Below are 46,730 nucleotides of genomic sequence, written 5' to 3' on the forward strand. Positions count from 1 at the left end.
GTTTTATTGTATAAAAAATACATAATATAAATTTTACATTAATTGGTTTATAAAAACATTTCATATTTACTACATTTGCTTCTTTTTACTATTTAATTAGATATAATATTTGTATCAAATTTATCAAATGTTTCGGAATTTACTTTTTCTCCATCTATCGTCATATTTATTTTCTGTTTCGGATTTGCTGTTACCACCCAAGCATTCGGTAAATAACGATCTTCATGTGATAATGTAGAAGGTGAATTTATAACCTTTCCTCCTAAATATAGCGTAGCAGAAGAACCTCCATCCATAGCCATTGCATTTACTGCTCCTTTTTCATATAGAATATCTTGACACTCTTTTAACGTAGCCCCTATACTATGCGTCTGTCTACCGTCAATGACTAGAAACATAATTGTACCATCTTCTTTTTGGGCCATAATACTTCGCGGAGCAGAACCCCAACCACCGTCTCCTTCTGTAATCATTTTTTCTCCATTTACAATTAACTGTGGCATAAATCCTGCTGCTGAAACGATTTGTTTATCCAGAAGTTGTTGGGTAGAATAATTTCCTGTTATCATTTGCCCAAACTTTGTTAAACCCGTAATAATTGTAGGGGTATTTCTATCCATATTCGTATCAATAGCTTTCCCATTTTCTATTACTATGCCAGTAGCAACATTTCCTCCACCCCTTCCTGTTTCATCAGCAAATCCACTTGCATTCACAGCAACAAGTGCATGATTACGTTTTGCCATTACACTAATTTTTTCTCCCCTGTTAGCACCCTGTGTTCCTTGATGGCTAACAAGTTTAATATTGAAAGGATTACTAATAGTGACTAACTTTCCTTCGAATAGAAAGCGACTATCTTTATTACTTTTAATTGTTTCTACATTAATTTCTAATGGCTGACTTTTTAATTCTTCTAATCTTTTTCCTACTATTTTTTTATAAATATGCTCATCACTGTTTGACCATTTCGGATGATTAATTCTATCTTGCAGTTTATCTAGTTCCTTTTGGGATAGGAATGTATATTTCGCATATTGTGGATGCTGAGAAGTTAGTATACTCCCAGCGATTGTTATACGAAGCTCTCGGCCATAGCTAGTACTAAATAATATTCCTATGCCAATAATCATTAAAATAGAAAATAGAAGCAAGATTCTTTTGAAGATTTTCCTTAGATGTTTCATAGTTTTATCCTCCAGCATTTATTACATTCAATAAATCCATTAAAATATTATTTATCTACAGACAAAAGCGTTTGATTTTCTCATTACTAAATTTCCCACTATATTTTAGTAATCAAGGCAAAATACTTATTCCACATTTATTTTTTTCAGTGTTTATTTACAAATTTAATAACGTTTTTGCAACCATGAAATAAATTACTAATCCTGTTCCGTCAACAAATGTTGTAATAAATGGACCTGAAACAACTGCAGGATCCAGTTTTAATTTTCTTAGAATTAAAGGTAAAACAGCTGCAACAAGAGAGGCCCAAATAACAATAAATAATAAAGTGATTGCTACAACTTGTGCAACTTCTGTTCCAACACCTAACATATAAGCACGAGTGAGTCCAGCTACCGCAAGTGCAAGTCCAAGAAGCATACCAATTGCAAGTTCCTTTTTCATTACACGGAAAATGTCTTTAAATTTCATCTCTCCAATACCAATTGCACGAGTAATTGTTGCTACAACCTGTGTTCCTGTATTCCCTCCAGTACCTACTAATAATGGAACAAAGAAAGCAAGGGCAACTACAGTTTCAATTTCGTTCTCAAAATACTTTAATACTGTACCTGTATATGCCTCAGCAACAAAAAGAAGTAATAACCATGGTAGACGTTTTAAGAAAATGCTCCAAATGCTAGCTTCAAAGTAAGATTGATTTAATGGTTCACTTCCGCCTAACTTTTGAATATCTTCTGTAGCTTCTGCTTCCATAACATTCATTACGTCATCAAATGTTATAATACCAATCATTTTATTATTTGCTGTTATGACAGGTATTGCTGCTAAATTATAATTCAGTAGCTTTTTTACAACTTCTTGCTGATCAATTTCAGCATGTACTGAAATTACCTCTTGAATCATGATAGTAGATAATATCTCTTCATCTGGTGCTAGTAATAACTCATGTATGGAAACGATTCCCTTAAGATAACCGTGATTATCAAGAACATAACTATAAGATATTGATTCTACATTTTTAGAATTTTCCCTAATGTACTTTAATGTCATTTTTACTGACCAATTTCCTCTAACTGCAACAAAATCACTTGTTACAAGACTTCCCGCCGTTTCAGGTTTGAAAGTCATCAATTTTTTCACGTTATGTTTTGTAATTTTATCTAGATACGCCATTAATTTAGCCTGTTTTTCCGGATGAACCGCTAGAAGTAAATCTACTAATTCATCAATCGGTTGTAAATTTAGCAACTTTTTGGCTTTATTTTCAGATAAGTGAATTAAGATATTATATTTTTCTTCTGCACTCATATATTGAAGAATTTTAGAGCTTTTTAATACAGGTATTGTATTTAGTAATATGACTTGATCTTCAATTGAAAACCGTTTTACTTCTTGCGCAACATCATACGAAGGAAGACGTAAAGCCTTCTCTGCATCTAAATTTTTTGGGGTTACAAGTAATTCATTTAATAATTTCTTCATGTTAACTCCTCCTCATATTGCTAAGGGAGACTCTAGAGTTTCATGAGTGGTTTTGTTTTATTTTATCTGTCTTAGATTTTTTATTAGAGCAATAATAGTTACATTGCAATCAATTCATTAGTTAGAATTACCTCCTTTTTGAATATAGACAAGATAAAAATAAATAAAATTAAACAGAAAAACCTTTACTCAAAAAGGAGTAAAGGTTTTTTCACAATACAAATAAATGATTATTAAGACCGCCCTGCCAAAATCACAGAGGTGCCTTTCTATCAAATCGTATACCACTCCCTCGTTGAGTTTTAGCACTGTATAGCATAGGTTTTTATAACCAGCTACATTAAGAAGGGCCTTAATCCGACCGTTCCTGTTGACCCATTGGCGTCTCTCGACATTTTTGGGCAGCAGCGTTTCTCTATACAGGAGCCTCACCTAACAAAGATTATTGAATTACTTCAAAATTTAAACCAGAATTTAATATTTGTCAACTCACTTTCAATTCCATTCTTAAAAAAATCTTCTTTTATGATTAAAATCTGCTTTACTGTTTATCAAATTTATATGGTTAAACTACTTAATCAAACTATACGCTACAAGTCTAAAATATGTACTTATACGGAATGATTACATACATTTTCTCACAACATTTTTCAAAGAATCATAACGCTATAAAACATATAATTTTAGCAATGCGGTTACTTGACAAGAAAAAAATATATATTTATGCTTGCTACAAGAAACAAATACATAAAATTTATATTGCTGAACCTGTTAGGTGAGGCTCCTATACAAACACAGGCTATTGCCCAAAAATGTCGAAAGACGCCAATGGGTAGAACAGGAATTGTCGGGTTAAGGCTCTTCTTAAGATAGCTAAGTAATGAATTTTCATTACTTTACGTTGTATAGTGCCAAAGCTCTACTAGGGGGAAAAGCCTTATTTAGTCATGCCATTTTAAATCCCCCTAGTTACATACTAGGGGGATTTTTGCGTAAGAAAATAGGGTGTAAGCAATAAAATCTGCCTAAACAAAATCCTATTTAGTAAGTGACGGGAACAAGATTTTATTCATTAGCAAATGTAATATTATGTTTTGTTTTAAATTAGGAGGATATTAAAATGAAAAAAATATTAAAACTCGATTATCTATTGCTCCTCCCTCTATTCATAACATGTACTTTAGGTATTATCATGATGTATAGTGCGAGTTCCATTGTAGCTCTTCAGCATTACGGTTATAAAAGTAGACACTTTGTTGATTCTCAATTAACAAAGCTACTTTTAGGAACAATAGGGTTAGTAGTTTGTGCTATACTCCCATATGAAATATGGAAAAAACGAATAGTCTCAATCTTTATTATGGTTGGGGGGATTTTTTTATTAATTATGGTTTTATGGAAAGGAAAAGTGGTAAATAATGCTCAATCATGGATCTTTGGAATACAGCCAGCTGAATTTCTTAAATTAGGAACAATACTCGTAACAGCCCGTTTTTTTGCATTACGACAAAAACAAGCTAATAATAGCTGGATTAGTAGCGGAAAACTTTTATTTTTTTTAGCTACAATTTTTTTTCTTATCTTTAAACAACCAAATTTAGGATCAGCACTTTTAATATTAGGCATAGGTTTTAGCATATTTTTTTGCTCAGGAATAAATATAAATCTACTAATCAAAAGAACTGCCATCGGTTCTATTTTGTGGTTCCCTATTCTATATTTTTTAATTCAATATAGTTTGTCAGAAGTTCAAAAGACACGTATTACTACGATTTTCAATCCCTTTGTTGATGCACAAGGAAATGGATACCAGCTTGCAAATTCTTTTATTGCCATTGGCTCTGGAGGAATCACTGGTCGTGGATTTGGAAATAGCATACAAAAAACAGGTTATCTTCCGGAACCACATACTGATTTTATAATGGCAATAGTTTCTGAAGAACTAGGATTTATTGGTGTATTTATTCTATTGGCTGGAGTTTTGACTATAGTACTTCGCTCTTTAAAAATTGCACAGTTATGTGTAGATCCATTTGGCAGTTTTATAGCAATTGGTATAGGGTGTATGATTGGTATGCAATCCATTGTAAATTTAGGTGGTATTACAGGACTATTTCCTCTTACGGGTACTCCATTTCCATTTATAAGTTTTGGTGGAAGTTCTTTAATGGTTAATTTAATAGCAATAGGAATATTACTTAACATTTCAATTTTCAATAAAATAAGATTCCCCCCTAGAAATATTTAACTTATAAAGTAAGCAAACAGTTTTAAGTTTATCTTCCCTTTTTATTTAGCTAGGAGTTTTAAAGCATGTAAAGGCATATGACGTTATAGTTCTTTAGCAAATCAAATTAGCATTTTAGTTATCCCATTAAAGGGCGCTTTTATATTTAAAGTTTCTTAACTTTTCATATAGAAACAACCGATTCCTGTATGTTAAGAATATTGGTTTTGTTCATTTCATTACTCATTACTATTTAGAACTTTGTAAATTTCTCTTCAAATATTAAAATCATTTATTAGTTATTACTTATACACAATTTTAAAATAAGAATAAACAGTTAATACATAATACCCAAAATAAATTATGCAATATAAACCACTACCCATTAAAATAGGAATCATGATAGTATCTATAGGCATACTTGTTAGTATTGGGACAGCAAATAAGCTATGAGAAAGTCCGATTATTACAGGTAAAATAAAACTAAATCGAACTTGTTTTGAAATTGACTTTCTTACCTCTTTTTTCGTAACCCCGATTTTACGAAGAGTCTTATAATATCTGTGATTTGCATATGCTTCAGATAATTGTTTATAGTAGATAATCGAGCCTGTTTCCAGGACAAATACAGCCCCTAAAAAGATACCAACAAATAACGTAAGTCCATTCATATCCATAACATCTACATATGCTTTGTAAAAAGAGCCAATTTTCAAATCATTATCTTTAGATGATATTTTTAATAATTCTTCAGTCAGTTTCTCACTATCCTTTTGCTGTGTTACATCAATATTTCTTACAACATAAGGCTGATGAGTTTGTTTAATCGTTTCATAGAGTTGATCAGGTACAATGACAACCAAATCCCCTAAATTTGTTAGTTTACGAATTTTGACGTCCTGAATGACAGATATTTTCGGCTCAACTTTAAGGGGAAATTGTAGTCTATTTCCTTTTTCAAAATTCTTATCCTCATGTAGATTATATATAAATACTTCCCCCGGATTTAAGTCGACTTTCTTCACTCCCATATGTTTAGCATTTTTATTCAACATAGATTGGGACATAAGCTGAAAATCATATGGTATGTTAAAAGGGGGATTGGGTAGATTTGTATTTGCTTTTTCCTCAAAAGGGCCTCCCTTAATCGTTACCATTTCAACTTCAAAGTCACGGATAATTGAATTTTTTTTCTTGTTCTCTTCGAAAACAGTCTGTATGTGCTTTTCAATCGCATCCTCTTGTTTTTTATATGAAAAACTGTACGGTGCCTCGCTTTTTGCTACCAAATTCCCACCGAAATACCCTGATACAACAGTACTAATTGCTGTTAAAGCTACAGCAATTAATAGAGCAATGATCGCAAGTAACTTCGCGTTTCCTTTTACCCGATATAACAACTGTGAAATATTTAGTATGTTCATACCATTATAAAGTTTGTTTTTTTTACTTCTCATTTTCTTTAATACAATTACTGTGTAAGAAGAGAATAGAAAGTACGTTCCAAGAACAATTGCAATCAAAATAATAATCGGGATGTACATAGGTTCCGGATTCCCAGGAGTCCTTACAAGTTTTACAACCTCATTGAAAAAAGTTGCTAACAAATAACCTATTCCAAGTAAAATAATACTTATGTACGCCAACATTTTAGACCCTTTAGGCATGCTTTCTCCTTTATGATCGGCTTGGAACATCTCAATTAAAGAAAATTGATAAATTACACGAGAACTTTTCCATGCAGTATATAATAAAATAGCCAAAAAGAGCACGGACGTATCTATTAGCGCTTTTATAGAAAACTCAAAATATATAGCTACATTCAATTTCATCAAATTTGTTAGCAGTTCTAAAGCTAATTTAGAACCTAAACTCCCCATTAGTACTCCAATTATTAAAGCTATGCCCCCCATTATAATGGTTTCCAAAAATAGCATAGTACTAATCTGTTTTTTAGTTATACCTAATAAAGAGTACAATCCTATCTCTTTTTTACGCTTCCTCATAAAAAAATTAGTAGAGTAAATAATAAATATTGCTATAAAAAGGATGAGAATTACTTTGGATGATTGAAGAACACCATTAACCACCACATTATTAATCATTACTTTTTTTATTTGAGCACTATAGCGAAGTGAGGCAAAAATAAAATAGATAACCATACTCATAGTTAGGGAAACAAAATAGAGTATGTATTCCTTAAAATTACGCCGTATATTACGTTGAACGATATCAAATAAAGTCATTTTTTGACCTCCATAAATATTTGTGTCAGTGGGGAATAGACCACTTTGTTAGTTTCACAGTTTAACTTAAAGTGCCTATTGCATTTTTACAATTATGTGTGAAAAATCCATTAAAATATATAATAAATATTGTCACGAGAATAATAAGTATCATACTTCATGCTTAAAATAGAGTTCCAGTTTCCTTAGAAACTTCCGCTGTGTGTTCTAAAATCACTACTAGTTAAGGCCCTCCATTGCAACTCCCGAAATTGCGGACATTACATCAACTATTTCTTGGAAGAACTGTTTACGTGTTAATTTTCCACGCTGTAATTCTTTATATAACTCACCATCTTTTATAAAAATAACTCGTTTACAATAACTTGCCGCAAGCGCGTCATGCGTTACCATTAAAATTGTTGAATTATCATGTTCGTTTAATGACTTCATACTTTCTAATAGATCTTTTGCTGACTTAGAATCAAGCGCCCCTGTTGGCTCGTCTCCAAAAATCATACTTGGATTTGTAACTATTGCACGAGATGCTGCACAGCGTTGTTTCTGTCCCCCAGATACTTGATATGGGAATTGATTTAAAATATGATCAATTCCAAACTTCTTCGTAATCTCCAAAACGCATCGATCAATTTCTCTCGCTTCCACTTTTGATAGCGCAAGTGGAAGAGCGATATTTTCTCTCACCGTTAACGTATCTAATAAATTATAATCTTGGAAAATAAAACCTAAATGATTACGACGGAATAACGCCAGCTTTTCATCATTCATCTTTACAATATCTTTTCCATCGATTAAAATCTCACCGCTCGTCGCATTATCAATTGTAGAAATAACATTTAATAGCGTAGTCTTGCCAGAACCAGACGGTCCCATAATGCCAACAAACTCCCCTTCTTTCACTTGTAAGTTAATACCTCTTAATGCTTCAAATTTATTTCCACCTGTGTCATATACTTTTTTAATATTTTTTGCTTCTAACACTATTTTCATCTCTATATCACTCTTTTCTTCTAAAATCTATAGCACGTTAATTTTCTTTAATTCCGTTAACCCATACAAGAAAATTAGTTTGATGGGCACATCATAAAAATCCTTATTTGCAAAAAGAGGGAATACTAACGACCTAATTCACTCTTTTTTATTAACACCTTACAATTAAACTATTATTTTTTGTATAATTAGTTAATTTTATTTGGAATTATAAATAAATTAGATTTCAACATATAAACAACTTCTTTTTAAAATCATCGTATTATTTAAAGCCCCTTGCGCATACTGTACACAAAACAAAAAGCTTCACTTTTTATTTCTATAACTCCTCATTGACCTAACATATATAGGATAGAAGAAATAAATTAAATAAAAAGTGGGGTAAAAATTAAATATTTATTAAAAATTTAAATTCTCTTCTTTTGGCAATCTAACTTCAAGTATTGTTTTGGTTGAAGGGCGGTCATTAACGTCTCCATTTTTAAAATAATTAGGATTTGGATTTTTTTAATAAATACGTGGATTCAACATGATACGAGAGATATAGTGGGCCTCTTTATCTTGGGTATATTGAAGGTCTTTTAAATGAAAACAATCTAAATCTCGGATACATAAATCATTCACGGTCACAGTTGGGGCACACACAGCGCCGTAAGTACGATCATGTTGTTTCCCCGGATAAACTGATGAAAATATATCTCGAAGTTGAAATGCAATTGAATCCAGAATAGGAATACGCTGGAAAACAGAAATGTACGGAGAAGAAATCGGCATAAAAGCGGTCAATTTTTTGCTTGGTACTTACTGGTTCGTTGTACAAAATCAACACCTCTAGCGAGATCAAGTAAGGTATTTGGAGATAAAAAACTTTGAATCTCTTAAGCAAATAGTTGTAATTCATTAGATACAGAAATAGACGTACAAAAACGCCATTCTTTTCGTATATTTTTACAAAAAGAATGGCGCCTTTTCTATATATAGACACAGATTTATATTAGCTTTATAGTAATGTGAAGATACCTCTATAAAATATTTTTAGCTACCAGTTTAATATGTTCAGGAGCTACAATTTCTTGAATTGACTCCTTTAAATCCTCAATCACCATTTCTTCTACGTGTTCCAAAGGAACTTCAAATAGCACACATTCTAAATTATTAATATTAACTAACGAATAATTTTCATTTTTTTTAATAACTAAGTACTGATGTTCCTTTGTCAGTAATAAAGAACCTAGTTGGATTCCTAACATACGCTTGTCTTCGAATTTCATAGCATAATACCTCTTTATATAATTTATTGAAAAAACCCATAGATCGTTTAAATACAAAATTAATATAACGATTTCACCAATGAAATAAGCTAATAAATAACTTAATTCGATTAAAATATTACTCATGCACGCCAAGATTCTACCTCTTTTTGGCATATCCTCTCCTTTATAATCGACTTGAAACATCTCAATTACAGAAAATTGATAAATTATGCAAGAGTTTTTCCATGCAGTATATCTATAACACACTAATTTCATTTAATATTCCACATATGCATAAATGGAATTAGAAATTTTCAGCTTGCTGGGAACTTCATGACAGTATTTCATAAAAGGATCAATACTCATAAGAACATTTACTCTTTTATGATAACATCTTACTACCAAATTAAACCTGTCACTATTCTTACTCATACCGTAGACAATCAATTGGATCCAATTTAGCTGCTTTATTAGCCGGAAGTATACCAGAGACAATACCGATTACTATAGATATTCCAACAGATAGTAGACCGAGATCTAGGGATATAATGAATGGCCATCCACCTACGAATGCAGCTATCCAAGCAAAGAACATACCTAATCCAAAACCAATTGCCCCGCCCAATGCCGTTAAAATACAGGATTCGATGAGAAATTGCATTAATATTTTTCTTCGTGTTGCGCCAAGTGCTTTTCGAACACCTATTTCACGTGTACGCTCTGTAACGGATACAAGCATGATATTCATTACACCAATACCACCTACAATTAAAGAGATTCCAGCAACACCAGTGAATACCATTTCCATCGTATTGAATGATTCTTCTACGACCGAATCATTTTGTTTCTCATCTGCTACTGTAAATAGATGCTCAAATTCTAGTGGTTTCAATCCATTTAATACAGATACAGCTTGTTTCCCTACAGTTTCTCGCTCACTAGAAGAAGATAACTTTATTGTCACTGCATCATATTCCTCATCCCCTGCAATCAATGGTGCATTGTCAATCGATGTATATCCTGCATGCAAATTTGATTGCCATATATTATCATATTTATACACCCCCGCAATCTTATATGGTTTTCCCTTTATATCTATATACAAATCATCATTCCAAGTATCAAACAGTTTTGTAAATAAAGCTTCACTAAGAATTACAACAGGGATTGGTTTTTCCAGTTCAGTCTCCGTTAACTCACGCCCATGTACCATTTTTAGTTTTTGATCCTGCATAAAATTACCTGTTCCCACATATAAATTAAGAGGAGCTTCTTTTGATTTCACATAGGCTTTTACGTCCATATTCATATGTGGATACACGTCCTTTACACCTGGTACTCCTTGTAATTGCTTTACCATATCCGGTGTGATTTTCGCTTTATCTAGTGGAAAATCCGGATTGATATACTCTATATAGATTTCATCCATATGGCGGCTCTCTTCAATCTCTTTTTGTATCTTTGCAGTATTTCCATCACCCATTGCGAGAATCGTAATAATCGCACTGATTCCAATAATAATTCCTAGCATCGTTAAAATGGATCGCATTTTATGTGCAAAGATAGAAGATATGGCCATACGTATATTTTCGTTTATATTCAAATTTATTCTCTCCAGTCCTGAACAATGTTTCCGTCACGAATGATAATTCGACGTGCTGCCGCTTCCCCGATTTCACGATCGTGGGTAATTATAATAATAGTTGAGCCTTGTTTGTTTAATTCGTAAAATAGATTTACAATTTGTTCACTTGTTTTCGTATCTAGTGCACCTGTTGGCTCATCGGCCAAAATAAATTTCGGATTATTTACAATTGCGCGTGCGACTGCAACACGTTGTTTTTGACCACCTGATAATTCATTTGGAAGATGGGTAGCACGATCAGCTAAACCAACTTTTGTTAAAGCTGCTAATGAACGCTCACGTCTTTCTTTTTTATCGATTCCTGCATAAATAAGTGGTAATTCAACGTTTTGTAACGCTGTAAGTCGTGGCAGTAACATGAAGTTTTGAAATACGAATCCAATCTCTTTATTACGAACATGAGCAAGTTCGGTTTCAGACATGATTGAAATATTTTGTCCAGCTAATTCATATGAACCCGTCGTGGGCTTATCTAAGCAACCGATAATATTCATTAATGTTGATTTACCAGAACCAGAAGGCCCCATGATAGAAGTGAAATCTCCATGATTTATTGTTACATCAATTCCGTGCAATATTTGAATGGACTCTTCACCATTTTGAAAAGATTTTGTAATGCCTTGTAAATTAATCATTGCGTGGCAACCTCCATACCATCTTTTAGGTTTACAGTAGGTTTAGAGATAATTTTTTCTCCTTTTTTCACTCCTGAAACTTTTGCTTCATTACCTGTTTCAAATTCAATCGTAACAACTTGTTCTTTTGCTTTTCCGTCTTTTACAACAAAGACAACATTTTTGTCACCTTTTTTTAAGATGCTGGTCTTTGGAACGATTGTCCCCGTTGCTTCGCTTAATTTAGTTTTTACATATACGTGGAAACCATTTTGTAAGCCTTCACTATTGTCTAAGGTAATGATAAATGGATAATTAGAAACTGTTTTGTTTTCATCCATACTTTTTAATGGTGTAGAAACAATTTCTGTTACCTTTCCTGTCCATGTCTTACCCGCTACAGTTTTTGATGAAACTGTTATTTCTTGTCCAAATTTTATATTAGCAAGTTCAAATTCAGACATTTGACCTTTCACTTTAAATGGACCAGCCTGACGAAGTGTAATACCGCTCATACCTGTTTTTTCATCAGCTTTTCTGACAATATCATCAATTACACCATCAGCAGGGCTTGTTACAGAAAGTGCGTTTAACTTCTCTCTCGCTACTTTAATCATTTCATCCGCTTTTTCTACTTCAAACTTTTTCATTTCAATTTGTGATTCTAATTGTTGCACTTCAATTTCTGCAGCTTTTACTGCTTCCCCAGAAAGACCAACACTTTTCTCCTTTTTTACTTTTTGTTTCGATACATCAATTTGTTTTTGAAGTAATGTTACTTCTTTTTGTGCAATTTTTTTTTGTATTTCAGCTTCCGTTACGCCTTGTTTTGTGATAGGGTCATTATATTTAAAAAGGAGCTGTCCCTTTTTTACTTCCTCTCCTTTTTGGACTACTAAATCATACGTTCCTTTTGTCGGATCGAATGAAATGGTTTCAATGCCATTTGGGATAACTTCCCCACTTAAGTTTTGCTGATTCTCTATATGCTTTTCTATCACTTCAGATAATTTATAGTTCATAACTGGTTCAGAATTCCCAGCAAACGTCATATACCCCCCAACTCCTATACCAATTGTTAACACACCAACGATGATTACTTTATTTACTTTTTTCATATTACCCTCACTTTTTCCTATGTTTTATTTTTGGAAACCATTATTTCTTTTTGTGTAATTAGTTAATCTTTTTCAGGAATGATATATAAATTAGATTTCAAAATTTAAACATCACCTTTTTAAAATCATTGTGTTATAAAAAGCTCAACGCATACGGTGCGCAATATAAAAAGCCCACTTTTTATTTCTAACTCCTCCTTGACCTAACCTATGTATAGGATAGAAGAAATTAATTAAATAAAAAGTGGGATATAAATTAAATATTTATTAAATTTTTAAATGCTCTTCTTTTGGTAATCTCACTTCAAATATTGTTCTAATTTCATTACTTTGTACTGAAATGTTTCCATTATGCTGTTCAACAATATTTTTTGCAATAAATAATCCAAGACCTGTACTGTTTTTCTGCACTGTTCTCGCTTTATCACCCGTATAAAACATATCGAAAAGATAGGGTAATTCTTCTTCAGGGATGCTATCTCCATAATTAACAATCTGTACCACAACATCTCCATCTTCAATATATCCATTCATATCAACAAATTTCCCTTTATTTCCGTATCGAACCGCATTTGTTACAAGATTTTCAAATACTCGAGCTAATAAATTCCCGTCACCATTGATATATAAATGAGACTCAACATGTAATCTAGCTTCTAATCGATTCTTTTCTAATAATGGGTATAATTCCTCACCTAGCTGTATAAGTAATTTACTTATATTAATAGATTTTTCATCTAATTGTTGCACACCATAATTCATTCGTGTAATTTCAAACAATTCTTCAATTAAACTTTCAAGTCGTTGTGATTTTGCAAATGCAATTGTAGAATAATATTTGATCTGTTCCTTTGTTAAGTTCTCCTCTTTGAGAATTAAATCTAAATAACCAAGCACAGATGTTAATGGTGTCCTTAAATCATGAGCTAAGTTAACAACAAGCTGATCTTTACTACTTTCAGCAAAATCACCTCTTTCAACTGCCTCTTTTAATTTTTTACTCGCGATATTAATTTCACGTGCAATATCGCTAAATTCATCATTTGATGAGATATTGACTGTATTTGTAAAATCTCCGTTTGCAAGATGATGAATACCATTAGAAATCTCATCAAAATACTTTAAGTATGGTTTTGTTAAAAAGAAGAAAAGTAAAATAGATAATAAAATAAAGGAAATTAAAAATAAAAATAATGTTTTATCTCCAAATGCCCTTCCTGTTTCCCTAAATTGATCTAAAGGATTTTCATGAAGTACCATTGTTTTAAAATAAAATAATCCTTTATACATAATATATGTGACAACAGCTGCTAGTACCGTACTTAGCGCAAACAATGCAATCATTTTAAATCGAAAACTTTTCATGATTTTAACCATTGAAAGTATAACCTACTCCCCAAATCGTTTTTATTAATTTGTAATTTCTGTTATCCTCCCCAATTTTTTTTCGTAAAGTACGAATATGCACTGTAACTGTACTATAACTATCATCATAATAATTATTTGTCCATACTTGCTGAAATATATTTTCAAGACTATATACTTTATTCGGATGACTCGCTAATAAATATAAGATATCAAACTCTTTCGGGGTTAATTCAATTCGCTCCCCGTATACATGTACCGTTCGTTTCTCAAAATCAATAACAACGCCGCCTACCTCTAAAACGGATCTATTCTCCTCTTCTACTTTCGGTTGATTTAACGTTAGAAATCGGCGAAGTTGAGCATTCACACGTGCGACTAATTCGATTGGTGTAAAAGGCTTCGTCATATAATCATCTGCACCTAGTACAAGGCCTGTCACTTTATCAAAATCAGATGTTTTCGCGCTTAAAAAAATGATTGGCATATAATGTTTGGTGCGGATTTTCCGCGTTACCTCATAACCATCCATTTTTGGCATCATGATATCTAACACAACTAAATCGATTTGCTGTGATTGAATAACCTGAATTACCTCTTCTCCATCAGTTGCTTTCACAACCTGGTATCCTTCTTTTTTTAAATGTATTTCAATTAATTCAGCAATCTCCAAGTCATCATCAGCTATTAAAATTGTAATGGGCTTCATTTTATTCTCCCTCTTCTTTTACTTACATATATTTCACTTTAAAACTTGATTAATCTATTTTATACCATCTTTAAAAATACTATTATGTATTTCGTTCTTTTAGAGGATAGTTTAAATTCCTATTATTCCCTATAGCGAAAAATTCTTTTAGTATTTTTTGAATGGTTATACAATTTTACATTTCTACATACAAATCTTATCATTTTTAGGATAGAAGTGAAAAATGTCCCTATAAAAAATATTTTTAAATACCTTACTAACTTTAATTTAATATTTTTCTTCCATTAAAGATGTAGAAGCATTATAAATAGAACGTATCCCATATAGCCAAGTTTGGGCAAAAATATCTTTGAATAGATAACAAGCAAAAGCAGTCGGTGTTCCATATAATATCTAATTTTCTTTTAACGATACCTCTAAAGTATCTTTATCATTCTATAGTTTCTTCTATAATTCCCAGGTCATCTTAATTTTATCTTTTATAAATACATGCTTTTTCTACCTCTGGAAAATATTCTGTCAATTTGTCTTTCTCTTGTACCATTTTTTGTTTCTGAGTAAAATCTTTGTCATAATCAATATTTATCCACTCATTATCAAACCAAGTGTATGCCCCTAAATTTTAAATTCATCTGACATTTTTTCGGTATACTCTTTTATTAACAATATAGTTTTCTTTTTTGGGGTTTCTGAATTAACTTCTATTTTTTCGCTAAACGTATAAGAAATCGTACAATTATTATCATTATCCACTAATCTCCAATTCCCATTTAATTATTTATTGCTACATCCAATTAGAAATAAATAATTAAATGGGAAAATGAGCGTTTTAATTTTTTTATCCTACATTTACCTTTCATCATCATTTTTTATTTAATGTTTAGTTAAGTATGAATCCCTCTCTAACATAAATGTGTTATATAAATAACTGCACATATATAGGATAGAGAAAATTAATTAAATAAAAAGTAGGGTGATTATAAAATTTCCATTAAATTTTATAACTCTTTTATTTTCGCAATCTTCTTTCAAATATTGTTGTTAATTCATAACTTTTAGAAGAATGTTTCCGCTTATTTTCTTCAAAAATACTCTTAGCAAGATTTCATTCATATTATCTTCTTTATTATGTAAAATAAAGGAAGAAATGAGGCGTAACAAAAATATTAATGCCTAAATGATGATTTGAAATGTATAGTACGAACCTTCATAAGTTGGTATAAGTAAATTTATTACTTTTTTAGAGACATACCTTTCCCTACTTTTGCTCCTTTAAAATACAAATCCATGCTATATTTTAAATTAATTCAAATTTGAAAGTTCACCGGATTGGAACATTCAATTGAATCCAACTATGATAAAATAAATAATGTAAGCGGTCAACCTTTCAGTGAATGCGTAACGGATTGTGTTTCAATTTAGTGTTTGATCTTCATTACCCACAAAAAAGCCACTAAAGTAAGGGGCTTTTTTGTTTTGAAGTTAATAATTTAAAAACTATAGAGTTACAATAAATTGAAATTGAACTAATTTAAATGATTATTTACTCCTTATTCTCTTTTAGTGCTTCTTTCTAATATCTTAACGTTTTTAATTAATATAGAGTTTGACCTGTTTGTAATCTTTTATGCTTTTTGTATATGAAGGAGGAGAATAAAAAATGAATGTTATGTTAGAAGTAAATAATTTAAATAAATGTTATGAAAATTTCTCGTTAAAAGATGCTACTTTTAGAATTAATAACGACTGTATAACAGGATTTATCGGTACCAATGGTTCTGGGAAAACCACTACAATTAAAGCAATCCTTGGTCTAATTTTAAAAGATTCTGGAAAAATTATTTTTTTAGGAAACGATATGGATAAGCATGAAAGAAAGTCCAAAAACAAAATTGGTATTGTGCTAGATGAGGGATATTTTTATGATGAATTAACATTGAAAGAAATGAAAAATATCATTGCTCCTTCCTATACTGATTGGGATGAACCCGTTTTTCAAGATTACATTAAACAGTTTAATTTAAATCTAAAACAGAAAATTTCTACCTTATCCAAAGGGATGCGAATGAAATTTGCAGTTGCTTTGGCTCTATCCCACCACGCAGATCTATTACTAATGGATGAACCAACAAGTGGCTTGGATCCATTAGTACGAAGTGAATTAATGGATATTCTCCTTAATTTTATGAAAGAACCGGGGAAAAGCGTATTTTTTTCCACTCATATTATCTCTGATCTAGATAAAATTGCTGATATGATTATTTTGATTGATGACGGAAAAATTTTAGTTAATGATGAAAAAGATATGTTAATAGACTCACATGCATTGGTAAAGGGCAGTAATTGCTTCATTAATGAGCAAACAAAAACCCTTTTTTTAAATTTGCATCAAACTCACTACGGATTTGAAGGAATTACTAATAAAAAAGATGACGTACGTCGACTCATGCCTGATGTATTAATAGAAAGACCAACTATTGAGGATATTATGCTTTCATATATTGGGGGGAATAGCTATGCTAATTAACTTAGTAATGAAAGACTTTATGTTAGTCAAAAAATATTTTGTAATTTTACTCGTTTTTGCTGCTATTGCTCCTATATATCTTTCTACACAATTGCAATTAAATGATGGCGGCCTTGTTAACTTTCTTTTAACAGTGATTTTGATGGAATATATTCTGTTCGGAACAGTATCCAAATTTGAGGATCAGTACAAGGGAGCTGCTTTACTTTGTGCAACTCCATATACACGAAGCGCATTTGTAAAAGCGAAGTATCTTTTTCTTTTTGTAATTTTTATTTGTGCATCCATTATTCGTGTAATTATATCAGTAATCGCACCATCAGGTATAGAAAACCTAAGCGCTAGTGCTCTTGGAATAACGTTTCTAACTCTAAGTATTTTATTCGGGATACTCCTTCCTTTTCAATTTAAATTTGGTTATGACAAAACAAAAATCATATCACTTTTAACTGCCTTTTTAATACCTTTTGTTGCTCCTACTCTTATACGGGGTCTACAATTAAGTCAAATCGATTTTAAAATCATCTTTCCATTCTCACCAACTGTCCTAACATGGATGCCTTGTTTTATCTCAATTGTTATTGGTCTTATATCAATGCTAATATCTCTGAAAATATATGCAAAGAAAGATTTATAATTTAAAATTCCTCCGTGATGAACTTATTTTGTACCCTAAAAACCTTTTATATCGAAGTAAGCAAAATTTGAAAGTTATTAGTTATCTTAAGATCTCATTTTATTCATAATTCAGTTGAAAAAGATATGTTACGGAATGATTCTATGATATATTGTCTTATTCTCCTTTTTCGAGGTGATGGGCAAAAAACATTCTATTTTTTATTACACCCAAAAGAAAGAATCGCTGCCATGTCCTATTTATTGAATAAATATATTAAAGTTTTTAAAATCTGGTCAAAATTTGAAAGTTCACTAGATTGGAACATTTATTTGAATGCAAATATGATAAAATAGTAAATGTACTGTTAATCTTTCAGCGAATGTATAATGGCTTTTGTTACGATTTAATGTATAGTTGTAAAATAAAAAACCACTACTTAAAGTAGTGGTTTTTTATTTTGTTGTTAAAACTTTGTAAACGTCAATAATCTTCATAAAGGAGCGGTACCATATTGCTATCAAGCTAAGGTTATGAAGTATTCTCTAGACGAAAATATATATAGCTACAATTAATTTGAACAAATTAGCTCGTTTAGGGAATTGATTTTTTTAAAATCAGAAAAAGTTCATTCCTCAATTATTTGGGCTTATAGTATAAAATACAATCCTGTTAGGGATCGGCTATCATTCTTTTTCTTCCTTTTGTAAATTGCACCAGAATCCTTGTTTCCACGAATTTTATGCGAACTGTATCATTATATATGTTAATAAACCCAGCATAAATAGAATGGTAATAAATTTGATAGCAACCACTTTTAAAGTTAATTCACCACTTCGAACTTTAAAAATTATTATAATACTTGCGATAAGTACCATAAATATATAAAAGATGTTCATTGTAATCGCTCCTTTTGTTTATTCTCTAAATTAGCTGGTAAAACAAATTCTTTATCAATGAAACTACTTAACTCATTATCATGGCTAATGAAAATACATATTTGACTTGAGAATTCCTGCGATAAAAAGTTTTTAAAGGCTTGTCTTGCTTTTTTGTCCATATTAGATGTAGCTTCATCAAATATTATGACATCAAACCCTTTAATAAAAGCCCTCGCAAAAGCTATTTGTTGAATTTGACCTTTTGATAAATTTTTTCCATTTTCAATAATGATTTTGTTTAAATCTAAATCTGTTAAAATACCGTTTTTTTGAAGTAAATCAATTTTTTGTTGAAATTCCCTCTCTGTAATTTCAACATTTCCAATTTTAATATTATCCACAATCGTATCTTCAAATAAATATATATTTTGAGGTATAATTCCAACTCTATCTCTTAGTTCTTTTATATTTATTTTTCTTAATTCTATTCCGTTTATAAATATATTTCCTAAATAATTTTGATAAAATCCTAATAAAAGTTTTACAATTGTAGTTTTACCAGATCCATTTCTACCAATAAGAGCTAATTTTTCTCCAGTATTTATGTCTAAATTGATATTTTTTAGTATTTGTTTATCTGCAGTTTCATATTTAAAAGATACATTTTCAAGTGAAATAGTTTTTATTTTATTCACCTTTATTCCTTTGTTATCGGGAACAGTTTTTCCAAATAAACTATTTAATCGAGACATAGCGGCTAACGCAGGTTGTATAGTAATTTTGAACCCTTGAAACATTGTAATTGGTGCATAAACCATACCAACGTATTGAGTTAAGGACACATAATCTCCGACCTGTAATTTTCCTTTTGTAATTAAATATGCAATTACTCCAATAACTAAAGATTGAATGATAAGAATTGCTACATTGAGCAACTGTGAACTTTTGCTAATTGTTTTACTTTGTTTTACTGTTTTTTCAGCTAAACTAAATACCTCTTTTGAAATAGTTTTATTAACATTACTTTCTTGATTTAGTTGCTTTAAAGTGACTATTCCTTCAAAAGTTGAATGGATCTTATTGTTTGTTCTAGCATTTGTTTCAAACATTTCCTTAGAATATTTATTTATTACACTTAGTGAACCATTAGAAATTATATAAACTAATGGTGTAAATAATATACAAATGAAAAATATTAAAATACTCTTGCTAAATATATAAATTAGGGCTCCTGTCATTGAAATTGAAGCTGAAAAAAAACTAAATACTGTAGGTGTAAATATTGACGATAAAGAATTTGTTTCATTTATTCGAGATAAGATATAAGCTGTAGATTTGCAATCAAAAAATGACATTGGCATATTCAAAGTTTTATATACTATCTCAGTTTTTATATCAGCAATTACTTTAGAAGAAGTTTTTGCTAATACAAAATCACTAATATAATTTAATATACCTCGAATTAAATATATGGTAATAAGTACAACTGTAAATAAAATTATACTATCAACATTTCTTTTTAATATGCCCTCATCGAATACTTTTTGTGACAAAATAGGAATGGAATTTGTAATACCGGCTATTAGAAAAGTTATAGATCCTAATAAAAATATGGACATAAAATTTTTTTTAAAGTGTACGATAAAAGCTTTCAACATCTTCACCTTCTATCGGTAGTTTACATTTCAAAAATGTTTTCTATAGATCGTTTCTTTATTACAATATTTAATAAGACTGCAACTATAAACAGTGTGCCAATTGAAATAATAATTAATACAAAATTTGTAGAATTTGAGAACAATAATATATATAGTATTGTACCAATCATAGTTAAAATTTTGGTCACAAACATATTATCAATCAATAGTACTAATACGGTAAAAATATTTCCAAACAATAAATTTATTAATGGTAATAAAGATATAGAAATTAACATTTCAAAATTCGGAAAACTTTTCAATATAACAAAGTAAATAAAGAACACCATAGAGTATATAATGCTCACAAGGGTTGCTGTCACCATACCAAATAGAGTTTTAGCCAATATAATTTTTTCTACACTAAACAGTGGTAATAGTTTTTCTAAAGTTTTATTACTTTTATCAGATTTAATAGACTCAAATACTATTTCTGACATAAAGATAATCGATGTTACTCCTAGTATGAAATTAAACTTCATAGGAATAGAGAGGGTTTTCAAACTTACTGTAGCATATATGGATAGGGCCCCTAGTATGAAAAGTATAAGAAGCGTTTTTTGCCAACGACTTTGTACAAGGCGAAACTCTTTCCAAATTAAAGATTTCATACCTTTTCTATCCCTCTTTCTTATTAATATTTAAATAAATTTCCTCTAACATAATACTATTTTCCATAACGTCTCTTATATTAATTTGCAACTGAATTAAAAGAAGTAATACCGAGTTTAAGCTATATGTATCCCGATCAAAGACAACTTCATCCTTCGTTATTACAGAATGACCAAATGATTGTTGTATTACTTGCCGTTGCGTTTCTGATATATCTTCTAATAACCTTATATGTACTTTCGAACTTTTATACTCTGTTTTTAAAGTCTCTATTTGCTTTTGAACTTTTATTTCTCCTCCTGAAATTAACAAAATTCGCTCACAGAGATTTTCAATATCATCAAAATTATGTGAAGTAATAATAATACAGCTATCAGGAAGATAGTTCTTAATTATATTTTTTAGTAATATTCTATTTTCTACATCGAGATTAACTGTAGGTTCATCCAATATTAATACTTTTGGTTTGTGAATAATAGCACATGCGAACGCTAGTTTTTGTTTCATTCCAGACGATAATTGGGATGCCTTTTTCTTAACCATAGATTCCATTTTTAAATTAGTAATGATTTCTTTAACAATTTCAATTGATTTATTAAATGCTTTAGTCCAAAATATCAAATTTTCAAGTACTGTTAATTCATCATAAATTCCTTTAGATGCAGGTAAATATCCTATTTGGTTTTTATTTATAAAATGAACTACTTTACCAGATGCCGGCCGATATATTCCCATAATAATTCTTAATAGTGTTGTTTTACCTGAACCTATTGAACCAACAATTCCAATTCTTTCACCAGATCTAAATGTTAAATTAATATTTCTTAATACGGATGATTCACCGCTAAATTTTTTATTAACATTCTCCAACCTAATATATTCCATATAATTCCCTCCTTTCGTCGCTCCACAACTCTATTTGTATTAAACATATGAGCAAATTACTTTTTTTGTAAGATTTTTTGAAAACTCCATTTCCGCTGCTCTACAATCTCCACACATTCGCCTAAATTCACATTTGTTACATGGTTCTATCTTTTCTAGACCTAACTTCCAGTATTTTAGAATATCAGCTTTTTCATCAAATAAATCTAAAAAACTATCATTTTGTTCTAAATCCATTAATGGATCTTCATGCATTCGTGGGCAAGGATACAGCTTCTTATCTGCACCAATTGCCAAAGTACCTGATAAACAAGGATGGTATTCTCCTAAATATGAAAAGGTGTTGATATCTTTTGTAAACACTGGTAAATTTTGATGGTATAACACTTTGTCATCTAGACTTTTTATGAGTACTGAAGGAATTATGTGTTGAATGCCTATCTGGTGTAATTTATCATATATTAACTTATAATTTCTTAAATTTTCTGTACTAAACAACACATTTACTATAACATTTTTACTATTTTCATTAAAGATGTTGCTTATTGGTTCTATAGATTGTACCGTTCGTAAAGTATCTTCTGCACTATGACTTGTAAAATCGATGTTAATAATTGGTGTAATATTAAAATCCAACATAAATTTTACCTTTTCATTTTCTAAATGGCTAATACCTGTCAGTAAGAATATGTTCTGTTCATTCGAAATTAGGAGAGATGTAAAATGTAATACTTCTTTAGTAAAATCCCATTCCAATAATGGATCACCACCATGAAAATAAAGGTTATTAAATTTCAAAGCTACAATATCTCGTATTAAATTATAGTAAAACCCTAAGTCCTTATTACCAGTTTGTGTAGCTCTTCTGCAACTATAGCAACCATTTATTTTAGTATTATTACAATGTATACAATTTTTTGGGCAATCACATGGCAGTTCTATAAAACAATTTTTCATGGGAATATTTTCATCTTTTAGTAAGTTTTTAATTGCTCCCTTTCGATAGGTTTCCCTTGGAAGAAAGTGATTTGAAAATTCCCCCATCTTGTTATCTATTAGTAAATTTATAAATTTATCTACAATGTTACAATCAATATCTTTTTTAATGTAATTAATTTCCTCACCACTAACTATTCGATTTATTACTATACTTTCTTTTTCCTTGAGGTGAAATGCTGTTTCTTTGTTAAAGTCATACAATATACTACGTAATTGTCCATTTACAGGAACACAATGGGAGTATAAATTAAAGTATTTCTTCATTACTATCTGCCCCCTTTTTTAATTTACATATTTAATATTCCATCTAGTTTTATGCCTTGTTCTAACAATGTATAAGTGGTTTTAAATGCATTCCTTTTTTCATTCATAAATTCTTTGCAAGGTTTGCTTAACTCTCTATCAAAGCCACCTTCGTTATCAATGAAGTTTCTAAAACATGTTGGACATAAACGATGTATAGGGCAATTAATACATTGAGTACCCATGTACTGGTTATATTTTTCTAAGCTTTCTGCTATTACATCAATGTCAAGCCAGCCTCTAACTGTACCGATAGGCATTTTATCATTTACTTTCTCACAACTATGTAAAACTCCCTTAGTATCAACAGCAACTTTAGTTCCTGGTACACAAGTACCGGTATAAGGTAAAAATTCTGGCTTTAATTCTTTTATTGGAGCATTAACTGGTCTATTTATAATTTCATATATTGGTAAAGCGAATAATAATCTGGAAAGTGGATCTAGTTTTTCACCAGTGATTACTTTCTCTTTGAATTCTTCCCTAAGTGTATGTATCTGATTATTAAACTTTTCTTTATCTGTATCTGTGTACTGATCATACCAATCAGTCCCTACATCTGAAACTTGTAACAAAATCGAGATTTTATTTTTTACTAATTCATTTGATTGATAAAAGTTCTTCAATTTATATAAGTCTGTACCAATATCAAAGACATCAATAATTTGTAGTTTTGATCTAAAATAATCTGGATAATTTTCTTTAATAAAACGTAATTTACTCATAATAACTTCAAATGTACCTTTATTATTTGCAAATACTCTCATTCGGTCATTTTCTTCTTTGTAACCATTTAAACTTATGGATAAAAAAAAGTTATTTTCTATTAGAAACTTTATTTTTTTTTCATTTAGAAGAGTTGCATTAGTTGTAATATTAAAATATATTTTACCGTTATATACTTCTTTCGCATAGCTAACAATATCTTTAATAAGTTCATAGTTTAATAACGGCTCTCCGCCATAGAATCCAATCATTGGAATAGTAAACGGTTTGTTTTGTTTGATTTTTGTCACACTTGCTAAATACTTAAATACGGCTTCTTTAGCGGTACCAGTTTGCATTTTAAAATAATTATGTGTTCTGTTGTTATCATATTCTCCCGAATATAGGCAGTATTTACATCTTAGGTTACAGCTTTCAGTGACGATTAAGATAAGCTGACTAAAACCGTTATTATTTATAAAATCACACAAGTTTTTTTTATCAATTGCTTTGGGAGTTACTTTTTCCTTTCCAAAAACTAATTGTTCTGGTTTAGAGTTATCTGCTAATTCTACGTTACCTGAAACATCATTATAAAAATAGGTGTTTTTAGAAGTTTTAAAATAAAAGCCTCTTTCCTTCATGCTATACACTTCCTTATTTTTTGATTTCAATAAAAGCCATCCTACTATGGATGGCTTTGTATATAAAAACAAAATTGATAAATCGGTTTAACCGTGTCCTCCTGCATATCCAGATGCTGTTCCAACTGCATCCATTACCGGGCTAGCTGTATCAATAGCACAGATTCCAAGACAAGGACCAGCACATTTTAATGCACAACCCCAATAGTCATCACGTTGAATTGGTTCCATAAAAACAACTCCTTCAATTTGATTTTGGCTAAATCTTTGCTTTAAATAACGATGAAATTAATTGATAAATCGGTTTAACCGTGTCCTCCTGCATATCCAGATGCTGTTCCAATCGCATCCATTACTGGGCTAGCCGTATCAATAGCACAAACTCCGAGGCAAGGACCAGCACATTTTAACGCACAACCCCAATAGTCATCACGTTGAATTGGTTCCATAAAAACAACTCCCTCAAATTAGTTTTGGAAAAATCCTACTTTTAGTAAGCAAGGATAAAACCGCTTTAGTAGCTCTTTGCTACAGCTATAAATTAACATAAAAAATAATAATAATATATAGAACTCAACCTTTATTCACTATATATTCATTGATAGATATCTTATTATTTTTATCATTTATACAATAGAAATACATTTTAAATACGAATTTATAAGGAATGAAGTATTCTGTTTGTAGTAAACGCATTAACGGTATCAATATCTAAAGGGGTTTAATTTACGTTGGCAAATCTAGATTTTATTTAAAATGCGGAAATTACTTCTTATGAAAAAGAAACAAGAGCTGAGAGAATATAAGTCCATATTTTATTGAGGTACCACCACATGCCCATCAACTTATGAATGAAAACAAAATGAACTCTTAAGCCGTGATATATAATACACGCCACGTTGGTCCATTTGATCTAAATCATCCAGTGAATAATAGCTTAAATCCCGAATACATAGATCACCAGGACGTAATGTTGCTAAACACTCTGTTCCAAAGGTTTTATTCTTATTTTTCTCTGGTTCCACTTAACAAATCATACTGAATTTTAATTTTTATCCCAGTTGTATGGCTGTATCCTTCTGCACCTGGATAAACCGATAAAAATACATCCTGGAAGTTGAAGTGCAGTTGAATCTAAAATAAGAATACGCTTGAAAACAGAAGTGTATGGAGAAGAAATCGACATAGATGCAGCCATTTTTTTTGCTTAGTAGTTCGGCTAGTTGGTATTGTAAAAGAGTTGGACGACCGCCTTGTTAAATCGTTGATTTAGTCCCTCAGGACTTGTTGCTGATGCTTCTAAACAGCTAAATAACTGAGTTAAAGAAGTCGTAGCTACATTTTGACTCACCCAATAAATCTTTGCTTGGTACTTACTAGTTCTTTTTACAAAACTAACATCTCTAGCAATATCTCGCAAGGTATTTGAAGATAAAAAACTTTGAATCTCTTGAGCAAATAGTTGTATTTCGTCAGACACAGAAACAGACATAAAAAACGCCATCCTTTCGTATGATTCTACAGAAAGAATAGCGTTTTTTCATTTTAGGAGCATTTCTTTTTATTAGCTTGATAAAGATGTGGTGCTACCCCCTTAAGGTTTATTTTTATATAAAATGTAGCCTTTTATTACCATAAATACTTGTTGAGTAGAGAATTTTCTGATTTGAAAATCAAACCAGGAAAGTACAGTAATCAGGCATATAGTGCGACTCGAACAGGTACGACACAATAAAACTGAATAAAGTCATATATATTCACTCGCTAACTTTATATAAATTAAATGATTATCTACTATCTAATTGTTCCTTATACTCTTTTAATGCTTCCTTCCAATGTCTTAATGGTTTTAACCCATTGAGAATAATACAATCTTTGCTTAACACTGAATATTTAGGTCTATTAGCTGTTTGCCGGAATTCTTCCGTCGTTAAAGGAATTATATTGATATCTGTATTGAAGTCTTTAAAAAATTCAACTGCAAATTCATACCATGAACATATTCCTTCATTTGTCACATGATATAATCCATATTGATCTGTATCTATTATTTCTTCAATAAAATTTGCTAAATCTAATGCATAGGTAGGTGAACCAAACTGGTCAGATACCACGCGGACTTCACCGTATAGATTTGCTATTTTTCTTATCTTAGCAATAAAGTGACCGTCTCCCTTTCCAAATATCCACGAAGTTCTAATAATAAAATGATTATTCGTGTATGTTGTTACTAAATGTTCTCCAGCCAATTTTGTTTCTCCATATAGACTTAATGGATTAGGACGATCCACAAGATTGTATGGTGTATGCTTTTCGCCATCAAACACATAATCCGTACTAATATATACAAATTTACATTTTATTCTTCCTGCAGCTTCAGCAATATACTTGGTACCTAATACATTCACTTCATATGCCAACCTTTTATTTTTCTCTGCCCCATCTACATTTGTAAATGCTGCACAGTGTACAATTACATCTGGCTTTAACCTATCAAGATAAGAGCTAACTCTTATTTTATTTGTAATATCTAACGTGGTTCGATTCACACCATATAGCTCATGATGTGTTCTGCTGAGTACTTGCATTAAAGTTTGTCCTAGTTGTCCATCTACTCCCGTTATCAGTATCTTCATTTTAAAATTCCTCGTTTAACTTATGTAATTTTTAGTTAATAAAATTCATTCCCACCACGTACGGTTATCTATATACCACTTAATTGTTTGAGTAAGCCCATCGTCAAATAGATAGTGTGGTGTCCAACCTAATTCTTCTTTCAACTTAGTAGCATCCATGGCGTAACGTCGATCATGTCCTAAGCGATCTGAGATAAATGTAATTTGCGATTGATCTTTATTTAGGAATTTGATTATTTTTTGTACAATATCTAGATTTGTATATTCATTATCTCCTCCGATATTATAAATGTGCCCATCTGTTCCGCCATGAAGAACTAAATCAATAGCTACACAGTGATCCTCTACATGAAGCCAATCTCTTATATGTAATCCATCACCGTATAGAGGAATATCTTTATTATTTAACGCATGAGTTATTGTTAATGGTATTAATTTTTCCGTGAACTGATAGGGACCATAATTATTGGAACAACGAGTTATATTCATAGGTAAACCGAATGTCTCATGATACGCTCGTACCATTAAGTCCGCACTAGCTTTACTTGCACTATAAGGACTATTAGGAGCTATTATTGTATGCTCTGTAAACGCCCCCGTTTGAGATAATGTCCCATATACTTCATCTGTAGAAATTTGTACAAACTTTTTCACTTTTGTTTTATATGCTGAGTGTAATAAGGCTTGTGTACCTAATATGTTAGTTTGGACAAAGATATGGGGAGTTTTAATACTTCTATCAACGTGAGATTCTGCTGCGAAATTTAATACATAATCAAATTTCTCTTTTTTAAATAGCTTATCTATGAATATTTCATTTGAAATATCCCCTTTGATGAATTTATAATTTTGATTTAGTGATATTTCCTTTAAATTAGATAAATTCCCTGCATATGTTAATAAATCTACATTTACAATTTGGTATTGAGGATATTTCTTTAACATATACCGAATAAAATTACTACCAATAAATCCTGCCCCACCCGTTATTAATAATTTCAATTAAAATCATCTCCATAAACAAAGTTGATATTAGTATCTTTTAATCTAGGCAGTTTTCTATCTTTTTCTGATAAAATTGGTTGATTAGTTGGCCAAAATATTCCTATCGTTTCATCATTCCATAGAATTCCGCCTTCATGGTTAGGTGAATAATACTCATCTACTTTATACTGAACGATAGTATTAGGTTCTGTTGTACAAAAACCATGTGCAAACCCTTTAGGAACGGTAAGTAGACGGTTATTATACTCACTTAAAATTGTTCCGAACCATTGCCCGTACGTGGGTGATCCCTTTCGAATATCTACCACTACATCGTAAATAGAACCAGCAATGCAGCTCACTACCTTCATTTGGGCTTTAGGATTCAACTGATAATGCAGCCCACGTATCGTGCCTGTGTGAACAGATAATGATTGATTATCTTGTACAAATTCTCCCTGTAAATCTAAAAGTTCAAATTTTTTCTTATTATATGTTTCTATGAAGTAACCACGTTTGTCACTGCATTTATCAAGCTCTATAATAAAAACACCATCTAATGCTGTATGAATTTTACGCATTCTTCTCTCTCCATTCATTTAAATGCTATTGATGGGCAACCCTTAGTAAATATCGGCTGTATTGATTTTCCTTTACCGAATTTGCCATTTTTAATAGTTGTTGCTTGGTTATATATTTCTTTTTAAATGCAATTTCTTCTAAACAAGCTACTTTTAAACTCTGTCTTTTCTCAATTGTTTCTATAAATTGTGCTGCTTCTAATAATGATTCGTGTGTACCTGTATCTAGCCATGCATAGCCTCTTCCCAATAATTCAACTTCTAATTCTCCCATTTCAAGATATTCTTTGTTTATATCTGTTATCTCTAATTCCCCACGATTAGATGGTTTAATGTTTTTTGCTATTTCTATCACACGTTTATCATAAAAATACAGGCCAGTTACTGCATAGTTTGATTTTGGTTCCTTTGGCTTTTCCATGATATCAATCACATGCTTTTTAGAATCAAACTCTACTACCCCAAAGCGCTCTGGATCATTGACATAATAACCAAAAACTGTAGCTCCCCTAGTCTTCTTAACAGCCTTTTCTAGTAATTCTGTTAGTCCATGACCATAAAAGATATTATCGCCAAGAATTAAAGCTACATTATCATTTCCAATAAATTCCTCAGCTATAATAAATGCTTGTGCTATACCTTCTGGATAAGGCTGAACAGTATATGAAAGGGTAATTCCATATTTTGAACCATCACCTAACATTTGCTCAAATTTATTAATATCTTGTGGCGTTGAAATAATTAGTATCTCTCTTATACCCGCCAACATTAGTACTGATAAAGGATAATAAATCATGGGTTTATCATAGATAGGTAATAATTGCTTTGATATAATTTGGGTAAGGGGGTACAATCTAGTACCGCTCCCACCTGCAAGAATGATACCTTTCATGGCATTGTGCTCCTTCATAGTTTTTCTGATATGCTCAATTAAAAGCTTAAGCTTTAAAAACTATATAGCTTATTATGCAGGAGACCGATACTTACTTGATAAAAGTGGCCTCCTACATAAATAATTAATTTAAATATTTTCCTATTACAACAGAATTATAATTACCACCATAAGAATATGTACTAATTAAAGCATTGCTCACCAGAGCCTTACGAGGATTTTCTGTGACGAGATCTATTCTGCCTCTATGACTCTTTACATTTTGCGTAGCTGGTATTTCACCATCAAATGCACATATTACACTAATGAGAGAAAGAAGGCCTGCAGTTGCATGAGTTTCCCCAAAGATAGATTTTGTAGCACTAACAGGAGCCCCGATACCAAATATACGTTCTATAACTCTCTCTTCAATACGGTCAAAATATGTATGACCATTGGCGGCTGCACAAATATATTCTATCTCTTCTGGAGAAATCATTGCCTCTGTCATTGCTAAACGCATAGATTCCTCCCATGCCTTTCCTAGATGATTTAAGTCCCCTATTTTACTGTCATCAGATGTTAATCCAAAACCTTTAATTTCAGCTAAAATATTACCATTTCTTTTTAACGCTGCCTCCTCACTTTCTACAATAAAGGCAACGCTCCCTTCACCAAGTATGGTACCGCTACTATTACAATCAAAAGGCCTTATATTCTCAGTTGTTAAGTACCTTTTTATTTTTGAGTGTCCCTCTATTATTGGATTATTTACTTCATCTGCCGTTACCACAATGAATGTGTCATAATCACTAGATTGAATCATGGCATAGGCATAGTACAGTGCACTAATACCAGAAACCCCACCACATGAAATAGTTGAAGTAGGCCCTTTTATTTTAAAGTTTAATGAAATATGTCCAGCTGCTGCGTTCATAACTGTGTTTGGAAATAATTTAGCATTGGCAGCCTTAACACCCTCCTGGATAATAATCCGGTTAAATGATTCTACCGTTCCTACTGGTCCTGTACCAGTAGCAAAAATAATTCCTATCTTGTCCCTATTATTTTTATCTATCTTTAAGTTCCCGTTTTCTATAGCCATTTTCACTGACAATACTGCATGTTTGCTAATTGAATCCATCTTCCTTAATAAATTAGGATGTATTAGCCTTCGATAGTTTTGTTCTGGTATTTTCCCGGCTTGTATGCACTTAGGGTTGTCGTTCCACTGTTTAATCTTTGAGGTACCACTCTTTCCCTTAAACATACAATCTTTAATTTCTTGAAGGTTTGAAGAATTCCCAGCAAGTCCCCCTACACCAGTAATTACGACTTTTTTTTCTTTAATTAGCTTTTCCTTTGCCGCTGATAACTCAAGGTTCTCATTGTACTTACAGAATAAGATACTTGCATTGTTTCCACCGAAAGCAAATGAATTTGATAGTACATAACTCAAATCACTTACCCTACCTATGTTAGGTACAAAATCTAGATTAAACTTTTGACTTTCAACTTCAAAGTTTATAGTTGGAGGTAAATATCCATGTTGAATAGCAAGAATACTTGTTACTGCTTCCGCCGCCCCTGCGGCTCCTAACATATGTCCTATCATTGATTTAGTTGAAGAAACTGGTGTCTTATTTTCAGTAATTAATGTACGAATTGCTTTTGGCTCTGATACATCATTTGCGGGTGTACCTGTTCCATGTCCATTGATATAGCTTACTTCCTTAGCATCTATATTGGCTTTCTTCAAAGCACCTCGCATGGATCTCAAAGCACCTTCCCCGCCCGGATCTGGTGCCGTCTGATGATATGCATCTGAAGATAAATCGTAATCCACTACTTCAGCTAGGATATTTGCACCTCTTTCAACCGCATGATCTAAGGATTCCAAAACAAGAATAGCTGCACCTTCTCCGATTACCACGCCATTACTCTTGCTATATGGCGATGGTGGCGTTGGTGCTAGTGCTTGTAAACTATTAAAACCACTCATTGACAATTTAGATAAGGGATCTACACCACCGGTTATCATGATATCTGCTTTGTTATTTCGAATTGTATCCAGCGCAAATCCAATTGAATTTGTACCAGCGGCACATGCATTCGAAATAATCATTTTTGGCCCTTTTATTTTTAAGTCTCGCGTAATATTGTCACAGGGAGTATGGATTGGATACTTAAAAAGTAACGTTTCATTTGCTTTTTTAATTCCATCTTTAATCCACTGATTATGAAATTCTTCCCCGCTCAACATGCCTCCTAAAGATGTGCCTAATGATATTCCAATTCGGTATGGATTAAAGTTTTCTATTATTAATTTTGCGTTTTCTACCGCTTCTCTTGCCGCCATGACACCTAATTTTCCACATCGATCCATATCCTTTATTTCATCCTTAAAGAAGTAATCATCTACCTGAAGGTTTTCAACCTCTCCGCCATAATCTGTTACCATTTCAGCCATATCAATATTTTGGATTACTTTAATACCAGATTTCCCAGATTTAATATTGTCCCAAAATTCTTTTACACTATTTCCGTTTGAACAAATAATTCCCATGCCAGTTACGACGATTCGTTGATTATTCATGTTCATATGCCATCACCTTTACAGTATTTTGATTGACCATGATTTAGGTAGAATATATGGTGAGGACTGAGTATGTGCCTCATACAAAGTATTTTCTTTATTTTTCACATAAAATCCAATTCCTGAAACAGCAAATGGTTCCTCTAATAAAGCAATTCCGAGTCTTCTGTTTAAGACAGGACTTTCTTTAAGTTCAATAACTTTACCAATTAATTGTTCCTCTATAAAAATTTCATCATTAACTGTAATTTTGCTCTCTATTCCTGTCGTGAATCCCACAATTCTTTTATTTACTCCAGCTTCCGATTGCTGTTCTAAGGATTCTCTCCCATAAAATTCATCTTTATAAAAATCAATAAACCATTCTAAACTAGCTTCGAAAATATTTAGTTCTTCTAAATGTTTAAATTCAAAATATGGATGTCGAATTTCTAACATTAACGTCTCTAATGTTTCCCAATCCACTCTTTTTAAGTTAATATCGTCATCTTTAAAAGAATTTATGGTTTCAACTACTATTGGTTCCAAGTATTTTTCAAACAATAATTGATAACCATACTCTGCTGTTACACCTGTTCTTGCCAATAGAATTTCCTTTCCAAATAATTGATTTAACACAAACGATTGAAATGGTAGTGATGATATTTCGAAATCTAAAAATTTTTGAGCTAATCTCCATGCATAAGGGCCTTCAAATCCAAGGAGAGAATGCGTTTGACTTATATCTATAATCTCAATACCATTTGTCTTTTGATTTTCTAACCAAGCTAGTACAGTATCCTTTTTATGCGCTGTAGTAATAACTGTAATAGAATCCTCATTTTTAAATAGATTAATTATATCGATTACAGTCCCATCTTCTTGTAACAATAAGGTAAAGAGTGTAGTTTCTTCTTCCATAAACATAATATCTTTCGTAACTAAACGATCTAGGAATTCTACATGATCCTCCCCTTTTACAACAATTCTTCCTGTTTCTGATAAATCTATTACACCTATTCCGCTACGTACTGCATCATATGCTTCATTTTTCTCTTTTTGTATATTAATTTGATTACTCATGATTAAGTGCCCCCAATTCTCTCTTTATCACATCATTTATTGTCGGTAAATTACAGACATTATCTATATATAGTTGTTGCATTTTCTTTAATCTCTCAATCTTAGTTTTGCTATACAGCATATTAAATATTGTTTGACTGGTTTCCTTTAAATCAAAAATTTCACAAGTATACACACATTTAAAATAATCATTTTTCTCCATCAATGGAGCTAATTCTTTATGCCATCCATTTGGAAATACAAGAAATGGATAAAGTCCATTAGGTATTATATAATTCCATTTGTCTATAATGCCTCTTAAGGTAGGGTTAAAGCTATCTCTTTGAGCCCTTAACTCTTCATTTCCCATATGATTTACAAGACTAATCACAGGTATTTTTCCAAATACCGCTTTTCCCATTGAGCAGGATGTAATATTATCGGTGATAAATAAATCACACGATAATATTAGTTGCTCGTATTCTTCCAAATGAAGAAATGGTAGTGAAACAAATTCTATTTTCCCTCCATTTTTCATAGAAACAAATTTAGTCTCATCTGAAACCCCAATAAATTTAATACATGTATCACTCGGAAAGTCCTGAAGATATAGACTTAATAGTTCTTGTAATACAAATTCATAGCTAAACTTTGCATCATTGTACTGTTTCTTCTCCATGAGCCTCATTTTTACTAATAAGTTGGCCCATGATGATTTTGCAATCATAATTAATTTATCTTGTTCTCTACAACCAAGTTGTGCTCGTATTTTCATTTTTCTCTCTTCATCTACTTGTAAAGCTTCTTTGTACAACTTGACAGAAACAATCTTCTTATTATCTTGTTTATGACTATTCACTGGACACGTTCTAATTAACTTAAATTGAGATGGGATTTTAGGCAGTTCAATCACTGACCTTTTCTTTAAGCTATTGTATTTTGCATTTTTAAATAGTTTATTTTCTAATAATCTGTCCTCACTACCCCAAGCTAAAGAATCAATAGAGAAGCAAGGTATGTGTAGGTTTAATAGATAATCAAGATCAATAATTGGAGACTCTAAAAATAAATTATGGTAATCAGCTAAAACAATTGCATCAGGCTGAAAAGAATTAATTATCTGTTTAATAACCTCTTTTTGTTTTAGCCCCTTTGTTAGTGATGTAACATTGGCTACAGATTTACTGGCATACCATGAGAATTTTTCGCTTGTTAAAAAATAAACTTCCCCATCTTTTTGAATTTGTTTAGCTAGACATAAGGCATTATGCAACTCACCAATGCTAAAATGACTAGGTGCAATAAACAATACTTTCATGTCTTATTCCCCTCTACTAAAATTTGCGAAAAGTATTCACTATCAAGTAAAGTTTCTCCAACTGCAATATTAAAGCGAATATCTCCATAATTAAATTCATTCTGATTACCATATATTCCAATTTGTATCCCTTTTTTGGGCCATTCGTATATAAAACATTTTGTACTATGTGATAATGCTAAAATAGATACAAATAACCCATTAGATAATTCGAGAATTACCTTATTATCTAAATAAATCTTTCTTTGTTTGCCATTTGGTATTAACGTGTTTTGCTCTCCATTCTGCCAATAATACATCTTTTTAATTTTTATTTTTCCTTTTTTCTCCCAGAATAAGTGAAAGACACTAGTTTTTATTTTATCTTTCTGTAGGCTTTTCAATTGTATTTGTAAAACAGGTAGATCATATACAGTTGTATATTTAACTTTCCACTCATCAGATTGACAGAAAATCTGATTAATAAATTCCTTATATGTATTTTCCGTTGCTACTACTGAATGATTACTTTTATTGAGATATATTGAATTAATGCTCAAATCTTTCCTACAATCTGGAGTATAAGAGTTAGCTGTTGGTATCATTACACCGGGTAAAAAATTATAAGAACTTAATACTGAGTTTTCTTTTAAAATCTCTTTATCTTTATACATAAATTCTGTTATTTTACTACTTTGGTTTACTTTAATCTTTAAATTTAGTACATTATTTTGAACTAGATATTCTTGTTTTTTTTCGTTATATGTTAATTTATTTCTTCCTTTAAGGAAAAGATATATTTTTTTAGTTATCGCATTTCTATTTAATTCATCTTGATACGTAAGTACGGCATAATGAGCTTTTGACCAATTAACCTTTCCACTAAATTCAAAATTAAAATTGCTTATAGATTCTATGTCTTGTATAAACAATTGTTGTTCGTAAGATGTCTGAGGGAAAAACAATGTTAATTTCCCCTTTAATATGGAAGAAAATAAGTTTTTTAGACTTCCATGAATATGAAATTCCCCGTTTTCATTTATAATATGAAATTGGTCAGTCTCAATTGAGTACGGAATCTTATTAGATATGAATTTGGATGTATGACTAGTAATATCGTTATAGATTTCTTCCACTTCATCTTTGCTATCATGGGAACATAAAGTATAATAGTGCGTTTTTGTTATACATTTTTCTTTATCATTCCGTTTAAATATTACCGCTGGCATCCATCTTAATCCAAATAGGATACGCTCTATATTTCCTTTCCATATAAATCCAATATTAATATTTTGCGATTCAAACAATGTATAATTTCGCTCATACATGTTTGGATGACTAGGTAGATCAAATTGATTTACAAATTCATAGTCATGTAGTGCATATGGATACTCACCATATACCATAGGTTTAGAAACTAGCCCACTCTTTAGTGGTACCGTCATTTTCGCATCATATAACATGCACCAAGGATATATTTTTATATATTTTCCTTCCTGTGCGAAATCATTTATTTGAACTATCTTATCTGACAAAAAACAAATGCTTCTCTTTAATCTTGTGACCTCATGAATAATTTCAAAACATGAATCAGATGTTATTTCCCATGACAGCTCATTTACTTTCGGTTCTTTTACTGCATTTAAAAATGGATAATCTAGATCTGGCCATGCTTCTTTTGCCAATAATTGCTGCTTTCTAAGGTCATATATATATAAACAACCAGTACTTTTACTTATTTGTACAGTTATATACATATTTTCTAGAACTAAGTATTCTTTTGTTTCATAAACATGATTTTTCCCATGCGCATGAATCGGAATTATTGCCTTTAATTCCCCAATATTTTTATTTTGATGACTAACAGCCGAAAATGTCATATTAGTGATACCAATTTTTTTAGGATTCAATACAATAATGTGATCCTTTATTTCACCCGGCTCTATGATACAGATTTGGTGTTTTTCTAGCGGTTTGAAATTTAGTATTTTCGAGTTTTCTTGTTGAATAAGTAGTTTGTAAATTAATCTATCTAAAGAATTATTTTTTACATTAACGATACATGCAGATTCTTTTCCATTAATTAACTTAGGATAATTAGCAACATTTAATTCTAACGGATTTGCTATGGTTACTCCAAAATGAACAGATAATTCTAGTTCTTTTGCTTTTAACTTAGTAACAAGCTCTCCCTCTATTTCCTTATTTACTGTTATAACTTCTTCCCACTCGTACTTTTTATTTGGATAAAAAGTTTTCTTTAAATCAATTAAGTAATCTTTCCCTATCTTCGATGAAATACTGGCTTCAAGAGGATTCGGAAAATGGTGTTCATATACATAACAGATGTGAATCTTCTCTCCAACGATTAAATTGTTTCCTTCTAAAATATAACTAGTGAATCGTACTTGTTCTGTTTCTACCTCAGTAATCTTTTCACTTTTTATATCGACCCAACAATTCACATCTTTTGCTCCAAGATTAATAGCATATTTTACAACTTCAATTCCATTTTTTGTTATGGCGTTACTTTGAATAGAACGTAAGGATTTCAATCCCCTAACTGTTTTCCAACCTCTAGATAACCATATATCTTGGTCACTTTTTGAAATAATCGGTTTAAATGCATCTAATAGATAACTAATAACATAAGGTAAATAGCTCCTTAAATTCAAGTAGCCATCATAGTCTATATACGACCTACTTGTTTGATATAACCCCACTCTTTTATAGAGTGCCATGGCTACTTTATCTTCCGGATTCACTTCTGTGTCAATATACTTAATATCTTGTTGGATAAGATTTTTAATTGCATAAGCAAATAATTTATCTGGTATATTTCCCGAACGAAATTCTGGATGGATTAAAAAGAATCCTGCCCAGGTTCCATCTGAAACTGCTGCTCTTTGACCTGACAAACTAGAAAATAATAAGGTGGCTATAATTTCATTTTCATATTCAGCAATTAAATATAACTGTATCTTCCGCTCTCGAAATAATTGCTTGATGTCTTGCTTATTTAAGGGATACCCATATTTAATAGGTCCATATTGATATTTATTATAAAAGTGAGCTAACTTTTCACTATCTGCCTCTGTACACTCACGAACTTGAACATCTATACCATGGATCATATTTCCTCAACTCTTTTAGAAACTTGAATACTACCAGTAGCAACTTTCTTTTTATCTACATAAGCCGTGATTTCTACTTGTGAGATTACCCCAAGTGATCTTCCAATTTGGACATGTAATTCTAGCTGGTCTCCTGGTACTACAGGTTTTAAAAATTTCATATTACGTACAGAAACTAAATAACCCACATATGAACTGGGATCTATTTTAGGTGAACATGCGCCATGTGCATCTATTTTTGCTAGTTCTCCTGTAACATAAACAACAGCCGTCATTTGTGCCAAAGCCTCAATAATTAACACTCCAGGCATAATTGATTCATTTGGAAAGTGCCCTTCAAAAAAGGGTTCACTTATTGTTACATTTTTAATACCAATTCCACTCTTTCCTGGCTCAAGTTGAATAACTTTATCTAAGAAAAGGAATGGCCATTTATGTGGTAAGATATTTCGGATTTGATCTGCATTTAATACCGATCTCACTTCACATCATCCTCCCTATTTTCTTCAATAAAATCAGCAATTTTATTAATGGAACCCAGTACTGCCATATTCTCGTCATACACTGCAACTCCAAATTCCTCTTCAATTGCCAGAAATAGCTCTAATGCATCCAAGGAATCCACTCCTAAGCCTCTTCCGAATAATGGCTGATCATCAGTAATGAAATGCGGTTCGATTTCTAAATCTAATCTCTCAGTAATAATTTCTTTAATTCTAGTAGTTAATTGTTTTCTTTTTGCAGCAATAATTTTTGTTTCTACATACGTAAACATCTGTTTTCCCCATTTCCTTGTTTAACTCAAAATTCGTCATTTAATCATCTATTGTTTAGCCATTAACTAATCCACCATCCACTGTAAAAACTTTCCCAGTGATATAACTTGCATAATTAGAGGATAAAAATGTTGTTAGATGTGCTACCTCTTTAGGTTCCCCAATTCTGCCAAGTGGCACTAGTTCTAACATCCTTTTTAATGTTTGTTGATCCATTCCTTTTGTCATATCTGTTTGTATAAAACCAGGTGCAACTGCATTAACCCTAATGCCGAATTCCCCACCTTCTAATGCTAAGGTCTTGGTTAAAGAAATAACCCCACCCTTTGAAGCAGAGTAATTACATTGCCCCCTTGCACCCGTTATTCCACTTGTCGACGTGATATTTACTATAGAACCTCTTTTCTGTCTCATCATGATTCTTAATGCTTGTCGACAACAAAGAAAGGTTCCTTTTAAATTTAAATCAACCACATGATCCCACTTTTCCTCGCTCATCATTGCAGCAAATCCATCATTAATAACTCCTGCATTATTTACTAAAATATCTATTCTTTTTTCCTTTGAGCGTATGTGTTGAAACAATTTATGAATAGAATCTTCATTTGTAATATCTACATGCATAGGAAATGCCTTTCCACCTTTTGCTTCTATAGTGTTGGCTATTTCATTTGCTGATTTTTGATTACTTTGAAACGTAAAGTAAACAGTTAAGCCCTGATTGGCTAGGTCCATTGTTATTGCTTTACCAATGCCTCTTGATCCTCCGATAACTAATGCCACTTCGTTTCCATTAAACATAAACCTGTTCCTCCTTAAATTCTTTCTCTATCATAGTAAGACTTCTTTTTAAATACATCGGTGTTTCTGTAGAGGATACAGATATGTTCTGTTTAAAGGAGCGACATAACTTGGTTAACGTATTTCCGGGACCTACTTCTATAAAGTGTTTCGTACCATTATTCAATAAAGTATAGGTAGTGTCTTGCCACATAACTGGATCTACACATTGTCTTTTTATATCTTGTAAAATATTGATTCTATCTGTAGTTGGTTTTCCTGAACAGTTTAAAACAATTGGTATTTGGGCACTTTTTAACGAAAATAAATTTAAATACTCCTTAAACTCAAGAACCATTTCTTCCATTAAACGCGAATGAAATGCATGACTAGTTGAGAGTATTTTAGTTTTTATACCATTTTTTTGATCTAATACCTTTTGAAACCTAAGAATGCTCTTACTCTCTCCAGAAAAAATAACCTGTGTAGGGGAATTATAGGCAGCAATATCAATTTCATATTGTTTAGATTCCTCTATAACTTCAAATAATGTTTGATAAGTATTCGACACAACCCCTAACATGCATCCCTCTCTCTTTACATTACTCATCAGTTGACCACGCTTTCGTACAATGGATAAAGCATCCGAAAATTGTAAAGATCCTGCTTCTACCAGTGCAGAGAATTGTCCTAAGCTATGACCCGCCACTTTAGATGGCCTTATACCGTACAAATGTAAAATTCGTGATATCCCTGTGCTTACCGTAAGAATAGCTGGTTGTGTAACACTGGTTTCTATTAATTTTTCACTTGGCCCATATAAACATAGTTGCTTTAAATCAAATCCTAGCGTATCATTTGCTTCCTCAAATAATGGGACAAATATGTTTGGGTATTTATCTAAATACCCTTTACACATCCCTACGGATTGAGACCCTTGTCCTGGAAAAATAAATGTAATCATATGACACCCCCGCTATTTTCAAATTGAAGCTTTTCTAAAATTTCTTCTGGTAATCTACTGATTAATTGATTATTCGACCGTGTTAAAACGTGTTTTGAAAATCCCTCCGCTAACAAAACTCGGCATCTCTTGCGGAATAATTTATAAACAAATTCTATATAAACCTTACTTTCATTCTTAAGATAGGTTTCTACAATTAATTCGTCTTGAAAACGAGCTGTTTTTTTGTAGGTACATCTTATATCAATAATTGGAAAATACAATTTTTCCTGTTTTAAATACTGGTTTATACCAGTCTTATCTAGCATTTGAAACCTACCCAGCTCAAACCAATGAAAATAATGAGAATGGTGAGCAATTCCCATAGGATCGCATTCCCCAAAACGTACATTCACCTCATTTTTTACTAAGTACACTTATTTCACCTACTTTTCATAAGAGCGTCGAAATTTTTGTATGGAGATTGTTAAAAATAAAATTCCCATACCAATTAATGCAGCCGATGGAATAAGAACAGAGGAGAATTCTTTGTTATATACTAATAAATCGTTAAAGCCTCCCATTGCCCAAGCTGTGATCGTAATATGCGCTAGGTTTTGCATCCATTCAGGCTCTATATAAAGTGGCCACCAAGATCCACCTAAAGCAGACATAGTTAACACGATTAAAATTGAAATACCATTTGCTTGGGATCTTGTTTGACATATAGAGGCTAATAAAATTGCTAGGCTTGAAGCTGCAAATGCAGTACATATCACTAGCAATATAATTCCTAATACACTTTTCCCTAGCCACATTCCAAATACAAAATGTCCTACGCTAAAAAGGACTGCACATTGAACGATAGCTGTTATAAAGCATGAGAGCATCTTTCCAAAAATGATTGATAATGTATTAATAGGTAAAGTAAGAATTTTTCTTAACGTTCCATTCTCTCTCTCTTCTACTAATGCACCTGCAGCTGCAGCAGTACCTAAAAGTACAAACATTACGGCATATCCCGGTACATTAGATTCAAATGGAGTAGGTTTATGTTCATTATCTGATGCTAATTCTTTAAACTCTACTTTCACATTTACTTCCATTTGGGCAGAGGCTTGTTTTACAATCTCTTTAGTCATATCTCTTTGTATTTCTGACACAATTTGAGTTACAGCATTTGAAACAACACTTGGAATAATGCGATCAACTTCATCTTCTATGATGATGACTTTGGCCTCTGTCCCTGAATATACATTTTGTGTGAAATCCTTAGGGATGACGATTGCTGCTTTTTTAGTTTGAACTTCCTTTTTTACCTGTTCTTCTGTATATGCTTTCTTTTTACCATTTAGTTCATAAGTTTCTTCTATCTCAAGGGCAGGGATTTTTTTCAATTCCTCAATAACCCTTTTAGAAAGTTCTCCATTATCATTTACTACTATAGGAATCTTGAATTTTTCTGTCTTACTATCAAATACATTTGATAATGCAAAACTAGCAACTGCAATAACTATAATAGGTGTAATAAATAAATAGATTAGACCAGGGATATCCTTTAAAAGAATAAGTAAATCCTTCTTAGCTATATACCAAGCTTTCATTTTTACCATCTCCTTTCATTTAAGACCTTAAATTTTTCCCAGTTAAATGTAAAAATACATTTTCTAAATTAGAATTTTTAACATTAAATAATTCGATTTTCAAATTATACTTTTGAATTAATTTCATAACTTCTCTTGTAACATTAAAGCTATCTACGCATTGAATAATGACTTTTTTATCTACCAAAGTGCAGGATTTCACATCAGCAATCATTTTTGTTTTATGTATAAATTCTTCTGGAATATTTGATATTACAACCTCTAAATAATTTTCCCCATACTTTGTTATTAAATTTTTTGGGGTATCAATATCTAATATTTCACCCTTATCATAAATTGCTACACGATGGCATAACATTTCTGCTTCTTCCATATGATGCGTTGTATATATGACAGTGATTCCTAGTTCTTCTACGAGATGGCGAATACAATTAAAAATATGGTTTCTTGATTGTGGATCAATTCCCACTGTTGGTTCGTCTAAGAAAATAACTTTTGGCTTATTTAACAAACCGATTACTAAATTAATTCTTCTTTTCATACCACCTGAAAATGTATCAATTCTCTTATGTGCCCAATCCTCAAGCTGTGCGAATTGCAAAGCTTCTTTTATGCGTCTTTTTTTCCTATTTCCCTTTAATCCATATAAATCGGCATAAAAAGATAAGTTATCATATGCAGTTAAAGTCGGGTATAGCGCTAAATCTTGAGGTACTACACTTACATTTTTTTTAATCTTATTCCGTTCAGTATACAAGTCGTAGTTACATACTGAACCATGCCCTTCATCTGGCAGAGTAAGGGTAGATAGAATCGATATAAGTGTTGTCTTCCCAGCTCCATTTGGTCCTAGTAATCCTATAATTTCACCTTTACGGATATCAATGCTTAAATTCTTAATAACTGTATAATTTCCATATGATTTCTTAATGTTTCGAATGGAAATCATAGTATTTATATCAGTCATAATGTTTCCCCCTTTTTCTTGATGTTACAATTTATTAGAAGTGACTCTTCTTTATTTCCATTAAAGCTTCAAGGTATTTATATCCATACTTTTCATCAGGTTCTAGATATGTGCCTTCTGCCCACTCATTCCAAGCATTAATAAATAAAAAGTCAGTATCCTTACTATGTTGTAAAAGATACTTCTTTAACTTATCGGGATTAGCCCCCTTCATAATTAAAGCGCTTTCTTTTTTCCTTGGAGAGTTATCCCAATCTACAAAAGCCCCTTTATATATGTTTTCACGCTCTTTAATTTGACGGTTTAATATTCTTTTCCAGACAAAATCATAACTTAAGTGAAAATCTTTTTTTTCTTGGTGTAGTGAATTTGTATTACCTATTAGTTTTTTTAAAGTGTACATAGGTTCAAACTCTATAGCAGCATCAAAAGGAAAATCTGATTTATCTTCAAAAATTGTTAACATTTCTACAAAGTGTATCCCTGGCAACCCTTCATATTGAGCCCATTCATTCCATAGACCCAACATTTTATTTAAGTTTGGTATAGAAGCTGGTCGGTAAATTACAAATATCGGTTTATCATTAATATTTAAATAGTTCTTGTTTTTAAAGAATGGCAAAAGATAATTAAAATGTTCTTTCCAATCAGACTCATCCCCATATTCTTGTCGAATTAATACTTCTTGGTCTTTCCCATCCCAAGATCTTGTCCAAGATTCATTTGCCCAACATAAGCAATATGGGAAATCAATTTCTTTACATTGATTTCTTAGTTCTAGTGGTTTTTCTAGTAATTTTTTCCCTTTGAACCAATAGTGATAATAGCAAAAACCATCTAAACCATACTGTTTTGCTAAGTTTATCTGCCACTTATGAACATCTAAATTTAACAAGTTGTAATAATAATCCCGTAATGGAGCCCTAGGCTGATAGTGTCCCAGAAAACGTGGTTTTGCTTTTTTTACATTGGTCCATTCTGTAAAACCCTTCCCCCACCATAAATCGTTTTCAGGTATTTCATGAAATTGTGGTAAGTAAAAAGCAATAGTCTTCATTAGTAAGGACTTCCCCCTTCCCCATATGCAGTTACGTACTTATTAATAAAAAACAATTACACAATATAAAACTCCATCTTTTAACATGTAACTATTTAATCTGATGTTAAATCTTGTCACAAAATAAGGCAAAAAGACCCTAATTATTGTAATTTTCACACACAAAAAACAATATTTTTAGTTTTTTAAAGAAAATTATACAAAAAAACACTTTAAATCCATTAAATTAATGTATAGTTTTATATGATAGGAGGGGTAAAATATGTCGTATTTTGGCGAAAAATTCACAAATTTATTGATAAATTTAGATGTGGCTAGCCTAATTGGAAAAATAAAACAATATCAAGGAAGATTGGAGGTCTATGAAAAGGAGTTTCCATGTACATTAGAAAAGTTGCAAAAATCTACTCAACTTCAACATACCAAAGATTTTGTTGCAATGTATAAAAACTTAAAAATAACAAATAAAAGGTTAAAAGAATTAATTACATATGATTTGTCGCCAAAAACAATGATTGAAGATGAAATATCTTGTTACGTAGATGCGCTATCACTCATTCATAATAATTATGAAAGGCTTACTATTGATCCAAACACAATCTTAGAAATACATTTTCAACTTTTTAAATATGCTACTTCGGATAGTGGAACGTGGAGAAAACAGGACATCTTACTTGAAGAACATACGCAACTCAATTTCTCATTTTATTGCTATCGTCCTTTAACGATTAAAGAAATCCCAGAAGCAGTAAAAAATTTATGTGAGGAATACAACTATTTATTAAATCAAAAAGATATTGATCCACTACTTTTAATTTGTAATTTTGTACTTAATTTTATATGTATTTTTCCTTTTGAATCTGGAAATGGAAGAATGGTACGTCTACTTATATCTTTATTACTATTACAAAGTAAACATTCACTAGTGAAATATATTTCACTAGATAAAATAATAAAAAAATACGAGAGAGAGTATTATGATGCCTTATATAAATCTTCAGCAAATTGGCATTTTCAAGAACACAATGTATCCTTTATATTAAAATGTCTATTACATATTATTCTAGAAGCATATAAAGAACTAGACGTACATATTACAAGTTACCAACTAAAAGGGAACAAAACCTATAAAATCAAAGAGTATATATTAAAACAAGAACTACCTTTTACAAAAGAAGCAATACGAATGGTATTTTCAGATATTTCACCAAGCACAATCAATAAAGCATTTGCTTGTTTACAAGAAGAAAAATTAATTAAACTAATATCAAAAGGCCGTAATGCAGTTTGGATTAAAACAAAAATATAAATAATATCAAAATATATAGGGTAATTTTCTAACATTAATGATTAAAACATACATATAAATTTATTTCACATACACAATAGATATTTTTACATAATACATACAGAGAGAATTTGTCGCTACATTATTCATACAACTATTTTTGAATTTTTTCTTTCTCTACTCTATACTTCCGAAAGTCTGATAACAGACTTTATAGGAAGTATTAAATATATAAAAACTATATATTCAATTTTTATATAACAACTATTATTTTAGTAATAGGAACTTTTAGCATTATTCCGTTTCACCTAAAGCGTTTTAATAAAAGTAAAAGAAAAAATACCTAGATCCAGCTTTAATTCGTTAAAAAATTCGATTTCACTTAAGTAAGTGCTGATTAATCTTGTCTCTAATAGCAATGGCTATAAATTCTTCAATAGAGCTATTTGTTTCATTTGTAATTTCTTTCAAGTATTTGTACTCCTTACTTGTAAGAATGACAGACTTCGTTACAGTATTACTATCCAAATATACGCTATGATTCATTCTTGGAACAATTTTCCCTTCTATTATATAAGGCGTTAACTCTTCAATCCATTCCATTTGAATTCCTGGTGGCAATGTAATTAATGATTGACGAATCTCGAAATACCAAAATGTCTCTTCTTCTAAAATCTTTATATTTCTGGGAGATACGTACTGCAATATATTATCGATTATGTGAAAAATGTTATTTCGTAATTGCGCAGATTTAGGAAAACGAAACTTAACAAACCTTTGATGATGGCTTCTAGGTTTATCCGACAGTTTATAAGCGGACTCATATCCTGCTTTTAATGCCTCACTAAGTGTCATATTAGTTCCAAATTCATCAAGAACTATAATATTACCACGTTTTGGAATAGAAATAACACGTGCCAATGTATTGCCCTTAACAAACTTTTGAAATAATACTACATTATATTTCTGCGAAAATGTATATATATGATTAGCTTGTTCTACTTGTTGAACAAGTTCATGAACATCCTCCTCCTTCACAAATTTCGTTTGTCGATTACGATGTTCTATTAAAGAATAAACTAACTTTCCTTCTTCTATCCATTTTTCAAGCTGATTCATACTAATATGATACTCTTTACTTGCTTGGTATAAAGTAATTCCCTCAATTTTACGTTCTTCTTTTACCTTTTCTACTTCTTCTCTACTAAATAAAAAACTACCATCTAAACGCCACGTATCCTTATTGATTGGTGTTAGCTTTCCTTGCTTCATTAAATTATTAAAAATAAAGTGACTTATATCTAAATAATTTTTTACTTCATTTGTAGTCATAGTCATTTCATATACGCTAATCATTCTAATTCCTCCTCACACCTCATAATTTACATAATAATATTATGTAAATTATAATTTGTAGTATTTACATTTTAAATAAATTATATCATATATTAATACATACATTAGAT

General features: G+C 31.2%; 38 protein-coding genes, 2 pseudogenes and 2 riboswitches. Of the genes and pseudogenes, 4 read left to right on the forward strand and 36 right to left on the reverse strand.

Annotation, left to right across the window (positions count from 1 at the left end):
• Positions 1 to 92: 92 nt before the first annotated feature.
• Together CN409_RS30115 and mgtE are read right to left on the reverse strand one after the other, a co-directional pair.
• Entirely contained in the window at positions 93 to 1,187 is a 1,095-nt protein-coding gene (locus CN409_RS30115) for a phosphodiester glycosidase family protein (RefSeq protein ID WP_081143816.1), read from the reverse strand.
• 157 nt (positions 1,188 to 1,344) lie between these two features.
• Positions 1,345 to 2,673 (reverse strand): magnesium transporter, encoded by a 1,329-nt coding sequence (gene mgtE, locus CN409_RS30120; protein ID WP_081143815.1) that lies wholly within the window; start codon positions 2,671 to 2,673, stop codon positions 1,345 to 1,347.
• A gap of 279 nt (positions 2,674 to 2,952) precedes the next feature.
• Positions 2,953 to 3,120: riboswitch (M-box (ykoK) riboswitch) on the reverse strand.
• Positions 3,121 to 3,433: 313 nt separating this feature from the next.
• Positions 3,434 to 3,610: riboswitch (M-box (ykoK) riboswitch) on the forward strand.
• 183 nt (positions 3,611 to 3,793) lie between these two features.
• On the opposite strand from mgtE, the gene CN409_RS30130 reads away from it, so the two are divergent.
• On the forward strand, positions 3,794 to 4,921 hold the full coding sequence (locus CN409_RS30130; RefSeq protein WP_081143814.1) for an FtsW/RodA/SpoVE family cell cycle protein: 1,128 nt from the start codon (positions 3,794 to 3,796) through the stop codon (positions 4,919 to 4,921).
• Between the two features lie 281 nt (positions 4,922 to 5,202).
• Here the strand turns inward: CN409_RS30130 and CN409_RS30135 are convergent, their stop codons facing one another.
• The 9 genes and pseudogenes from CN409_RS30135 to CN409_RS30175 form a co-directional block, all read right to left on the reverse strand.
• On the reverse strand, positions 5,203 to 7,146 hold the full coding sequence (locus CN409_RS30135; RefSeq protein WP_081143813.1) for an ABC transporter permease: 1,944 nt from the start codon (positions 7,144 to 7,146) through the stop codon (positions 5,203 to 5,205).
• A gap of 219 nt (positions 7,147 to 7,365) precedes the next feature.
• Positions 7,366 to 8,136, reverse strand: a complete 771-nt coding sequence (locus CN409_RS30140; protein WP_097981985.1) for an ABC transporter ATP-binding protein — start codon at positions 8,134 to 8,136, stop codon at positions 7,366 to 7,368.
• A 510-nt stretch (positions 8,137 to 8,646) separates the two neighbouring features.
• Positions 8,647 to 9,011, reverse strand: a pseudogene (locus CN409_RS30145) (hypothetical protein); the annotation flags it as partial.
• 147 nt (positions 9,012 to 9,158) lie between these two features.
• Positions 9,159 to 9,407 carry a hypothetical protein gene (locus CN409_RS30150; RefSeq protein ID WP_081143824.1) on the reverse strand — a complete coding sequence of 83 codons (249 nt, stop codon included), beginning with the start codon at positions 9,405 to 9,407 and terminating at the stop codon, positions 9,159 to 9,161.
• A 406-nt stretch (positions 9,408 to 9,813) separates the two neighbouring features.
• Positions 9,814 to 10,992 (reverse strand): ABC transporter permease, encoded by a 1,179-nt coding sequence (locus tag CN409_RS30155; protein ID WP_097981986.1) that lies wholly within the window; start codon positions 10,990 to 10,992, stop codon positions 9,814 to 9,816.
• Positions 10,993 to 10,994: 2 nt separating this feature from the next.
• A complete protein-coding gene (locus CN409_RS30160) occupies positions 10,995 to 11,669 on the reverse strand; it encodes an ABC transporter ATP-binding protein (protein ID WP_081143810.1) in 675 nt (224 codons plus the stop codon).
• Positions 11,666 to 12,766: an efflux RND transporter periplasmic adaptor subunit gene (locus CN409_RS30165; protein ID WP_097981988.1), complete on the reverse strand. Its 1,101-nt coding sequence runs from the start codon at positions 12,764 to 12,766 to the stop codon at positions 11,666 to 11,668. Before CN409_RS30165 ends, CN409_RS30160 begins: the two co-directional genes overlap by 4 nt.
• A 267-nt stretch (positions 12,767 to 13,033) precedes the next feature.
• Positions 13,034 to 14,143 carry a HAMP domain-containing sensor histidine kinase gene (locus tag CN409_RS30170; protein WP_081143808.1) on the reverse strand — a complete coding sequence of 370 codons (1,110 nt, stop codon included), beginning with the start codon at positions 14,141 to 14,143 and terminating at the stop codon, positions 13,034 to 13,036.
• Positions 14,136 to 14,840 carry a response regulator transcription factor gene (locus tag CN409_RS30175; RefSeq protein WP_081143807.1) on the reverse strand — a complete coding sequence of 235 codons (705 nt, stop codon included), beginning with the start codon at positions 14,838 to 14,840 and terminating at the stop codon, positions 14,136 to 14,138. The genes CN409_RS30170 and CN409_RS30175 overlap by 8 nt, the downstream gene beginning before the upstream one ends.
• 1,660 nt (positions 14,841 to 16,500) lie before the next feature.
• Here CN409_RS30175 and CN409_RS30185 point away from each other — a divergent pair.
• Both CN409_RS30185 and CN409_RS30190 read left to right on the forward strand, forming a co-directional pair.
• Positions 16,501 to 17,367, forward strand: a complete 867-nt coding sequence (locus tag CN409_RS30185) for an ABC transporter ATP-binding protein (RefSeq protein WP_081143806.1) — start codon at positions 16,501 to 16,503, stop codon at positions 17,365 to 17,367.
• Positions 17,357 to 18,004 (forward strand): ABC-2 transporter permease, encoded by a 648-nt coding sequence (locus tag CN409_RS30190; RefSeq protein WP_081143805.1) that lies wholly within the window; start codon positions 17,357 to 17,359, stop codon positions 18,002 to 18,004. The genes CN409_RS30185 and CN409_RS30190 overlap by 11 nt, the downstream gene beginning before the upstream one ends.
• A gap of 874 nt (positions 18,005 to 18,878) precedes the next feature.
• On the opposite strand, the gene CN409_RS30195 is transcribed toward CN409_RS30190, so the two are convergent.
• The 24 genes and pseudogenes from CN409_RS30195 to CN409_RS30305 all read right to left on the reverse strand — a co-directional run bounded on the left by CN409_RS30195 (position 18,879) and on the right by CN409_RS30305 (position 43,976).
• Positions 18,879 to 20,519 (reverse strand): peptidase domain-containing ABC transporter, encoded by a 1,641-nt coding sequence (locus CN409_RS30195; protein ID WP_396132847.1) that lies wholly within the window; start codon positions 20,517 to 20,519, stop codon positions 18,879 to 18,881.
• Between the two features lie 23 nt (positions 20,520 to 20,542).
• Entirely contained in the window at positions 20,543 to 21,172 is a 630-nt protein-coding gene (locus CN409_RS30200; protein ID WP_081144043.1) for an ABC transporter permease, read from the reverse strand.
• Between the two features lie 7 nt (positions 21,173 to 21,179).
• Entirely contained in the window at positions 21,180 to 22,058 is an 879-nt protein-coding gene (locus CN409_RS30205) for an ABC transporter ATP-binding protein (RefSeq protein WP_081144042.1), read from the reverse strand.
• 39 nt (positions 22,059 to 22,097) lie between these two features.
• Positions 22,098 to 23,321, reverse strand: a complete 1,224-nt coding sequence (locus CN409_RS30210; protein ID WP_240518687.1) for a radical SAM/SPASM domain-containing protein — start codon at positions 23,319 to 23,321, stop codon at positions 22,098 to 22,100.
• A gap of 23 nt (positions 23,322 to 23,344) precedes the next feature.
• Positions 23,345 to 24,739, reverse strand: a complete 1,395-nt coding sequence (locus tag CN409_RS30215) for a radical SAM protein (RefSeq protein ID WP_240518689.1) — start codon at positions 24,737 to 24,739, stop codon at positions 23,345 to 23,347.
• Between the two features lie 57 nt (positions 24,740 to 24,796).
• Complete coding sequence (locus tag CN409_RS32125) at positions 24,797 to 24,940, reverse strand: huazacin family RiPP peptide (RefSeq protein ID WP_170955836.1); 144 nt, start codon at positions 24,938 to 24,940, stop codon at positions 24,797 to 24,799.
• A gap of 74 nt (positions 24,941 to 25,014) precedes the next feature.
• Complete coding sequence (locus tag CN409_RS32130) at positions 25,015 to 25,158, reverse strand: huazacin family RiPP peptide (RefSeq protein ID WP_170955838.1); 144 nt, start codon at positions 25,156 to 25,158, stop codon at positions 25,015 to 25,017.
• Positions 25,159 to 25,572: 414 nt separating this feature from the next.
• Positions 25,573 to 26,201, reverse strand: a pseudogene (locus tag CN409_RS32490) (IS4 family transposase); the annotation flags it as partial.
• A 295-nt stretch (positions 26,202 to 26,496) separates the two neighbouring features.
• The gene (gene rfbD, locus CN409_RS30230) at positions 26,497 to 27,345 is read right to left on the reverse strand and encodes a dTDP-4-dehydrorhamnose reductase (RefSeq protein ID WP_081143934.1); all 849 of its coding nucleotides are present in this window, start codon (positions 27,343 to 27,345) and stop codon (positions 26,497 to 26,499) included.
• A gap of 45 nt (positions 27,346 to 27,390) precedes the next feature.
• Positions 27,391 to 28,347 carry a dTDP-glucose 4,6-dehydratase gene (gene rfbB / locus CN409_RS30235; protein ID WP_097981989.1) on the reverse strand — a complete coding sequence of 319 codons (957 nt, stop codon included), beginning with the start codon at positions 28,345 to 28,347 and terminating at the stop codon, positions 27,391 to 27,393.
• Positions 28,344 to 28,910, reverse strand: coding sequence for a dTDP-4-dehydrorhamnose 3,5-epimerase (gene rfbC, locus CN409_RS30240; RefSeq protein ID WP_088911244.1), 567 nt, complete (start codon positions 28,908 to 28,910; stop codon positions 28,344 to 28,346). Before rfbC ends, rfbB begins: the two co-directional genes overlap by 4 nt.
• A gap of 25 nt (positions 28,911 to 28,935) precedes the next feature.
• Entirely contained in the window at positions 28,936 to 29,802 is an 867-nt protein-coding gene (rfbA, locus tag CN409_RS30245) for a glucose-1-phosphate thymidylyltransferase RfbA (RefSeq protein WP_097981991.1), read from the reverse strand.
• 124 nt (positions 29,803 to 29,926) lie between these two features.
• Positions 29,927 to 32,383, reverse strand: coding sequence for a beta-ketoacyl-[acyl-carrier-protein] synthase family protein (locus CN409_RS30250; RefSeq protein WP_097981992.1), 2,457 nt, complete (start codon positions 32,381 to 32,383; stop codon positions 29,927 to 29,929).
• A gap of 12 nt (positions 32,384 to 32,395) precedes the next feature.
• The gene (locus CN409_RS30255) at positions 32,396 to 33,439 is read right to left on the reverse strand and encodes an aminomethyltransferase family protein (protein WP_097981994.1); all 1,044 of its coding nucleotides are present in this window, start codon (positions 33,437 to 33,439) and stop codon (positions 32,396 to 32,398) included.
• Positions 33,432 to 34,736, reverse strand: coding sequence for a DUF6365 family protein (locus CN409_RS30260; RefSeq protein WP_097981995.1), 1,305 nt, complete (start codon positions 34,734 to 34,736; stop codon positions 33,432 to 33,434). Before CN409_RS30260 ends, CN409_RS30255 begins: the two co-directional genes overlap by 8 nt.
• Positions 34,733 to 37,849 carry a GNAT family N-acetyltransferase gene (locus tag CN409_RS30265; RefSeq protein WP_097981997.1) on the reverse strand — a complete coding sequence of 1,039 codons (3,117 nt, stop codon included), beginning with the start codon at positions 37,847 to 37,849 and terminating at the stop codon, positions 34,733 to 34,735. The genes CN409_RS30260 and CN409_RS30265 overlap by 4 nt, the downstream gene beginning before the upstream one ends.
• Positions 37,846 to 38,331 carry a 3-hydroxyacyl-ACP dehydratase FabZ gene (gene fabZ / locus CN409_RS30270; RefSeq protein ID WP_097981998.1) on the reverse strand — a complete coding sequence of 162 codons (486 nt, stop codon included), beginning with the start codon at positions 38,329 to 38,331 and terminating at the stop codon, positions 37,846 to 37,848. The genes CN409_RS30265 and fabZ overlap by 4 nt, the downstream gene beginning before the upstream one ends.
• Positions 38,328 to 38,624, reverse strand: a complete 297-nt coding sequence (locus tag CN409_RS30275; RefSeq protein WP_000495740.1) for an acyl carrier protein — start codon at positions 38,622 to 38,624, stop codon at positions 38,328 to 38,330. The genes fabZ and CN409_RS30275 overlap by 4 nt, the downstream gene beginning before the upstream one ends.
• A 55-nt stretch (positions 38,625 to 38,679) precedes the next feature.
• A complete protein-coding gene (gene fabG, locus CN409_RS30280; RefSeq protein ID WP_000481738.1) occupies positions 38,680 to 39,426 on the reverse strand; it encodes a 3-oxoacyl-[acyl-carrier-protein] reductase in 747 nt (248 codons plus the stop codon).
• The gene (locus CN409_RS30285) at positions 39,419 to 40,369 is read right to left on the reverse strand and encodes an ACP S-malonyltransferase (RefSeq protein WP_097982000.1); all 951 of its coding nucleotides are present in this window, start codon (positions 40,367 to 40,369) and stop codon (positions 39,419 to 39,421) included. The genes fabG and CN409_RS30285 overlap by 8 nt, the downstream gene beginning before the upstream one ends.
• Positions 40,366 to 40,785, reverse strand: coding sequence for an acyl-CoA thioesterase (locus tag CN409_RS30290; protein WP_097982001.1), 420 nt, complete (start codon positions 40,783 to 40,785; stop codon positions 40,366 to 40,368). Before CN409_RS30290 ends, CN409_RS30285 begins: the two co-directional genes overlap by 4 nt.
• Before the next feature lie 9 nt (positions 40,786 to 40,794).
• The gene (locus CN409_RS30295) at positions 40,795 to 41,952 is read right to left on the reverse strand and encodes an ABC transporter permease (RefSeq protein ID WP_071714028.1); all 1,158 of its coding nucleotides are present in this window, start codon (positions 41,950 to 41,952) and stop codon (positions 40,795 to 40,797) included.
• A 19-nt stretch (positions 41,953 to 41,971) separates the two neighbouring features.
• Positions 41,972 to 42,919 carry an ABC transporter ATP-binding protein gene (locus CN409_RS30300; protein ID WP_081143922.1) on the reverse strand — a complete coding sequence of 316 codons (948 nt, stop codon included), beginning with the start codon at positions 42,917 to 42,919 and terminating at the stop codon, positions 41,972 to 41,974.
• Between the two features lie 34 nt (positions 42,920 to 42,953).
• Positions 42,954 to 43,976, reverse strand: coding sequence for a glycosyltransferase WbsX family protein (locus CN409_RS30305; protein ID WP_081143921.1), 1,023 nt, complete (start codon positions 43,974 to 43,976; stop codon positions 42,954 to 42,956).
• 262 nt (positions 43,977 to 44,238) lie between these two features.
• Between CN409_RS30305 and CN409_RS30310 the strand changes: the two genes are divergently transcribed.
• A complete protein-coding gene (locus CN409_RS30310) occupies positions 44,239 to 45,285 on the forward strand; it encodes a Fic family protein (protein WP_081143920.1) in 1,047 nt (348 codons plus the stop codon).
• Positions 45,286 to 45,642: 357 nt separating this feature from the next.
• On the opposite strand, the gene CN409_RS30315 is transcribed toward CN409_RS30310, so the two are convergent.
• Positions 45,643 to 46,620, reverse strand: a complete 978-nt coding sequence (locus tag CN409_RS30315; RefSeq protein ID WP_081143919.1) for a DNA-binding protein — start codon at positions 46,618 to 46,620, stop codon at positions 45,643 to 45,645.
• Positions 46,621 to 46,730: the final 110 nt, after the last annotated feature.

The sequence above is a fragment of the Bacillus sp. AFS012607 genome, assembly GCF_002558005.1.
In the GTDB taxonomy this organism is placed as follows: Bacteria; Bacillota; Bacilli; order Bacillales; family Bacillaceae_G; genus Bacillus_A; species Bacillus_A thuringiensis_S.

Coding starts and splice junctions, on each gene's coding strand:
- CN409_RS30115 (WP_081143816.1), bottom strand. CDS start 1,187: ATGAAACATCTAAGGAAAATCTTCAAAAGAATCTTGCTTCTATTTTCT.
- mgtE (WP_081143815.1), bottom strand. CDS start 2,673: ATGAAGAAATTATTAAATGAATTACTTGTAACCCCAAAAAATTTAGAT.
- CN409_RS30130 (WP_081143814.1), top strand. CDS start 3,794: ATGAAAAAAATATTAAAACTCGATTATCTATTGCTCCTCCCTCTATTC.
- CN409_RS30135 (WP_081143813.1), bottom strand. CDS start 7,146: ATGACTTTATTTGATATCGTTCAACGTAATATACGGCGTAATTTTAAG.
- CN409_RS30140 (WP_097981985.1), bottom strand. CDS start 8,136: ATGAAAATAGTGTTAGAAGCAAAAAATATTAAAAAAGTATATGACACA.
- CN409_RS30150 (WP_081143824.1), bottom strand. CDS start 9,407: ATGAAATTCGAAGACAAGCGTATGTTAGGAATCCAACTAGGTTCTTTA.
- CN409_RS30160 (WP_081143810.1), bottom strand. CDS start 11,669: ATGATTAATTTACAAGGCATTACAAAATCTTTTCAAAATGGTGAAGAG.
- CN409_RS30165 (WP_097981988.1), bottom strand. CDS start 12,766: ATGAAAAAAGTAAATAAAGTAATCATCGTTGGTGTGTTAACAATTGGT.
- CN409_RS30170 (WP_081143808.1), bottom strand. CDS start 14,143: ATGGTTAAAATCATGAAAAGTTTTCGATTTAAAATGATTGCATTGTTT.
- CN409_RS30175 (WP_081143807.1), bottom strand. CDS start 14,840: ATGAAGCCCATTACAATTTTAATAGCTGATGATGACTTGGAGATTGCT.
- CN409_RS30185 (WP_081143806.1), top strand. CDS start 16,501: ATGAATGTTATGTTAGAAGTAAATAATTTAAATAAATGTTATGAAAAT.
- CN409_RS30190 (WP_081143805.1), top strand. CDS start 17,357: ATGCTAATTAACTTAGTAATGAAAGACTTTATGTTAGTCAAAAAATAT.
- CN409_RS30200 (WP_081144043.1), bottom strand. CDS start 21,172: ATGAAATCTTTAATTTGGAAAGAGTTTCGCCTTGTACAAAGTCGTTGG.
- CN409_RS30205 (WP_081144042.1), bottom strand. CDS start 22,058: ATGGAATATATTAGGTTGGAGAATGTTAATAAAAAATTTAGCGGTGAA.
- CN409_RS30210 (WP_240518687.1), bottom strand. CDS start 23,321: ATGAAGAAATACTTTAATTTATACTCCCATTGTGTTCCTGTAAATGGA.
- CN409_RS32125 (WP_170955836.1), bottom strand. CDS start 24,940: ATGGAACCAATTCAACGTGATGACTATTGGGGTTGTGCATTAAAATGT.
- CN409_RS32130 (WP_170955838.1), bottom strand. CDS start 25,158: ATGGAACCAATTCAACGTGATGACTATTGGGGTTGTGCGTTAAAATGT.
- rfbD (WP_081143934.1), bottom strand. CDS start 27,345: ATGAAGATACTGATAACGGGAGTAGATGGACAACTAGGACAAACTTTA.
- rfbC (WP_088911244.1), bottom strand. CDS start 28,910: ATGCGTAAAATTCATACAGCATTAGATGGTGTTTTTATTATAGAGCTT.
- rfbA (WP_097981991.1), bottom strand. CDS start 29,802: ATGAAAGGTATCATTCTTGCAGGTGGGAGCGGTACTAGATTGTACCCC.
- CN409_RS30250 (WP_097981992.1), bottom strand. CDS start 32,383: ATGAACATGAATAATCAACGAATCGTCGTAACTGGCATGGGAATTATT.
- CN409_RS30255 (WP_097981994.1), bottom strand. CDS start 33,439: ATGAGTAATCAAATTAATATACAAAAAGAGAAAAATGAAGCATATGAT.
- CN409_RS30260 (WP_097981995.1), bottom strand. CDS start 34,736: ATGAAAGTATTGTTTATTGCACCTAGTCATTTTAGCATTGGTGAGTTG.
- CN409_RS30265 (WP_097981997.1), bottom strand. CDS start 37,849: ATGATCCATGGTATAGATGTTCAAGTTCGTGAGTGTACAGAGGCAGAT.
- CN409_RS30275 (WP_000495740.1), bottom strand. CDS start 38,624: ATGTTTACGTATGTAGAAACAAAAATTATTGCTGCAAAAAGAAAACAA.
- fabG (WP_000481738.1), bottom strand. CDS start 39,426: ATGTTTAATGGAAACGAAGTGGCATTAGTTATCGGAGGATCAAGAGGC.
- CN409_RS30285 (WP_097982000.1), bottom strand. CDS start 40,369: ATGATTACATTTATTTTTCCAGGACAAGGGTCTCAATCCGTAGGGATG.
- CN409_RS30295 (WP_071714028.1), bottom strand. CDS start 41,952: ATGAAAGCTTGGTATATAGCTAAGAAGGATTTACTTATTCTTTTAAAG.
- CN409_RS30300 (WP_081143922.1), bottom strand. CDS start 42,919: ATGACTGATATAAATACTATGATTTCCATTCGAAACATTAAGAAATCA.
- CN409_RS30305 (WP_081143921.1), bottom strand. CDS start 43,976: ATGAAGACTATTGCTTTTTACTTACCACAATTTCATGAAATACCTGAA.
- CN409_RS30310 (WP_081143920.1), top strand. CDS start 44,239: ATGTCGTATTTTGGCGAAAAATTCACAAATTTATTGATAAATTTAGAT.
- CN409_RS30315 (WP_081143919.1), bottom strand. CDS start 46,620: ATGATTAGCGTATATGAAATGACTATGACTACAAATGAAGTAAAAAAT.